This is a genomic window from Shewanella mangrovi (assembly GCF_000753795.1).
Taxonomy (GTDB): domain Bacteria; phylum Pseudomonadota; class Gammaproteobacteria; order Enterobacterales; family Shewanellaceae; genus Shewanella; species Shewanella mangrovi.
Genome location: NZ_JPEO01000007.1, coordinates 1 through 57,671, shown reverse-complemented (window position 1 = coordinate 57,671; position 57,671 = coordinate 1). Strand labels below are relative to the sequence as shown.

General features: G+C 47.9%; 54 protein-coding genes (1 of these 54 running past the window's edge). 31 read left to right on the top strand and 23 right to left on the bottom strand.

Annotation, left to right across the window (positions count from 1 at the left end; all coding sequences use genetic code 11):
* On the bottom strand, positions 1-826 hold the beginning of the coding sequence (locus HR45_RS11050) for a carboxypeptidase regulatory-like domain-containing protein (protein WP_037442934.1). The gene continues 1,871 nt to the left of window position 1, outside the view; 826 of the gene's 2,697 nt are visible here — the first part of the coding sequence; it begins with the start codon at positions 824-826; its stop codon lies off the left edge, out of view.
* A 722-nt stretch (positions 827-1,548) separates the two neighbouring features.
* Between HR45_RS11050 and HR45_RS11045 the strand changes: the two genes are divergently transcribed.
* The 5 genes from HR45_RS11045 to HR45_RS11025 all read left to right on the top strand — a co-directional run bounded on the left by HR45_RS11045 (position 1,549) and on the right by HR45_RS11025 (position 7,645).
* Positions 1,549-3,621, top strand: a complete 2,073-nt coding sequence (locus HR45_RS11045; RefSeq protein WP_052074695.1) for a sigma-54-dependent Fis family transcriptional regulator — start codon at positions 1,549-1,551, stop codon at positions 3,619-3,621.
* A gap of 241 nt (positions 3,622-3,862) precedes the next feature.
* A complete protein-coding gene (locus HR45_RS11040; RefSeq protein ID WP_037442932.1) occupies positions 3,863-4,327 on the top strand; it encodes a nuclear transport factor 2 family protein in 465 nt (154 codons plus the stop codon).
* Between the two features lie 9 nt (positions 4,328-4,336).
* Entirely contained in the window at positions 4,337-5,284 is a 948-nt protein-coding gene (locus HR45_RS11035) for a TIGR03571 family LLM class oxidoreductase (protein WP_037442929.1), read from the top strand.
* A gap of 12 nt (positions 5,285-5,296) precedes the next feature.
* Positions 5,297-6,265 carry a nuclear transport factor 2 family protein gene (locus HR45_RS11030; RefSeq protein ID WP_037442927.1) on the top strand — a complete coding sequence of 323 codons (969 nt, stop codon included), beginning with the start codon at positions 5,297-5,299 and terminating at the stop codon, positions 6,263-6,265.
* Between the two features lie 54 nt (positions 6,266-6,319).
* Positions 6,320-7,645, top strand: coding sequence for an MATE family efflux transporter (locus tag HR45_RS11025; RefSeq protein ID WP_037442925.1), 1,326 nt, complete (start codon positions 6,320-6,322; stop codon positions 7,643-7,645).
* Between the two features lie 76 nt (positions 7,646-7,721).
* On the opposite strand, the gene HR45_RS11020 is transcribed toward HR45_RS11025, so the two are convergent.
* From HR45_RS11020 to HR45_RS11000, 5 genes are all read right to left on the bottom strand, one after another.
* A complete protein-coding gene (locus tag HR45_RS11020; RefSeq protein ID WP_037442923.1) occupies positions 7,722-8,171 on the bottom strand; it encodes a DUF2059 domain-containing protein in 450 nt (149 codons plus the stop codon).
* Positions 8,172-8,404: 233 nt separating this feature from the next.
* The gene (locus HR45_RS11015) at positions 8,405-9,400 is read right to left on the bottom strand and encodes a radical SAM protein (RefSeq protein WP_081933460.1); all 996 of its coding nucleotides are present in this window, start codon (positions 9,398-9,400) and stop codon (positions 8,405-8,407) included.
* 66 nt (positions 9,401-9,466) lie between these two features.
* A complete protein-coding gene (locus HR45_RS11010) occupies positions 9,467-9,793 on the bottom strand; it encodes an EthD family reductase (protein ID WP_037442920.1) in 327 nt (108 codons plus the stop codon).
* Between the two features lie 24 nt (positions 9,794-9,817).
* Positions 9,818-10,900, bottom strand: a complete 1,083-nt coding sequence (locus tag HR45_RS11005; RefSeq protein ID WP_037442918.1) for an alkene reductase — start codon at positions 10,898-10,900, stop codon at positions 9,818-9,820.
* A gap of 8 nt (positions 10,901-10,908) precedes the next feature.
* Positions 10,909-11,904, bottom strand: coding sequence for an LLM class flavin-dependent oxidoreductase (locus HR45_RS11000; protein ID WP_037442916.1), 996 nt, complete (start codon positions 11,902-11,904; stop codon positions 10,909-10,911).
* A gap of 177 nt (positions 11,905-12,081) precedes the next feature.
* On the opposite strand from HR45_RS11000, the gene HR45_RS10995 reads away from it, so the two are divergent.
* From HR45_RS10995 to HR45_RS10985, 3 genes are all read left to right on the top strand, one after another.
* Positions 12,082-12,786 (top strand): hypothetical protein, encoded by a 705-nt coding sequence (locus HR45_RS10995; protein WP_037442914.1) that lies wholly within the window; start codon positions 12,082-12,084, stop codon positions 12,784-12,786.
* 36 nt (positions 12,787-12,822) lie between these two features.
* On the top strand, positions 12,823-13,734 hold the full coding sequence (locus tag HR45_RS10990; protein ID WP_037442912.1) for a LysR family transcriptional regulator: 912 nt from the start codon (positions 12,823-12,825) through the stop codon (positions 13,732-13,734).
* Positions 13,735-14,192: 458 nt separating this feature from the next.
* The gene (locus HR45_RS10985; RefSeq protein WP_081933459.1) at positions 14,193-16,082 is read left to right on the top strand and encodes a cation:proton antiporter; all 1,890 of its coding nucleotides are present in this window, start codon (positions 14,193-14,195) and stop codon (positions 16,080-16,082) included.
* A 68-nt stretch (positions 16,083-16,150) separates the two neighbouring features.
* Here the strand turns inward: HR45_RS10985 and fadE are convergent, their stop codons facing one another.
* Positions 16,151-18,601, bottom strand: a complete 2,451-nt coding sequence (gene fadE, locus HR45_RS10980) for an acyl-CoA dehydrogenase FadE (protein ID WP_037442908.1) — start codon at positions 18,599-18,601, stop codon at positions 16,151-16,153.
* A gap of 232 nt (positions 18,602-18,833) precedes the next feature.
* Here fadE and HR45_RS10975 point away from each other — a divergent pair, with 232 nt between their 5' ends.
* Positions 18,834-19,649 (top strand): class II glutamine amidotransferase, encoded by an 816-nt coding sequence (locus HR45_RS10975; protein WP_052074693.1) that lies wholly within the window; start codon positions 18,834-18,836, stop codon positions 19,647-19,649.
* Here HR45_RS10975 and HR45_RS10970 read toward each other — a convergent pair.
* Positions 19,578-20,315, bottom strand: a complete 738-nt coding sequence (locus HR45_RS10970; RefSeq protein WP_037442906.1) for a DUF3108 domain-containing protein — start codon at positions 20,313-20,315, stop codon at positions 19,578-19,580. The genes HR45_RS10975 and HR45_RS10970 overlap by 72 nt on opposite strands.
* Before the next feature lie 16 nt (positions 20,316-20,331).
* Positions 20,332-20,700, bottom strand: coding sequence for an MGMT family protein (locus tag HR45_RS10965; protein WP_037442904.1), 369 nt, complete (start codon positions 20,698-20,700; stop codon positions 20,332-20,334).
* Between the two features lie 135 nt (positions 20,701-20,835).
* Between HR45_RS10965 and imuA the strand changes: the two genes are divergently transcribed.
* The 3 genes from imuA to HR45_RS10950 are packed head-to-tail and all read left to right on the top strand — an operon-like array spanning position 20,836 to position 26,358.
* Positions 20,836-21,636 carry a translesion DNA synthesis-associated protein ImuA gene (gene imuA, locus HR45_RS10960; protein ID WP_052074692.1) on the top strand — a complete coding sequence of 267 codons (801 nt, stop codon included), beginning with the start codon at positions 20,836-20,838 and terminating at the stop codon, positions 21,634-21,636.
* The gene (locus HR45_RS10955; RefSeq protein WP_037442902.1) at positions 21,629-23,248 is read left to right on the top strand and encodes a Y-family DNA polymerase; all 1,620 of its coding nucleotides are present in this window, start codon (positions 21,629-21,631) and stop codon (positions 23,246-23,248) included. Before imuA ends, HR45_RS10955 begins: the two co-directional genes overlap by 8 nt.
* A complete protein-coding gene (locus tag HR45_RS10950; RefSeq protein ID WP_052074691.1) occupies positions 23,248-26,358 on the top strand; it encodes an error-prone DNA polymerase in 3,111 nt (1,036 codons plus the stop codon). Before HR45_RS10955 ends, HR45_RS10950 begins: the two co-directional genes overlap by 1 nt.
* 7 nt (positions 26,359-26,365) lie before the next feature.
* On the opposite strand, the gene trhA is transcribed toward HR45_RS10950, so the two are convergent.
* Positions 26,366-27,034, bottom strand: coding sequence for a PAQR family membrane homeostasis protein TrhA (gene trhA, locus HR45_RS10945; protein WP_037442898.1), 669 nt, complete (start codon positions 27,032-27,034; stop codon positions 26,366-26,368).
* Between the two features lie 193 nt (positions 27,035-27,227).
* Here trhA and HR45_RS19060 point away from each other — a divergent pair, with 193 nt between their 5' ends.
* The 3 genes from HR45_RS19060 (at position 27,228) to HR45_RS19055 (ending at position 29,623) form a co-directional block, all read left to right on the top strand.
* Entirely contained in the window at positions 27,228-27,989 is a 762-nt protein-coding gene (locus HR45_RS19060; RefSeq protein WP_052074690.1) for a hypothetical protein, read from the top strand.
* A 142-nt stretch (positions 27,990-28,131) separates the two neighbouring features.
* Positions 28,132-28,401: a hypothetical protein gene (locus HR45_RS10935; protein WP_037442896.1), complete on the top strand. Its 270-nt coding sequence runs from the start codon at positions 28,132-28,134 to the stop codon at positions 28,399-28,401.
* A 1-nt stretch (position 28,402) separates the two neighbouring features.
* On the top strand, positions 28,403-29,623 hold the full coding sequence (locus tag HR45_RS19055) for a putative metalloprotease CJM1_0395 family protein (RefSeq protein ID WP_162180652.1): 1,221 nt from the start codon (positions 28,403-28,405) through the stop codon (positions 29,621-29,623).
* Here HR45_RS19055 and HR45_RS10925 read toward each other — a convergent pair.
* The 4 genes from HR45_RS10925 to cmoA form a co-directional block, all read right to left on the bottom strand.
* On the bottom strand, positions 29,602-30,528 hold the full coding sequence (locus HR45_RS10925) for a LysR family transcriptional regulator (protein WP_037442894.1): 927 nt from the start codon (positions 30,526-30,528) through the stop codon (positions 29,602-29,604). The two genes, HR45_RS19055 and HR45_RS10925, sit on opposite strands and share 22 nt — an antisense overlap.
* A gap of 97 nt (positions 30,529-30,625) precedes the next feature.
* A complete protein-coding gene (locus HR45_RS10920; RefSeq protein ID WP_037442892.1) occupies positions 30,626-32,302 on the bottom strand; it encodes a hypothetical protein in 1,677 nt (558 codons plus the stop codon).
* 24 nt (positions 32,303-32,326) lie between these two features.
* Positions 32,327-33,295, bottom strand: a complete 969-nt coding sequence (gene cmoB, locus HR45_RS10915; protein ID WP_037442890.1) for a tRNA 5-methoxyuridine(34)/uridine 5-oxyacetic acid(34) synthase CmoB — start codon at positions 33,293-33,295, stop codon at positions 32,327-32,329.
* Positions 33,292-34,023, bottom strand: coding sequence for a carboxy-S-adenosyl-L-methionine synthase CmoA (cmoA, locus tag HR45_RS10910; RefSeq protein WP_037442888.1), 732 nt, complete (start codon positions 34,021-34,023; stop codon positions 33,292-33,294). The genes cmoB and cmoA overlap by 4 nt, the downstream gene beginning before the upstream one ends.
* Positions 34,024-34,312: 289 nt before the next feature.
* Between cmoA and aspS the strand changes: the two genes are divergently transcribed.
* From aspS to ruvB, 5 genes are all read left to right on the top strand, one after another.
* Positions 34,313-36,097 carry an aspartate--tRNA ligase gene (gene aspS, locus HR45_RS10905; RefSeq protein ID WP_037442886.1) on the top strand — a complete coding sequence of 595 codons (1,785 nt, stop codon included), beginning with the start codon at positions 34,313-34,315 and terminating at the stop codon, positions 36,095-36,097.
* A 91-nt stretch (positions 36,098-36,188) separates the two neighbouring features.
* Positions 36,189-36,935: a YebC/PmpR family DNA-binding transcriptional regulator gene (locus HR45_RS10900; RefSeq protein ID WP_037442884.1), complete on the top strand. Its 747-nt coding sequence runs from the start codon at positions 36,189-36,191 to the stop codon at positions 36,933-36,935.
* 5 nt (positions 36,936-36,940) lie between these two features.
* The gene (ruvC, locus tag HR45_RS10895) at positions 36,941-37,462 is read left to right on the top strand and encodes a crossover junction endodeoxyribonuclease RuvC (protein WP_037442882.1); all 522 of its coding nucleotides are present in this window, start codon (positions 36,941-36,943) and stop codon (positions 37,460-37,462) included.
* Positions 37,459-38,076 carry a Holliday junction branch migration protein RuvA gene (gene ruvA / locus HR45_RS10890; protein WP_037442881.1) on the top strand — a complete coding sequence of 206 codons (618 nt, stop codon included), beginning with the start codon at positions 37,459-37,461 and terminating at the stop codon, positions 38,074-38,076. Before ruvC ends, ruvA begins: the two co-directional genes overlap by 4 nt.
* Positions 38,077-38,089: 13 nt before the next feature.
* On the top strand, positions 38,090-39,094 hold the full coding sequence (gene ruvB, locus HR45_RS10885) for a Holliday junction branch migration DNA helicase RuvB (protein ID WP_037442880.1): 1,005 nt from the start codon (positions 38,090-38,092) through the stop codon (positions 39,092-39,094).
* Between the two features lie 78 nt (positions 39,095-39,172).
* Here the strand turns inward: ruvB and HR45_RS10880 are convergent, their stop codons facing one another.
* On the bottom strand, positions 39,173-40,399 hold the full coding sequence (locus HR45_RS10880) for a uracil-xanthine permease family protein (RefSeq protein WP_037442878.1): 1,227 nt from the start codon (positions 40,397-40,399) through the stop codon (positions 39,173-39,175).
* Positions 40,400-40,612: 213 nt separating this feature from the next.
* On the opposite strand from HR45_RS10880, the gene HR45_RS10870 reads away from it, so the two are divergent.
* The 4 genes from HR45_RS10870 (at position 40,613) to HR45_RS10855 (ending at position 44,816) form a co-directional block, all read left to right on the top strand.
* On the top strand, positions 40,613-41,710 hold the full coding sequence (locus tag HR45_RS10870) for a DUF2066 domain-containing protein (RefSeq protein ID WP_037442874.1): 1,098 nt from the start codon (positions 40,613-40,615) through the stop codon (positions 41,708-41,710).
* Between the two features lie 45 nt (positions 41,711-41,755).
* Positions 41,756-42,466, top strand: coding sequence for a DnaA inactivator Hda (gene hda, locus HR45_RS10865; protein WP_037442872.1), 711 nt, complete (start codon positions 41,756-41,758; stop codon positions 42,464-42,466).
* 177 nt (positions 42,467-42,643) lie between these two features.
* Entirely contained in the window at positions 42,644-43,837 is a 1,194-nt protein-coding gene (locus HR45_RS10860) for an amino acid aminotransferase (RefSeq protein WP_037442870.1), read from the top strand.
* A gap of 139 nt (positions 43,838-43,976) precedes the next feature.
* Positions 43,977-44,816: a glucosaminidase domain-containing protein gene (locus tag HR45_RS10855; protein ID WP_052074688.1), complete on the top strand. Its 840-nt coding sequence runs from the start codon at positions 43,977-43,979 to the stop codon at positions 44,814-44,816.
* Between the two features lie 82 nt (positions 44,817-44,898).
* Here the strand turns inward: HR45_RS10855 and trxB are convergent, their stop codons facing one another.
* Positions 44,899-45,849: a thioredoxin-disulfide reductase gene (gene trxB / locus HR45_RS10850; protein ID WP_037442868.1), complete on the bottom strand. Its 951-nt coding sequence runs from the start codon at positions 45,847-45,849 to the stop codon at positions 44,899-44,901.
* A gap of 147 nt (positions 45,850-45,996) precedes the next feature.
* Positions 45,997-47,109 (bottom strand): alanine dehydrogenase, encoded by a 1,113-nt coding sequence (gene ald / locus HR45_RS10845; protein WP_037442866.1) that lies wholly within the window; start codon positions 47,107-47,109, stop codon positions 45,997-45,999.
* A 176-nt stretch (positions 47,110-47,285) separates the two neighbouring features.
* On the opposite strand from ald, the gene lrp reads away from it, so the two are divergent.
* The 7 genes from lrp to HR45_RS19715 all read left to right on the top strand — a co-directional run bounded on the left by lrp (position 47,286) and on the right by HR45_RS19715 (position 54,245).
* The gene (gene lrp / locus HR45_RS10840; RefSeq protein ID WP_037442864.1) at positions 47,286-47,777 is read left to right on the top strand and encodes a leucine-responsive transcriptional regulator Lrp; all 492 of its coding nucleotides are present in this window, start codon (positions 47,286-47,288) and stop codon (positions 47,775-47,777) included.
* A 174-nt stretch (positions 47,778-47,951) separates the two neighbouring features.
* The gene (locus HR45_RS10835) at positions 47,952-50,483 is read left to right on the top strand and encodes a DNA translocase FtsK (RefSeq protein WP_037443078.1); all 2,532 of its coding nucleotides are present in this window, start codon (positions 47,952-47,954) and stop codon (positions 50,481-50,483) included.
* Positions 50,484-50,498: 15 nt separating this feature from the next.
* On the top strand, positions 50,499-51,110 hold the full coding sequence (lolA, locus tag HR45_RS10830) for an outer membrane lipoprotein periplasmic chaperone LolA (RefSeq protein WP_037442862.1): 612 nt from the start codon (positions 50,499-50,501) through the stop codon (positions 51,108-51,110).
* The gene (locus HR45_RS10825) at positions 51,110-52,441 is read left to right on the top strand and encodes a replication-associated recombination protein A (protein ID WP_037442860.1); all 1,332 of its coding nucleotides are present in this window, start codon (positions 51,110-51,112) and stop codon (positions 52,439-52,441) included. Before lolA ends, HR45_RS10825 begins: the two co-directional genes overlap by 1 nt.
* On the top strand, positions 52,434-52,808 hold the full coding sequence (crcB, locus tag HR45_RS10820; protein ID WP_037442859.1) for a fluoride efflux transporter CrcB: 375 nt from the start codon (positions 52,434-52,436) through the stop codon (positions 52,806-52,808). The genes HR45_RS10825 and crcB overlap by 8 nt, the downstream gene beginning before the upstream one ends.
* Before the next feature lie 17 nt (positions 52,809-52,825).
* Positions 52,826-54,112, top strand: a complete 1,287-nt coding sequence (gene serS / locus HR45_RS10815) for a serine--tRNA ligase (protein WP_037442858.1) — start codon at positions 52,826-52,828, stop codon at positions 54,110-54,112.
* Positions 54,113-54,122: 10 nt separating this feature from the next.
* Positions 54,123-54,245, top strand: a complete 123-nt coding sequence (locus HR45_RS19715; RefSeq protein WP_277619574.1) for a hypothetical protein — start codon at positions 54,123-54,125, stop codon at positions 54,243-54,245.
* 95 nt (positions 54,246-54,340) lie between these two features.
* On the opposite strand, the gene HR45_RS10810 is transcribed toward HR45_RS19715, so the two are convergent.
* The 6 genes from HR45_RS10810 to punR form a co-directional block, all read right to left on the bottom strand.
* Complete coding sequence (locus HR45_RS10810; protein WP_037442857.1) at positions 54,341-54,679, bottom strand: TusE/DsrC/DsvC family sulfur relay protein; 339 nt, start codon at positions 54,677-54,679, stop codon at positions 54,341-54,343.
* Positions 54,673-54,954: a sulfurtransferase complex subunit TusB gene (tusB, locus tag HR45_RS10805; RefSeq protein ID WP_037442856.1), complete on the bottom strand. Its 282-nt coding sequence runs from the start codon at positions 54,952-54,954 to the stop codon at positions 54,673-54,675. Before tusB ends, HR45_RS10810 begins: the two co-directional genes overlap by 7 nt.
* Entirely contained in the window at positions 54,951-55,307 is a 357-nt protein-coding gene (tusC, locus tag HR45_RS10800; protein ID WP_037442855.1) for a sulfurtransferase complex subunit TusC, read from the bottom strand. Before tusC ends, tusB begins: the two co-directional genes overlap by 4 nt.
* On the bottom strand, positions 55,307-55,693 hold the full coding sequence (tusD, locus tag HR45_RS10795) for a sulfurtransferase complex subunit TusD (protein ID WP_037442854.1): 387 nt from the start codon (positions 55,691-55,693) through the stop codon (positions 55,307-55,309). Before tusD ends, tusC begins: the two co-directional genes overlap by 1 nt.
* Positions 55,694-55,764: 71 nt before the next feature.
* Positions 55,765-56,424, bottom strand: a complete 660-nt coding sequence (locus HR45_RS10790) for a Bax inhibitor-1/YccA family protein (protein ID WP_037442853.1) — start codon at positions 56,422-56,424, stop codon at positions 55,765-55,767.
* 117 nt (positions 56,425-56,541) lie between these two features.
* Positions 56,542-57,447, bottom strand: coding sequence for a DNA-binding transcriptional activator PunR (gene punR / locus HR45_RS10785; RefSeq protein ID WP_037442852.1), 906 nt, complete (start codon positions 57,445-57,447; stop codon positions 56,542-56,544).
* Positions 57,448-57,671 lie beyond the last annotated feature (224 nt).

Sequence of the window (57,671 nt, the reverse complement as noted above, 5' to 3'; positions counted from 1 at the left end):
GCAAACGGTTAGTCGCGTGAATTTCACCGTGAATAGATGCTTGCTGGCCATGGGCATCGTTTGCTTGTACGCGCACGGCGATTAAGCCGCGACGGTCTTGAGAAATGGTTAATGGTCCTAGACGATCAGGAATTTTGTACTCTGCCATCTCGGTGCCACGGATAGGGTCAACACGAGACTCAAAATTCTTCATCATCTCAGAGAAAGTAACGAGTGCCGTATCGTCATCACCTTCAACCGTTCCTGCCTTTTCGGTATGCCATGAGTCCCAAAGATTCAACCGGTTTTCCCATGTGTATTCGATAGGCATATCGTCGATTTTGCCAGTAACCAAAGCGCCAACGGTCGCTGATGTACCGTAGCCTTGGTTGTCATAAACCGCCCAGCCTGGGCTGGTCCAACTATCGTTAACTGGCTGGATCGGATCAACTTGCTCAGTAAACTGTACTAAAAATTGCGATGCCGCATCCATGGTGAAATTAGCACTAACTGTGTGATCAGAGAGTACGCCGACATTTTGTGCATCAGGGCTGGAATAGGATGCGTTGCTGACCTTAAGGACTACTTGGCCTACGGGTAAGGTTAGCGAATAGGCGCCGTTAGCATCTGTGGTCGCCGTTTGGAGTAATGCACCACCTGTGTCTTCTGCAGATACAACCGCAGCTGGCACCGGCAGTCCTTTCGCATCCTGCACTACGCCAGATACAGTACCCTCTGCCGCTTGTACGTATGTGATGTTATCGCCATCATCACCGCCACAACCGCTGAGCTGAGTCATCGTAGCGCCGATGGCCAGCACGATAGCTGCTTTGTTAAATCGCCTCATCAAGGTTCTCCCATTGATCTGTTTATGAGTTATTGGGGATAAGCTGCATCGTCTCGAAAGCGCATTGTCTATTGTCAGCAAAGTAATAAAGGCACTACTTGCTTAGAACAGTGGAACAGCTTTACCCCTTAGTGTTATGCCAATACGCTTTAAATAACGAACAACCCTAAAAGGCAAATAGCAGGCCAGGAAAAATGGCACTAAATAACGGTATTTGGTTATTTAGTTGAAGGTGAAATAATGGGTTTTTATTGCTGGTTGAGTATTAGTTTGAATGAAATCACAATATCGGAATCTGCAACTCATAATTGCACGTCGAATATCACATATTTAACAAGTTGATTGACGCAAATATTGATATAAATCTTGCTTGATATCGACGTGAATTTTTTATTTTAAAACGAGTGAACTCTATCCATTCGAAGAGTGATTTTGGTCACATGGAATATATCGTTAAAGTTAATTAGTGTGATCTATGATGGGTTTTTATTGTGGAGTTAAATGCATTTAACGCGTAAAAAATTTGGTTTTTTGAGGGATTTTAGCTTTATTGTAGATTTTATGTCTACATAGAGCGGAATTTAATGAAACTCGGATTGCACTACACTGTCAAGGTCGTGAACAGATTATGGACATATTGTTTGAACATGTGCTGCGACATGTCCAAATAGTGCACATGGATGGTTTATTTTTTGAAGATAACATGAGTTTATTAAATCCAAATGAACAGTTTAGAAAGTCGACAAAATAAACCGTTAACTCAGATAGATCACCGTTGGCATCAGGCAATAGTTTCTGTCGAAAATAATGGCAAGAAAAATAACCCACTATTTCAATTAACTGAGAGCATTAATTTAATTGCCAAAGATATTGAAACCCAGTGGAATAACTTTATTAATGATGACAAGGTTGCTGGTGATTCTGTCAGAGCCATGATTTTACGTTCGTGGCAGCGCTGTAAAAATGCTCTGGTCTCGACTGAACTGGCACAATATTATTGTATTGATAAAGAGCGCCTAACGACCGTATTAGCACAAAATCGATTATTGATTGAAGCTGCAACAACAATCATTAATAACCTTCTGATTTACACTCAGCATGCCAATAGCCATATTATTCTGGCGGATAAGCACGGCGTGGTGTTATATGCCGCAGGTCGAAATCTGACGCCGCTTGGCAGTGTACTCACTGAGGAGATGCTTGGCACCAACGGCGTGGGGACCTGCTTAGTAGAACAAAAGCCGATTTATGTGATGGGGCCAGAACATTACTTGCGGCAACTGCATCATAGCCATTGCTCGGCCGTGCCCATTTTTAATGCGCGCAAAGAATTGATGGGGGTGATGAGTTTAGCGGTCCCACGGGCAAGTGCACATTCGCATTCATTGGGAATGTTAGAGGCCGCCGCCGCGACCATTTCAAAGCAGCTTACATTGTCGGAGTTACTCGAAGAACAGCAAACTTTAATGGAAGTGCTGAACGAAGGGGTAATCATCCTTGATAGCCACGACTGCATCTATTCAATCAATCGTTACGCCCGCAATATATTTAACGTCGTGAGTGATGTAGTGGGGCAACCGCTGGGCATGGTCGTTGCACCGGATGAAGCCTTGAGTAGCATTTTGGCCAGCAATAAGTGTTGCCAAGATCTTGAGGTGCGTGGTCAGCGGCGAGACAGTCGTTGGGTAACGCTCACCTGTTCAGTCATCATGACTGCAGAAGGCCATAAAATCATTTCGGTGCGGGATAATTGCCGTACTCGCGCTATTACCCGTCGCGCCATCGGTGCCAAGGCTACCTACACTTTTGACAATATCCTCGGTCAGTCAACCGCAATCAATAGAGCGATTTTCCAAGCCAAACAGGCCAGCCAAAGTGATTCCACCACATTAATATTGGGTGAAAGTGGCACGGGCAAAGAGCTGATCGCGCATGCAATTCATAATGCGAGTAAGCGACGAGCCGGGCCCTTTATCGTCGTCAATTGCGGGGCAATTCCACGCGATCTGATCCAAAGTGAACTGTTTGGTTACGAGGCCGGTGCCTATACGGGCGCGCAAAGAGGTGGCGCAGCCGGCAAGTTCGAGTTAGCTGACGGCGGTACCATTTTCCTCGATGAAATTGGTGAAATGCCACTGGCCGCGCAGGTTAATCTACTGCGTTTTTTGCAGGAGAAAGAGGTGACTCGGGTCGGGGGACAGAACCGACAGATGGTCGATGTGCGGGTGATCACCGCAACCAATAAGCAGCTGCCGCAGGCCGTGAGTCAAGGGCAATTTCGCGCTGATCTGTTTTATCGCATCAACGTGTTGGCAATTCAGGTGCCACCGTTGAGAGAGCGCCATGGCGATATTGCAATGCTCGCTAATGCATTTATCGAGCACAGCGCCACTATGCTCAAAAAACCGAAAAAGGTGCTATCTGCGCAAGTACAAAGTTTGTTGGAAGCGTATTCGTGGCCGGGCAATATTCGTGAACTGGAAAACGTCATCGAACGCGCGATGAATCTTTCACAATCACCAGTGTTATATCCGGAAGACATCTGTTTGAACAGCCAGTACGACCCTAAGCATGGTGTTGCTGTAACAGCAACACCATCAGTGCTAACAACTGGTGCGGGTGAACTACGCGCTAGCGAAATGGAGACAATTATCGCCATGCTACGCCAAACTCAAGGTAACTTGCGGGTAGCGGCACAACGCCTGGGGATCTCTCGTAGCGGTTTGTATAACAAGATTAAACGTTACGGCATAACGCAAGATGATTTTCGTCATACGGCCGTCTGTGAAGAGTAACGTCAGTTAATGTAGTGGCCAATTTGGGCTTTGGTGGTGGGTGCTAGCAAAGGCTTTTTATTTCAGAATGAATAAAAAACGCAACTGCACCACCAATTGTAGACTTTATTGCGTAAATGAAACGAAATTCAAGGTGATTATCTCTCTTAAATAAAACAATAAACTAGCTCCCATCAGTTCAGTCTTCTGTTTGTGAATGGCATTAACGCTACATAAACAGGCACACTAATGGGAATATTTCATGTCTAATCAAATCGAACATCAACGCATTAGTGCGTTATTGGATCGCGAAGAGATCCGGATTCTGCGTCAACACTATAGTGAGCTGCTCGATGGCAATAATGCCGAACGCATGGACGAAGTCTTTACCGAAGACGCGGAAGTGGTGGTCACCGTTGGCTCAATGAAAGGTATAGCCGCCATTAAGCAGAGTCTTGCTGACGCGTATCAGCAGTTTGATACGCAACAGCGCGCTCACTTTCCGTTTGTGCACGCCATTACCAACCACAATATCATCATTACCGGTGAAAACAGCGCCACAGGTAGCTGCTATCTGTTGGATTTAGTGACTGACCGCCCAAGCGCACAACACCCGTTCTTGCTGGTGGGGCGTTACCAAGATGAATATGCGCGGGTAAATGGTGAGTGGCGCATCGCTAAAACCGCGTTAGATGTGGTCTGGCCGCACGCTGAATCAGATAAATAAGGCGGCTGTATGTACGACAATTTAAGCGACGCACCGCTAAGTTTTAGCCGCGTTTTTTCGCCAGAGCGCCTCAGCATCGGTTTACTGACACCGCTTGAGGCTTATCCGAATTCGCCATTTCCAACATTGGCAGAACATGTGCGCATGGCCAAGCTGGCGGAAGAGGCGGGTATCGCCAGTATTTGGCTGAGAGACGTCCCGTTTTATGATCCTAACTTTGGTGATGCCGCACAAATGCTTGATCCCTTGGTGTATGCCGGCTTTCTAGCTGCAGCCACCACTGAAATAGCACTCGGCACAGCGGGTATCGTCTTGCCACTGCGCGAACCCATTTCTGTTGCTAAACAAGCGGCGTCACTGGATCTGCTGTCCAACCAGCGCTTTGTGCTGGGGCTATCGACTGGCGACCGCCCAGTAGAATATCCCGCCTTCGGAGTTGATTTTGAAGCACGCGGTGAGTTGTATCGCGAAGCCGTTGAATATATTCGCTATCTGCAGCAGGAATCGTTCCCGCGGGTGCAAACTACCCATTACGGCAAGCTCAACGGCAATTTAGATCTGTATCCAAAAATGCCGCAGCGCTTGCCGCTTATGGCTGTGGGGCGGTCACGACAGCCGATTGAATGGCTCGCGCAACATGTGGATGCGTGGATTTGGTCGGTCGATGATGATAAAGCCATCGCTGAGATTATCGCCTCATTGGCTCAAGCCGCCGATGGCCATCCCGCACCAGCATATGGTTATTCAACCTTTTTTGATTTAGATGAGAACCCGAATGCGCCGTACCAGCGTTTTTATAACGTAGTACGTATTGGCCGTAATGCGCTAATCGAACGCCTGCAACGTCATCAAGCGTTGGGTGTGCAACACGTAGCATTAAATTTAAAACCGGCTTCGCGCCCCGCCGAGGCGGTGATTGAAGAGCTGGGTAGCTATGTTATTCCCGCTTTGGGTTAGGGGGGAGATGAAATGGATGTAACAGAGAGCAACAAAGACAAGCTCGCACTCGCGAGCATCATGACCCAGTTTACTGATGCTTGGTTTGCGGGCAACTCCCAAGCGATGGCGCAGCTCTTAGCGGACGATAGCCAACTGTTCAGCAGTCAGCATGGTTGTGCAAGCGGGGCTAGGGCTATGACAGATCTGCTGATGCAAGATGCGAATAATAAACCGTTTTATGGTCAGATGACGAATCGTTATATTGGCGTTGAGGGCGATAATGCGGCGGCAAGTTGTTATGTGTATGGTATTTTTCAGGCGGATAACCGCACATTCTTTATCTTTGGCGCAGCATTAGTCTTTCGCTTTAGCCGCCAACAACAATGGCAACTTGATGAACTTCGCTTACAAGTGAATTGGACCCACGGTAATAATTCGCTCGTACCGCATTGGCGTAAACCGCCCGGTCAAAATGGCTGGCAAATGGGTGATGACGCACCCGTGATTGTCAGTGAGTTGCATTCACCTTGGGCCTTGTTGCCCAACGCAGCAGCTGCAGATAGCTTATCTGAAGCGCTGGCCGAGCTATATTATCGTTATTCATTTGCGGTAGACCAAAACGATATGGGATTACTGGTAAGTGCCTACAGTGAAGACATTGCGGGTGGTTTTGCGCCGGTAGGCAATCTCAATGGGCGAGAGCAGGTAATAGGTATCCTTAAGAGTTTTCGTCATTTGGCTACGCTGTGGCAGCATTTCGCTGAGGTCGTAAAAGTCGAAGATGAAGGTGATGGTTTACATGCCAAATTTATTGTGGCGCGTATTATTCCTGAACGCGCAGTGGATGAACTCGGCCGAAAGCTGTATGGTGCACACTATCAATTGCGGGCGCGGCGTCAGCACAATGGCCAGTGGCAGATATGCTGGACAGATTATCGTCCCGGCTGGTTCAGTGAGCATCAACTACCTGAGTTTGATGTAGGTAACGCTACCGCATAATTTCATTCACCTTGTTGTCGGCCTGTTGTGTTTATTCAGCAGGTCTTATTTTTGATGGATATGAACCTACATTTATCGCAACAAAATCTTGCCGCTACACTCTTTAAAGCTACATGGCCAATGGTCTTTGGCGTCTTGTCTATCATGAGTTTTCAGTTGGTCGATAGTGCGTTTATCGGTCAGCTTGGTGTTATTCCGCTCGCGCTGCAAGGGTTTACCATGCCTTTGCAGATGGTAATTATCGGCGTGCAAGTTGGTTTTGGTATCGCCGCTACAGTATTGATCGCTAAATTGCTCGGCGCTCAGCAACCACTGGTGGCGAAGCAGATGGCGGGGCTCGTGGTCAGTTTGGGCTGCGCGGTCATTGGCATCGTGTGTTTGCTGCTATATCTGTGTCGTTTTCCCTTGCTGTCAGCTTTAGGCGCTACCGACGCTGTGCATCCATTGGTGAGCAGTTATTGGGCTTGGTGGGGCCTTAGCGCATGGCTGGGCGCACTACAATATTTTCTCTACAGTGTTTGTCGAGCTAACGGGAATACCATGTTACCGGGCATCATGATGGTGGTGACAAGTGTGCTGAATATTGCACTTGATCCGCTGTTTATCTTCGTCTTGGATTGGGGCATTAATGGTGCGGCGATTGCTACCTGCGTGTCGTTCCTTTGCGGCATATTGATCGTGGCGTATCGGTTACAACACTCGCATTGGCTCAGCTTACGCCGGAGTGAATTACAGATCGGACGGGCGCTGAAACAGGTTGGTCATATCTTCTTTCCTGCCGTGATGAGCCAATTGATGCCGTCGCTTTCCGCCATTCTTGCCACTAAATTGCTTGCTAGTTTTGGTGCGGCCGCGGTAGCCGCCTGGGGACTGGGTTCTCGCGTTGAGTTTTTCGCCATTGTGGTGGTGTTGGCATTGACTATGTCACTGCCGCCGATGATCAGCCACGCGTTGGGTGCTGGCAAGTTAGAGCGGATTGCACAATTAGTGCGGGTTGCGCTCTTGTTCGTACTGGGCTGGCAACTGTTTATCGGTATCTTGTCATGGTTAGCAGCCGACGGTTTAGCCCATCTGATGAGCGCAGAAGAGCAGGTGAGTCATATCTTGCGCCAGCATCTGCTGTTGGTGCCGTTTAGTTTAGGTGCGCTAGGTTGTTGCATGATTTTGGTATCAGTATCAAATGCGCTTGGGAAGTCATATGTGGCGTTGTTAATTTCGCTCGTACGCTTGTTTGTGCTGTTTTTGCCATGTATCTGGCTCGGGGCGCAATTGGGCGGTATTCAAGGGATTTTCGTCGGCGCATTTGCGGGTAATCTGCTGGCAGGTACCTTTGCTTACCTTACCTACCGCAAAACCATGGCGTCATTGGCAACCGCTTGAAATGAGATGTCGCGGCGCTAATCTCACGGCCGCAGCATCACTGTTCAATGTAAGTGTTTTCCAGCTTAACCAAGGCTTATGACGACTTATGCTGTTTAATCATGTCGTTCAGATAGGGGGCGACTTTTTGCATGTATTCATAGCCAAATTTGGTGAAGTCAGCATTTATCTCAGGCTTAAGCTGTTGATATTTTTTACCTGTGGGGGTGTTAAAAAACGCCTCGTCTTGTCCAGACTTAAAGAACTTGGTTAGTTCGGCAATTTCTTGCGGACTAAAGCGAGAGGAATAAATGGGGGCTAAGGCTTCGCTGACTTTACTCCATGCGTAGTATTGCTGTTCCCATGCCTCAACAACCGACTTTTGTGCCGCTAATTCTGGGCGGCTTGCCAGCACAATTTCAGCGATACGCCCTTCATTTTTAGCAAAATAGGCCTTAGCGCCGTTGGCTTCTAACAGTTTATCTGTTGCTGGTGTCGCGTATGTGCCAAATGAACACAATGCGAGTAGAAAATAGAATAGTTTCATATACCCTCAGAATGATGGTTGGAAGCGTTGTTCGAGGGACGAAACTTAATCCTCGCCACGATTGAACAGCTTAACTTCCTATGTTGTTTGCCAACCTAATTTATTGGGGCATTAAGTAAAACTTCAAGCGTCACTGGGTTAATGTTGGGGGAAGGCAATTAAGGTGAGTAGAACTGCTGGCCTAGCACAGCAGCTCCATCGTTTTGCTCATGTCACGATATCAACAATAAACATCAGATATTGCGCAGTTGCTCCCGCTGCCGTCTTAAATGAGCCTCATCTTGCCCGGAAAACTGCTGTAACACGTTTTGCAGTTCGCTTATCAGTTGGGTTTTCTGCTCTGGCAAAATGGCAATAAAATTCACTGGATTCGCCACACTCTGGCCGAGTAAGGTGATGGGTTGTTCCAGTTGCTCCACTAATGCCAAGGTTTCTTCGATACGTTCTTGTTCGCTGGCTTCAACAAAGCTGCCGTCGAGCACCTCTTGATACATGCTAGAGTCAGGCTGAATTGCCACCGAGGTCATATACATGTGGGTCGGATGCAGTTGATTTAATACGTTCGCCATATTATCGGCATTGCGCTGGCCGTTGCCCTTACCAGCCAAACCGCCCAAGAAAATAACCCGATAGCTAATATCAGCCGCTTCAAGCTTTTGGCATTCACGAATAATGTCCGCGCGGTTATAGCCTTTGTTGACCCTTGCTAGCACTTCATCGTCGCCACTTTCTACACCGATCACTAAGTCGTTAATGCCTAGCGCGCGTAGTTGCTTCAGTTCGTCGAGGCTTTTGTTAAACATGCTGCTAATGCGGGCATACATGGCAATGTTAATATCGGGGAAATACTGATGAATTTGCTCAGCCAGCGCGACCAGCTTAGCGGTGCGTAAACTAAAAGGATCGCCGCCAAGTGCGTACAAGCGTTTAGCATCGGGGCGGAATCGCTTAGCTTCTTGTAGATCAGCTTCTATCTGGCTTTTTGGTGCTAAACGGTACGGTGTATCGTGATAGAAAGTACAAAAGGTGCAGTGATTATGGGTACAACCTACGGTCACTTCGAGCAGGATGCTATTAGCTTCATGCGGTGGACGAACAACAGGACCGGTGTAATGCATGGTCATTTCCTCTATGAATTGCTGCGCATAGTTTGCGACGACGGCAACAGTCAATGGTATAATTAAGTAATAACTGAAGTTGTAAGTCCCTAAACGAAATTGACCAGTCATGCCGAAACATCACTGGTCAATCACGGGACATATTTTTACGCTAACGAGGTGCTTGCAATGATTGCGCTACACCTTTTGGATCTCGGTGATATAAGTTACCGCGACGTTGGCGGCAAAATTAGGCACGTCAGCAAAGGTCTTTTTCGCGGCGTCAGATTCAAATGCCGCTTGTGCTGCCTCAAGTGAGTCAAACCACAGTTCCGAAAAACCATCAATAGGGGAATCTGGATACAGGCGTCGATCAATCGGATTCACCGTGTATTTGCGTAAACCGGGTACATGGACCGCCAGTTCTGAATGCACTTTCAGCCAGTAATCAACAAATTCTTCAAAGCTTTGGCCAGCGTGTTTGGTGATCAAACCAACGTGCTTAAAGCCGTTTGCAGTTGTCATGAAAATTCCTACTCAATAGATAAATTACAGCGTGTCTTGATAACGGGGATAGTCGGTGTAACCTGCAGCACCGCCACCATAAAATGAGCTGCGTTGCACTTCCGCCAATGGCCAATGATGTGCAATGCGTTCAACTAAATCAGGATTCGCGATAAAGGCGCTGCCAAAGGCAATAACATCGGCGCGCTTGTCGGCAATAAATTGCTCCGCCTGTGCGGCATTGATGCCCCCCGCAATCATTAAGGTGCCGTGCCACTGCTGACGAATATGCGCAAGCAAGCCGCTGTCGATCGTTTCTGGTGTTAACGCTATGTGCAGGTACGCCAGTGAATAGTGATCAAGCTCTTCGACAATATGCAGATAAGTCTCTGCAATATCGTGGTAAAGCGGCATATCGCCAATGCGATTGAACGGTGACAGGCGCACGCCCACTTTTTCAGCGCCAATCTCTAGCACGACGGCATCAACCACTTCCAATAACAAGCGACTGCGGTTTTCCAATGTGTTGCCACCATATAGGTCATCGCGCTCATTAAGTATTGGGTTGATAAATTGCTCAATGAGATAACCATTAGCAGCGTGCAACTCAACACCGTCAAAACCTGCCGCAATCGCATTGGCGGCTGCTTGCCGAAAATCATTAATCACTTGGGCAATACCCTCCAGCGTTAATGCTTCGGGTTGACTCGCGGGCACATTGGCGGGATTGCCTTGCTCGTCATAAGCAAATGCTTGGCCACCTGCGGTGCCAGACGAACTCACAGGCGCACCGTTATCAGGCTGAATGCTGTGATGCGATACGCGCCCCACATGCCACAGTTGCGCGAATATTTTGCCGCCATTTTGATGCACCGCTGCAGTGACGGGCTGCCATGCCGCTAGTTGCTCAGCGGTATAAATGCCGGGTGTATATAAATAACCCGTGCCTTGCGCAGAAATCGGTAAGCCTTCGGTTATCAGCAAGCCTGCGCTCGCACGTTGGGCATAATATTCAGCCGTTAGTGCATCTGGTTTACCCTCAGTGGCACGAGCGCGGGTCATCGGTGCCATGGCTATTCGGTTCGCCAACTGCTGCCCCGCGAAGTCATAAGGTTGTAATAGCTGCATGCGGCCTCCTAGAACCAAGCTTTAGCAATCAGCTCATGGGATTTAATGCGCGCTGCTGGATCGTGAATCCACGAGTTGAGCATGATTTCATTGGCGCCCGTACGTTCCGCCAGCTCGGCAATACCTTGACGTACCATGCCAGGCGATCCCCACAGAGATTCACGCAGCTGAGTTAAAATGCGCTGCTTTTCATACGGATTCCAAATAGCATCCATATCTTTTACCGGTTTTGGCAGCAAGGTTTCTATGCCTCGGCCAAGGTTGCGAAATTTCTGCAGTTCGGTGGTCGCCAAGAATTCAGCTTCGGCTTGCGATTCAGCCGCTACCGCGTTGACGCAGATAATCACATAAGGCTTATCCAACTGGGCAGACGGCTTAAAGTTGTGTCGATAGAGCTCGAGGGCTGAGAGCATGGCATCTGGCGCGAAGTGCGATGCAAAGGCAAATGGTAAACCACGTGCGGCAGCCAATTGCGCACTGAAGGTGCTTGAGCCCAGCAACCACAGCGGCACTTTCATTCCTGCTCCGGGAATGGCTTTGATGCGCTGGCCTGGTTTTACGTCTGCGAAGTAAGTTTGCAACTCAGAAAGCATGTCAGGAAAATCCATGCCTTTACTGCGGGTGTCGCGACGCAGGGCGTGCATGGTCTCAGCATCAGTACCCGGTGCACGGCCAAGGCCCAAATCGATACGGTTTGGATACAGCGCTTCCAACGTACCAAACTGCTCTGCCACCATCAGCGGTGCATGGTTAGGCAGCATAATACCGCCGGAGCCTAAGCGAATTCGTTCGGTTTTAGCGCCGATATGACTCAAAATTACGGAGGTGGCGGCACTGCCAATATCTTTTAAGTTGTGATGTTCTGCCACCCAAAAGCGGTGAAAACCGGAACGCTCTGCGGCGATGGCTAACGCAGTGCTGCTTTTAATTGCATCGCTGACTGTAGCACCTTCGCCAATGGTGACCAGATCAAGCAATGATAGTTTGACGTCACTTCTGTTCATTCCATACCTCTTATTTGTTGAACCCTGTGCACTAAAATGCGTGGGTTGTATTATCAAAGGAATAAATAAGTGAATAAACAGGCTTGATTTCGCCTCAATTGAGAATTAATTTCTACAATTATTGATGATAAGCCGAGATACACTGGCGCCAGTTTCAACAACTTGAGGTAATCGTTGATGATAAACAGCGCCAGACGTTTCGCCGCGCAGGAGATTGCGCATCGTTGGTTTGCATATTTTGAAGGCGTGACTGAACCGTTAACTGATCACTTAGACTTATTCACTGAAGATGTGCGACTGATCCATGCCAGACGCACCTTATTGGCCGATGGCAAAGCGCAACTCGCGGCATGGTTAAAACAAGTGCCTGCAGAAACGAGCTCACACCTTATCCATGAGTTTGCACTGCAGTCATTGGATAATAGTAGCGCGTTGTTAACTATGCAGGTGGCTTATCAAGCCTTGGCACACGATCAATTGATTGGCGCGATCATCGATTATCAAGCAAAAGTCGTGTTTGCCAGTGATGATTCAGCGCAATTTGCGCTGATCCAAAAATCACCAATTGCTGCCAATCCGGCACTTTGCTTTAAGCTGTCATTTGCTGAACATCGTCAACTCGCTTTGCTATCTCAGTTAGGTTATCAAGGGCAGCGCGGTGGTATTGAGTGGACGCAATTTTGTCAAGAGGATGCAATAGTTGAGCAGTTAAAAAGGCGCTTTAATCCGTTGGCTGCGCAGGATGCTGCTGAGCTTACAGCACAGATGCTCGCGGACCATAAAATGCGCATTCAGCTGGGTGACAGCAGTCAAACTAAGTGTGATTTACAATTGAAAGACGCTGGTGGCCGTTATCTGAGCATCGTCGCTATTCTAGATTAGATGCCGGGTTAAACAGGAAAACTAAGAGACAAGGTTATGCGAAAAAATGATCATATGGGTGGTATCAATGCGTTTGTCATGACCGCGCAACAAGGCAGTTTTACCGCTGCTGCAGATCGTCTAGGGCTGACGAAATCCGCCGTAGGAAAGAGTGTTGCTCGGCTTGAAGAACGACTGGGGCTGACACTTTTTCAGCGGTCAACCAGAAGTTTGAGTTTAACGCCTGATGGCGAACGCTATCTGGAAAGTTGCCTGAGTGCACTTGAGATTCTGGAGCAAGCAGAAGCTGAATTGACCTCCCATATTACAACGCCTTCAGGTCGGCTACGTATCGATCTGCCGGCTGCGTATGGTCGCAAGCGGATTTTACCATTGCTGCTGGACATGGCGCAGCAGTATCCCGATTTGAGCTTAACGGTGACCTTTAGCGAACGTTTTGTCGATTTAATCGAAGAGGGCATAGATCTTGTGGTGCGTATCGGCGAGCTGGCAGACAGTAGCGGTTTAGTTGCCCGTAAACTTACTGCGCAAAAGCTGGTGATTTGTGCTTCACCTGAATACTTACAACGGTTTGGTACACCAGAAACGCCAGAACAATTGCAGAAGCATCAATGCATTGTCGGTTTTCGTCGAGGCCAACCAATTTCTTGGTTACTGAAACAGCCGAGTGGGGAGATTACGCGGTACACGCCACCACCAACACATGAATTGTCTGACGGTGATGCAATGTTATCCGCGGTGTTGGCAGGATGTGGGCTATCACAGTTGCCGCTGTGGCTGGTGGGCGAAGATCTACGCCAAGGTAAAATTTGTGAAGTGTTACATGGACACTCTGGCGGTGAGATGCCCATTCATGCCTTGTGGCCGAAGAATCGTCAAATGTTGCCTAAAATCCGCCATGTGGTCGATATGTTGGTGGACGCTCGGCAGCGCGGTTGTTTAGATTAGCGCTTATGGCAATGGGCCTTCGCAGGAAACAGTCTTCTTTGCTGGGTAGCATCACGTTTCTGCTTCGTGTTACTATCGCCGGCCGTTTATCTCAGGAACTGCTGATACGTGTGATCGTGACCGAGTAAAAATTGCGTAAGTTGGTAGCTGTTGTTTGGGTGTTCTTGTGTGCACACCGAGATTAGTCAAACCATTACCATCAGGATAGATTGCAATGATTAATTGGGATCTCGAGAGCACGGCCTGTTGAATGCACTGTGGTAATGTACTCTGCCACACCAAGTCAGCGCTCATATTAAGCTGTTTTCTACGCTTATATCCTGAGATTGCGGTTGAATATTGCGCCTAGGGATTGATCCTAAAGCGTGATCCAGTCGATACTCTTTCAAGTCCACCTTTTCAGTCAGAAATAAAAATGTGTTGTCTGTCACCGTTGTTAATGTGAGCAAGGGACTGTAATGATTGAACAAATTACTGCTATGTTGGCGCTTATTGGCGTCTTATCACTGCTGTGCCAGTGGTTAGGGTGGCAATTACGATTGCCTGCGATTTTGCCATTACTCTGTTGTGGTCTGCTTGTTGGGCCGGGACTGGGGTGGTTAGATCCCGACGAAATTTTTGGCAATCTGCTATTTCCGTTAATCTCATTAGGGGTTGCGGTCATTCTGTTTGAAGGCGCGTTGACGCTCAACTTTAAAGAGATCCGTGACCATGGCCGGATGGTGACTCACTTAGTCACCATAGGCGCTGCCGTGACCTGGCTATGCATTAGCTTGGCATCATGGTGCTTATTTGATTTTTCGCCGTCGTTGGCGCTGTTATTTGGTGCTTTAGTCGTGGTGACAGGCCCCACTGTAATCGTGCCGATGCTACGCACTGTGCGTCCTAAATCTGAACTTTCCAGTATTTTGCGTTGGGAAGGCATCATTATCGATCCTATCGGCGCCTTGATTGCGGTCTTGGTGTATGAATACATCACTGTTAGTTCAGACCAGACCTCGCATGTATTGACTGCATTAGGTTCAATGTTAGGCATAGGCTTAGGTGCGGGCGCAGTTGCTGGTTACATGCTGGGCTGGGTGTTACGCCGCAACTTATTACCACACTATCTAACCAATACCGCAGTATTAACGGTCACCTTGGGGGTGTTTGTCGGTTCCAATTTATTGCAGGAAGAATCGGGGCTGTTGACCGTGACTGTCATGGGGATCTGGCTGGCAAATATGCGTGGTGTGGCAACGCAATCAATTATTGAATTTAAAGAGACGCTGACGGTGTTGCTGATTTCAGCATTATTCATTTTGCTGGCTGCGCGCTTGAATTCTGATGCCATGTTAAGCCTCGGCTGGCAGGGACTGGTGTTGCTTCTGATTGTATTGTTTGTGGCGCGCCCGTTGAGTATCTGGATATCAGGAATTGGTACGTCACTCAATTCGCGTGACAAGTGGTTTCTCAGTTGGATTGCGCCGCGAGGGATTGTTGCCGCAGCTGTGAGTTCGTTGTTCGCGATTAAGCTGGAGCAGCGAGGTACTGAAGGTGCAGATATTTTGGTGCCATTAGCCTTTCTGATCATCATCGGTACCGTGGTAATCCAGTCGCTGACAGCTCGACGCTGGGCGCAGCATCTGGGGGTGACTGCAAGATCTGCTCAGGGTATTTTGATTTTTGGCGGTTCCAAATTTGCCCGTGAGTTGGCGAAGATTTTGGTGTCGAAAGGCATTAAAGTGATTATTGCCGATTCCAACTGGGATAACGTGCGTTTAGCGCGTATGGATAATATCCAAGTGTATTTTGGTAACCCAGTGTCGGAGCACGCCAATAATTTCCTGGATCTTGGTGGTATAGGTAAGGTATTGATTCTGAGCCCATATCAACAACTTAATCCCGTTGTGTTCTTCCACTTCCAAGATATTTTTGGGCCAGAGCGGGTATTTGGCGTGAATACCACTGACGCATCAGGCAGTGCGCGTCACCAGCTTTCAGAGTCCTATCTGAGCCGCATGTGTTTGTTTAGCCAATCGGTGTCTTACTCTAAACTCGCGAGCTTAATGTCGCGCGATGCGGTGTTGAAGAGTACCAACTTAACGGATAACTTTAGCTACCAGATGTTCTTGGAACGTTATGGTGAAACGGTGATCCCGCTGATTTATATGAGAGCGGGTAAGGTGCATATGATCACCACAGATACCTCATCTGTGCCAAATGGTGTTGAGCTTATTAGCTTGATTCCTAAAGAAGCGATGGAACACCAGCAGAAAAAGGCGACCGAAGAGAAGGAGCTGAAGGAACTGCAGGATAAAGAGAAAGCAGCGCAACAATCCTCGACTGAGATTGAAGCTCAGGCCTAGTGGCATGATGGCTCAACATAAAAAAGGAGACGTCAAACGTCTCCTTTTTTGATCGCCAAACAAGGCGGTTAAGCAGCTTTGTGCTTAGAGGTGAGGGGTTTGATGCAGTTGGCTCTGAGCTCTTCCGCATCAAAGTCATCTACGTTGATCGATAGCAGGCGGCCACGCTCTGCCTGTTCTAGCAGTTTAACCTCATCATCTGAAAGCACACCAAGCGCTTTACCTTCAGCGGCTGTCTTATCCAGTTGCATAAAGGGATAACGTTTGCCGGCAGCTTTGCACACTTTGTCATACAGAGGTTCAGCCAGCAGAATGTCTTTTAACGTCAATTCTTGCACGCCAACTGGGTTATTCGCCGTTGCCTTAAGGTATTGACCATTGCCCAAACGACTGCGGCTATCGCAAGGTGTTTGCATGATGCGCGCAACTTTATGATCTAACTGATCAGATGGGCGTTTAATTGGTCGTCCGAAAGGGAAGATAATTGCGCGTAAAACCGGGCCCAGTTTACTTGGGAAGTTGTCCAGCAACTCATCTAATGAGGTTTGCAAACGGTATAAGCAATCCTCTACCGCCCATTGCAGTAACGGTAAATCTTCATGCAAACGACCATCATCCTGATAACGTTTCAGCGTTGCTGATGCCAGATATAGCTGACTCAACATATCGCCAAGGCGCGCAGATACCCGCTCTTTACGTTTCAAGCTGCCACCTAAGGTTGCCATGGCAACATCTGACAGTAATGCTAAGTTAGCGCTGAAGCGGTTGAGCTGTTGATAGTAACGACGGGTTTTATCCTGTACTGGAGCGTTGGAAAAACGGCTTCCCGTGACGCCCATCCACAAACTTCTGACAAAGTTAGAGAGGCTAAAGCCGATATGGCCAAACAGCGCTCGGTCAAACATACGTAGTCCGCGTAATTCATCAGGTTCAAATGCCGCTTCCATCTCCGACAGAATATAAGGATGGCAACGGATAGCACCTTGTCCATAAATGATCATGGAGCGGGTGAGAATATTGGCGCCTTCTACCGTAATGGCAATCGGCGCGGCCTGATAACCACGCCCCAGATAGTTATTGGGGCCTAAGCAAATTCCCTTACCACCATGAATATCCATCGCGTCGATCATGCAGCGCTGCATACGTTCAGTAAGATGGCATTTGACGATAGCGGAAATCACCGAAGGCTTTTCACCACTATCAATACCGGTAGTGGTCAATGCGGCAACGGCATCCATCAGATAAGCGTTACCCCCAATGCGCGCCATCGGTTCTTCGATCCCTTCCAGCTTGCCAATAGGTAGCTTGAATTGGCGACGAATGCGAGCATAGGCCCCCGTAGCCATGGCCATGGTTTTTACGCCGCCAGCGGAGTTTGAAGGCAGTGTAATCCCGCGACCAACCGACAGACATTCCACCAGCATACGCCAGCCTTGACCTGCCATTTTTTCACCACCGATGATAAAGCTTAATGGCACAAATACATCTTTACCGCGAGTTGGACCATTTTGGAACATACAGTTAAGCGGGAAGTGACGACGACCGATTTCAACCCCTTCAATATCCGTTGGGATCAGCGCACAAGTAATGCCGAGTTCTTCTTCATCGCCCAGTAGGTGCTCGGGATCGCGCAGTTTAAATGCTAATCCAAGTACGGTGGCGATTGGCGCCAACGTAATATAGCGTTTGTTCCATGTGAGTTTCATGCCAAGCACTTGCTCGCCTTGCCATTGCCCGTGACAGATCACACCAAAGTCAGGAATTGAGCCAGCATCTGAACCAGCCTCTGGGCTGGTCAAAGCAAAGCAGGGGATTTCTTCCCCGCGAGCTAAGCGCGGCAAATAGTGTTGTTGCTGAGCTTCTGTGCCGTAGTGCTGCAGCAACTCGCCAGGGCCGAGTGAATTAGGAACACCCACGGTTGAAGCTAATTCACTGCTAACGCCCGCCAGCTTTTGTAATACTCGCGATTGGGCATAAGCCGAAAACTCTAAACCACCATATTGTCTTTTGATGATCATGGCGAAGAAACCATGAGATTTGAGAAACTCCCATACTTCATCAGGAAGATCCGCTAATTCATGGGATACTTGATGCTGATTCACCATTGCGCAGACTTCTTCGACCGGGCCATCTAAAAAAGCCTGTTCTTCAGCACTTAGCCGTGCTTTAGGGTAGTTGTGCAGTTTGCGCCAATTCGGATTACCGGCAAACAGATCGGCTTCCCACCACGTCGTACCCGCATCGATAGCCTCTTTTTCGGTCGATGACATCTCGGGCATGATATTGCGATACAGACGCATTGCGGGGCGAGAAATAAAGTTTTGTCTGAAAGAGGCCACATTGAGCGGCACAGCCAGCAGTAGGTATGGTAGCCACATCCACAGACTGACGGCACCGAAGAGGTTGCCAAGTAGAATCACTGCTGCCGCGGCCAGACTCGCAGATATGAGCGAAACCCTGAGGTAAGCTGCAGCCCCCAACATAGAAATTAATGCGATGAGCCAAATTAGGGTAGTCACGTTAGGTCTCCTCGATAAATCGGGTTATCTATAGTTATTACGTAAATAAAGTGCTTTTGTGGCCTGATTTATCTGGTCAGACCTCTCTTTAGATAAAGTTAATAGACAAATTCTGTGAACTCAAGCGTTTTTCAAACAATTGTTTGAATCTTTAGTCGCATCTCGCTTTCCCATTGGTGGACTAACTGGCTACAATGGGCAGCAGCATTGGATTTTGGGGAATGTAGTTACCATGTGTGAGTTGTTGGCGATGAGCGCAAATGTGCCGACGGATATTGTTTTTAGCTTTACCGGATTGGTTGAGCGTGGTGGTGTTACCGGACCTCACGTGGATGGTTGGGGGATCACCTTTTATGAGGGAAAGGGCAGCCGTACTTTTAAGGATGCCGCGCCTAGCAGTCAATCTCATATTGCCAAATTAATTAAGTCTTATCCCATCAAAAGCGAAGTGGTGATCAGTCATATTCGGCAGGCTAATCGTGGCTGTGTCGCATTGGAAAATACGCATCCGTTTACCCGCGAGTTATGGGGCCGCTATTGGACATATGCCCATAATGGCCAGCTCAGTGACTACATCGATAAGTTTGCGACCAAACGTTTTCAGCCTGTGGGTAGCACTGACAGTGAGATGGCGTTTTGTTGGATTCTTGAGCAAGTTACGTCTCGGTTTGGCGATATTCCGCCAGTCGAGATGCAGCCAGTATTTGAGTTTATTGCCAGTTTAGCAGAGCAGATCCGTCAGCTCGGTGTATTTAATCTGATCATTTCTGACGGTGACTTTTTGATGTGTTTTTGTAGCAATAATCTTAGCTATATCACACGACGTGCACCGTTTGGTAAAGCTAAGTTGATTGATACCGATGTGGTGATCGATTTTGATACTGAAACCACACCCAACGATGTGGTGTCTATCATTGCAACTCGGCCGCTTACCAATAACGAAAATTGGTACATCATGCAGCCGAGTGAGTGGAAATTATTCCGTCTTGGCGAGATCGTCACTGAAGGTTGTGCTGCCGAATTGGGCGCGCGTGAGTGTCAGCTGTAGCGCGCTATCGCCTTTTTTCTGATGAATAAATTTCACTGGAAGGTAGCCTAAATCTGGCGCCATCCACACGACAGTGCGACGCTTATCGGTGTCGCGCTGAACCTCCAGCTTAACTGCTTGATACTTATGACCTTCGACGATAACACTTTCTTCACCAAGATTGCGGAAAGTGTAATCGTTAAACTTATTGTCTTTGACCATGTCGTAAGACAAGTCTTGTTTACCTCGGCTTAAATCCAGTCGAAACTGAAGCTGCACCATCATAGAGTCATATAATGCGCCCTCGTAATCCAGGGTTTTGTTCTTGGCTTTGTAGATGGTAAATACCTTGCCTAAATCTTTGGCAAATCGGATCTGCTCGGAAAAATCAGACCCCGTGCCTGTGCGCTTATGTTCAAAGGTTTTAGGTAATAACTGATCGCCTTCGCGGGTAAACTCACTGGTGATATCACGTTCATCAGAAACAATCAGCAAACTAAGCTTACTGGTCATTTCATAGAAATAGGTGTTGTCTTTAGGCGCATTAAGCACAAAGCGTGCATCACCTAATCCAATACTACCGTATTGCACATGGTATTCGGCCACCTGCGGCTCTAATGGATCATGCGTGGCAAAAACGCTTAGCGGCCATAATGCGATACAAGCAAATACGTGCTGCAGCTTCAATACTTGACTCCTTCAGTCAGAACGGAACAGACATCACTAAGGTGGCAATATCGGGCTGCCACCCATAGTCTGACCAGCGAATTTTCCCTTGGTTCACCAAAACTCCTTCGCTCAATAGCCGTTGGCTCTGCTCACGAAAGGGCGCTGAATCTGCTGCAAAGGAGATTTTCCCCTGAGCATTAATCACGCGATGCCATGGTAAGTCTAATGTATCAGGTGCTTGTTTTAGTGCGCGCGAAACATAACGAGCGCGCTTTGGTAAGCCTGCGAGATCAGCCACCATGCCATAACTGGCCACCTTGCCAGCGGGGATCATCCCGACAATCCACCAAATACGTTGCATAGGTGAGAGATTAGCAGAACCATTTTCAAATGCTGATGACATAACTCAGTTGCTATTACTGCGAATACATTGATTGTAAAAAATTCGCTTTGCTCAGGTAAAGCAGGTTATCACGACAGGCTTGCGTTGAGTACGGTGAATACTATACTGTATAAAAACACAGTATTATGGTGTCGTATGAATTCACTCAATGCAAATCACGCGATTTCTTCGCTACTGACACGGCAGGATCTCTGGCTTGGACATCCCGGCAATCGGTTGCTGACGGGCCATAGCTCGGGGTTTGATGAATTGCGCGCACATTTACCGCATTGGCCTGCGCATGGGGTATGTGAGTTACTCTGTGATGGTCCAGGTTCTGGGGTCTTAGGCTTATTACTGCCGCTACTTGAGTCAGTGTGCGCCAACACTGAAGCCCCCATCATGTTGATTGTACCACCGCTACCGCCAAATGCTCACGCATTCGCCTTATGGCGCTTACCACCGGAGCGTTTTGTATGGCTTGATATTAGCGCGGCTAAAGAAGCGCTATGGGCGATGGAGCAAGCATTACGTAGTGGTAGCTGCGGTTTAGTTATCGGCTGGTTTACAGAGCTCTCGCTGAAAGCAGCACGGCGTTTACAGCTAGCCGCTGAGGAGGGCGATACCTTAAGCTTTTGCGTGCTGCCTCTGTCTGCCGTTGGTAATGACCATCCTTTGCCACTAAAACTCGCTATTGAAAGTACCGCTAGTGGCCAGCAGTTACAGATCCTTAAACGTCGTGGCGCCAGTCCTGTGCGTGATATTGCTCTAGCCGATTTGGCAGTACCATTGCTGCGGCGTATGCAGCTTGCTCGCCGTCATATGGCAACTCCTATCGCTAAAACAGGCATGCGTGTCTGTAATACGGCCGAGGCCGAGCCTTTACCTTCGTTGTTTGAACTCTCGCAACTTAGCGCGGCCAATGATCGACATCAGCATGGAGCGCAGCATGGCTGAATGCTGGCTTGCGATCCATTTTCCCCAGCTTTTGCTGCAGTTCCACGCGTGGAGCCTAGGTTGTGGTCATTATGCATCAGGAGACGTATTTAGTGCGTTAGCTCCGCAAGCGTTGTTTGATATGAAAACTCAGCAAATCCTTGCATCATGCCCTGATGCGCAGGCCGCTGGGGTAAACTCGGGCCTGAGTGTGGCTACGGCACAGGCGTTGTTACCTGAGCTACAACTGACAGAACAGCAGCAGGTCGATCGCCAGCGATTACAGCAATGGTTGTGTCAGTGGCACTATGATTTTAGTGCCCGCATCTGGCCAGCAATTGTGGATGATGTCCGTGATGAAGCACAGCGCAGCTTGGCACAGCAGAGTGTACAGCTCGCTATCTGGCCACAAGAAACGTTAGTCCTCGAAATTGGCTCAATGCTAAAGTTGTTTGGCGGACAAGCTGCATTTATAGCAGCGTATCAGCAACGTTTAACCAGCTATGGGTTACGTGGTCATTGGGCATTAGCGCATCATCCGCTGCAAGCCGCTGTACTCGCGTGCAAACCTCTACCTGTCACTAAGCCTTATCGTGCTCCTCATGTTTCTACGCCCCGGCAAACCCGTTATCAAATGGCAACACCAGATCTGTCGAACACGGTTGCAGAGACGGGGGAATCTTATGCTGCGATTGCTACCTGTTTACCCGATCAACTGCCATTGCAGCAGCTGCCTCTGCCAGAAAAAACACGACAGCGACTCATCAGTATGGGCATTAACTGTTGGCAGCAGTTGCGACAGTTACCCCGCGCCGAGCTCGGAAAACGTTTTGGACAGACGTTATTAACCTTACTCATGCAACTGGAAGGCAGGATTGGTTGCCAGCGCCAAGCTTACGAACTACCGCTTAATTTTCGGCTGTCTGTGTTGCTATCTCACGATGTGGAATTTATTCAAGGTTTGATCTTCCCGCTCGCGCCGATGTTGACGCAATTGGCGGACTATTTGCGCGGACGCCAGTTGGCGGTGCGCCAAATCACTCTAACGCTGCAATTTCGTGAGCGTGAGTTGCCAGCACTGACGCTGCAGATTGACTATCCATTGGGGGAATATCGTGCCGACGGTCTATTACAGCTATGTCGGTTGCAGTTAGAACGCATACAGTTGCCTGCGCCGGTCACCGATATCACCTTGTTAGCGGAGCATTTTGTCACGCCTGAAATTCCGGTCGCGTCGCTCACCGATGCGCACACTACAACTCAGCCCTTTACACAGTTGTTAGCCAAATTACAGGCACGCTTAGGACAGGAGCGAATCCGCTATTTGAACTACATGCCGCATCCTTTACCTGAGTTGGCAACTCATAGCCAGCCTATATCTCAGTGGCCCCCGCATAAAAATGGGCAAGTAAATGTGCCGCAGGAGTTGGCACTGCGGCCGTTGTGGTTAGTCAATGAACCTGAGCCCATACGTGAATCTGAGCTCACGTTACTGCGGGGACCTGAGCGCGTTGACAGTGGCTGGGACAGTGAATTGCCCCGAGATTATTATCTGGCGCGCCATCAGTCTGGCCGTTATTGCTGGGTGTTCCGCCAACAACAGCAGTTGTGGTTACATGGTTGGATGTCCTGATGTACGCCGAATTACATGCTATCTCAAACTACAGTTTTTTACGTGGGGCTTCACATCCGGAAGAGTTGGTCGCACAGGCGGCAGAGCTGGGTTACCAGGCATTGGCCTTGACCGATGAGTGTTCGTTGGCGGGATGTGTTAAGGCTCATGAAGCCGCCAAGCAACATCAGATTAAATTAATTATTGGTGCCGAATTTCATCTTGCGGAAGGCTTGTTGGTGATTTTGGCGGAAAACCGTCAAGGCTATGCCTGTTTGAGTCAGTTGATCACGCAAGGGCGTCGGCGGGCTGCCAAAGGTCACTATCAGTTGTCACTAGCGGATTTTGCTGTGTTGCGGCATTGTATTTGTCTCTGGCGTCCACCGCTATTTTCAGATTGTGCCACCACAGCTCAACTTACGGCGCAGACCATTGCTGCTGCAGGTACACAGCTACACTCATTGGCACAGCAAGTGCGCTCAAGTGTGAAGATTGATTGCTACCTGCTGGCAGAACGCCAACTGGTTGCGGGTGAGGCGTGGGGTATAGAAGAGCTAATGCAACTTTCACAGCAGTTATCTATGCCTTGTGTGGCTGCTGGCAATGTGCAAATGCACCACCATAGCGAGCAGCGTACTCTCGATCTATTGAACTGTATTCGCCATGGATGTGATATCCATTCGGCAGGGCATCTTCTCAGCCAGAATGCCGAGACAGCGATGAAAAGTATTGCTGCAATACAGAAACGTTTTCCTGAGCATTGGCTAAGTAACACGGTTGAGATTGCCGCAAGATGTCATTTTTCACTCAACGAATTACGCTATGAATATCCAGCTGAACTGGTCCCACAAGGCTTAACTGCAGCACAATATTTGATCCAAGAGGTACATAAAGGAGCCTTCAAAAGATTTGATGGAAATGTGCCTATTAATGTAAGGGAACAGTATCAGCGTGAACTTGAAATAATCACTGAGCTGCAATATGAGTACTTCTTTCTCACCATTTATGATCTCGTCAGCTTTGCTAAGAAACAGCATATTCTGCATCAGGGGCGCGGTTCTGCGGCTAACTCGGTCGTTTGTTACTGCTTAGGTATTACCGAAGTCGACCCCACTAAAGTAAACATGCTGTTTGAACGATTTATTTCAAAGGAACGACATGAGCCACCTGATATTGACGTGGACTTTGAGCATGAACGTCGCGAAGAGGTAATCCAGTATATTTACCAGAAATATGGGCGTGAACGTGCTGCTTTAGCTGCCAGTGTGATCACTTATCGGTTTCGCAGTGCCATGCGCGATGTGGGCAAAGTGCTGGGATTGGATGAACAACGTATTGAGCAACTACTGACGAGTGTCGACCGACGAGATAACGAGCAGACTTGGCAGCAGCAGTTGCAGCAGCAACAGTTGGTTGCTGTACAAGGAAGTGCCATTTGGTTGGTGCCACTGGTACAAAGATTGATGGGTTTTCCACGTCATCTGTCGCAGCATGTCGGCGGCTTTATTATTTCAGCGGGACCATTAGCGGAATTAGTGCCAATCGAAAATGCGGCGATGCCGGAACGTACCGTGATTCAGTGGGACAAGGATGATCTGGAAAGTCTGGGACTATTGAAAGTTGATGTGTTGGCTTTAGGCATGTTAACCGCCATTCGGAAATGTTTTGCTCTTGTCTGCCAACACTATCGACCGCTATCAATGTCGCAAATTGTTTGGGAAGACCCGGCGGTGTATCGCATGCTACAACAGGGTGACAGTATGGGCGTCTTTCAGGTGGAGTCACGCGCTCAGACCTCAATGCTGCCAAGGTTAAAGCCAGCCAAATATTACGACTTAGTGGTGCAGATCGCTATTGTGCGTCCAGGCCCGATACAAGGCGATATGGTGCATCCTTATCTGCGTCGACGTGATGGATTAGAGCAGGTTGAATTCCCTTCAGATGAAGTAAGAGGCGTTTTAGAACGCACGATGGGCGTACCAATCTTTCAAGAACAAGTGATTCAGTTAGCGATGGTAGCTGCTGGATTTTCCGGTGGGGAAGCAGATCAACTACGACGAGCGATGGCCAGTTGGAAGCGTTCAGGTGAACTGGAACAATTTGAAGAGAAATTAAAGCATGGCATGGCGGCGCGAGGTTATAGCTTGCAATTTGCGCAGCAGATATTTAACCAGATCCGCGGCTTTGGCGAGTATGGTTTCCCTGAATCTCATTCCGCGAGTTTTGCCTTATTAGCTTACGTTTCAGCGTATTTAAAATGTTATTTTGCCGAAGCATTTTGCTGCGCGTTACTTAACAGTCAACCTATGGGGTTTTATAGTCCATCGCAACTGATCCAAGATTTACGCCGCCACAAGGGCATCGTACTGCCTATTTGTGTTAATCACAGCGACTGGGATTGTACTCTAGAAGCCGATGAACAAGGTCGTATAGCACTGCGACTGGGATTACGTCTCGTTAAAGGCTTTAGTCATCAGAGCGCCAAGCTGCTATTAGGCGCGCGGCAAGCGTCTTTTAAAAGCTTAACGCAGATAAGTGCGCTTGGGATTGCGCGTGACGAACTGGAAGCATTAGCCAGTGCCAATGCCTTTAGCAGTTTAAGCGGTGATAGACATCAAGCGCGCTGGCAACTCGCCGCATGCCAACAACTCACGTTACCGTTGCTAGTGGAGGCTGAAACTCAAGAAGTCCCAGTTGAATTGCCAACAGTGACGACTCTAGATGCCATGCTGGCCGACTATCGGCAAACAGGGTTGACGTTAGGGCAACATCCACTCGCATTATTAAGAGCTGCCGGGGAGTTGTCTCGTTGTCAAACCGCTGAGCAGCTATGGTGTTGTCGTCATGGACAGGTGGTCAGAGTCGCAGGACTGGTGGTTGGCCGCCAGCGTCCCGGCACCGCAAGTGGTGTAACGTTTGTTACTCTTGAAGATGAAACGGGCCATATCAATGTTGTCGTCTGGAGTGCGACGGCTAAAGCGCAGCGACGGCCATTTTTAGCCGCCACAATTTTGCAGGTTAGTGGTGTTGTCGAATTTTCAGCGGGTGTTTTACACGTGATTGCCGGGCAACTCACTGACATTTCAGATGCAATTGCCAGCTTAGCCATTCACTCTCGCGATTTTCACTGAGATTAGCTTACGCGCTGGGGATGACGGTCAGATAGATACAAAGGAAATGACATACTGCCCCCGCCAATACAAACAGATGCCAAATTGCATGGTTAAACGGAATACGTTTTATGGCATAGAAGGGAACGCCAAGGCTATAACATAAGCCACCAGCGACCAATAGCCAAAATCCGTTACTGGAAAGGTTCGCGATTAATTGTGGTAAGATTGCGACGCACAACCAGCCCATAAGTAGGTACAGAGATAAACTGAACATCTTAAAACGATGGACAAAAAAACTCTTAAAAATCACACCACTCGCCGCTAACCCCCATATCGCAATCAGTACCCATTCTGTTTGGGCGTCACCAAGCGAAATTAGCATCAGCGGCGTATAAGTGCCGGCAATCAGCAAGTAAATAGCGCAGTGATCGAGAATTTTGAGAGCACGTTTCCACTGTGGCACGGAGATGCCGTGATATAGCGTGGAACAGAGGAATAGCAGAATAAAACTACTGCCATAAAGTGTAACACCTGTAAGTTGAATAGCGCTTAATTGTGAATAACCTTTGAGCAGCATTAGCACCAGTGCAACGATACCCAAGATGACACCTATGCCGTGAGATATGCTGTTAAGCAGCTCTTCCGAGGTTGAATAAGGTGCTGAATATTCTGCAGACGCAATAGAGTTAGACATAGGAACGCTTATTAACCAAGGTTGCTTTGAGTCTATCAACTTGCTGGGGTAAACACTACTAAATTTAGAATACACTTGTAAGCTGAAAATTCAGATTTGCATTTGCGATGCTGTGTATGCTTGCAACTAATTGAACTATCTGCTTAATTTCCGTTCAAACAAACGCGGATTGACCACAAAATGCAAGGATGGCATGACGACGCTAGTGATAAACGCCACTGATAATGTTGACGTTAAACAATTGCATATTGGCGCTCTGTGGCGTTTTTTGCTGCCAGTTGCCGTTGTGCATCTAGTATTAATCGTCTTTTTATCATTTCAGACGGCGCTGACGGTTACACCGAGTTTCGTCAGGCCGCAGGCTATCCGCTCTTTTCTGTATCAAGCGCCCAAACACACTGTAAGCAAACAGGTAGTACGTCCAAATCAAATGCCAGCTACACCGCAAGTGCCGAACTCTGCTGCGAAAAAAAGCAAACCTAATCCAGCCCTCGTTGGTCAAGCTAACGTCGCCCCTTCGAACAATAGCAAAGTTAATTCAACACCTCTCCAACCAAAAGACGCAAATGTGGTTCACAATGAGCCACAAAGTATCAGTGTTAGCGATGCGACTGCCCACTATTTACGGCAACAGCAGCAGGCGGCGGTGCAATCGAGCGTCAACTATGCGCAGCACCAGAAGGCGCATAAAAGTGAAAGTGATATGACGCCAAATTTAGATGCCTTAGTGCTGCCGACCGTGCCAGTAGCGGAACGAAACGGTTCTCTCGATTCGCCGTTAGATCCCAATCGTATCGTAAAAAACGGTGATACCTGCTACCGCGTGGTAAAAACGCCGACTCAGCTTAATCCTTATGCAGAAAATTTGGGGTTTGCATTCAAATGTGGCAAGACTGACGATGAGAGGTTACTCGAGTCATCCCTAAAAAACCGTATCAATCAACACCGTAACTAAATTTACCCAGCAACCGCCCGCAACGTCTGTACTTTCGAGTTCTTTTGCACAATAATTAGGCGACTTAATGATGCTGAATTTTGATGCTCATTTTTGATGTTACCCGCAAGCAAGTAATGCTTAATTCAGCGAGGAGTTTGTTATGCAAGTTCAATCTGCGTTTTATGCTGGCGTGCAAGGACTGCAAAGTGCGCAAAATGGTTTAACCCAAGCGACTGTTGATGTTGCTCGTCCGACCGAAAACGAACAGTCCGAGAGTGCATCAGTGCAGGCCAATGAGGCTGTACAATCAAGTGATAAAACAGGTGCGCTGGTCTCCGCGCTCGAATCACAACGCCAAGGTGAAGCATCAGTTAATGTGATTGATCGCGCCAACGAAACGCTTGGCAGTATTATCGACATCGAGGTGTGAGGTGTTATCGGCGCTTTCTAGTGGAAATGCGCCAACACTGCCCGAACTTAGTCTCAGGCGGGCAGCGAGTGGGCCTGCTACGTCTAGCCCATCAGTTTCGCCTATTACGGCAAACCACAATTCTCCAAGTGTTCATTCACATAGCCAAGCCATTACTTCTCCCACTCAATTCGGGAATACTGTTGAACTCTCAGCGACGACGGCTAATTCAAACGCGTCTGTAACAACACAGACATTGCACGCCGATGCTCGCTTGGTGGTAAATCCAAGTGGCGATGCGTCAAACACAAAAGACCATTCCCCAGCCCGAGATGGTTTGGTCAGTATGAATAAGGGATTTCTTGGTGCAGCGAGTTTGCAAGCTGCAGCTACATCCAGTACATCAAGTACATCAAGTACATCAAGTACATCAAGTAGTGGCAATGTAGACAGTACCCATGGGCAAACTTTTGCGAATAGCGGTAGTAGTGAGGATTCAGTTAGCACCAATAACGCATCAACCAATGATTCGGCTTCAAGTGCGACTGACAATAGTTTAGCCCCACAAACAGATGATGAAGATGCGAATAACGCTGCTAACGATCCCATAAGTGGAGCAGCGGAAGATCCGCAGGTACAGCAAGAAATTAGTGAATTGAAAAGTCGTGATGTTGAGGTGAGGGCGCATGAACAAGCGCATGCAGCTACAGGCGGCACGTATGCTGGTCAACCCAATTTTGAATATCAACGCGGTCCGGATGGTAAGCGATATGCGGTTGACGGCGAAGTTCAAATTGACGTGTCGGTGGTCAATGGCAATCCTGAGGCCACGATGAGGAAAATGCAGCAAGTATATGCCGCCGCAATGGCGCCCGTTGAACCCTCTAGTGCAGATTTACGCGTTGCGGCAGAAGCCATGCGTAAATATAACGATGCCAGAGAACAAGCGGCAGAGCAGCGTGTAGAGCGAGCCAGTGAACCTATGCAGGCTGGGCAGCAGATCACTAGTACGCTTGCCGATAATGCGGAGCGACAAGCTGACAACATAAACAACCAAAGTAAAGGTTCAAGTTATCCGATGGGGCAGGCGCTTATTATGGCCAAGCTTAATCCCTATGGCTTAAGTCACAACGCAAACGCCGAAAATCAGTCCGACCTTTCGCTGGATAATATCGCGATTCCTACCGTGGACTTGGAAGGACGCAAACAGCCAACGAGCGACTATAGTTCTACGAGCATGTAGGGCATTAAATCGCCACTGGTATCAGCATGCTTGGCTAGAATCAAAGATTCCAACAACTTGCTCGCAGGTCCTTGATTATCACGCTGAGGTACAACTAACGTCAGCACAATGCGGCGAGTACTGGCACCTTTCATTTTCAAACGCACTAATTCACCTGCCGCGACTTCCTTCTGGATCAAGTGCTGCGGCACCCAGCAAAAACCTATGCCTTTTGCCAGAATCACCTTAGCTTCGTGAAAATTACTCACAGTCCAGCGCTGTTCAGCCTTTAACCAGCCGATTTCTTGTGAAGGGTTCAACCCGGTGTCTTTAATTACAATTTGTAGGTGCTGCGCTAATTCGCGATCATCTTCAAGTTCGCCTAGTGAGGCCAGTGGATGGTCTGGATGACAAACCAGATGAAACTCTAAGTCACACAGAGGTTCAGCAATATAGCCTTTTGGTGGAACACCACAGATCGCCAGATCAACTTGGTTATTAACGATCAACTCATTGGTACCGTTGATAACGGTGTCGACCACTGTAATGCGCGTCCCACGACTTTCTGGCAGAAATGCGGCTAAGGCATCGGTTAATAGTTCCATTGGGTACACTAACTCACGTGCAATAACCAACGATGGCTCCCAGCCTTGTTCTAGGTTGCTGGCGAGTTGTTCGAGCTCAGTGACGGTTTGGGTCAAGTGACGAGAGCGGCGCAGTAATACCTCGCCTTGCTCGGTGAGATAAGCTTTACGACCACGAACTTCCAATAACTGAATACCAAGCTGATACTGCAGTTTAGCAACTGCATGATTCAATGAAGACTGACTCTTATTGAGTTGCTCTGCGGCTTGCGCGTATCCGCCGTAATCAACTACGGCCTGCAAAATACGCCATTGTTCAAGTGTGGATTTAGGTCTATGCATTATCTACAATTTTATCGAACTCTTTTGGCCGATAATGCGCTATAAAATCGAATAATTCAACGCTTTGTTATCCCAGCGCGGATGAAAAACGCTCAATTCAAAAATTGCATTGTGTTGATAATGAAGGGGAATATTGGCCTGCGTGAAATTGGGCGATAAATTGCCTGATCCCACCATTAGGCCAAACACGGTGAATAAGATAGTCAGCGTTGTGCTGCTCTTCGTTGACGACGATAACATTAAACAAGTCGGCTGGATTGCAGTTCATCGTTTCTCGTTGCAGGGCGTACGCCAACTGCTGCTGAAACAGATGAACCAAGTATAAAGGTCCTAAATCACTTATCCCGTAAAACGTAAATGGCATGACGGCAGCATCTTGCCAAGACTCCGCAAAGACCTGCCGAAATTCTGTAGTCAGACTGATGCTATCGTCGGCGGTATAGAAGGTAAGGGCTGAAACCGCTTTAATACGTTCCATTTGTGTTTGATAGCTGTCAAAAAGCGCTTCACGACTGTTGGCATCAAATGCTGCATGTAGCTGCTGATCGAGGTAAGCGCTAAGCCATAACGCGGCTAATTCATTGGTATCTTGGTATTCGTGGACATTGTTCAGTAGATAATACTTGCCACCAGCCGCCATCATGGCGAGGACCTCGGCAACCGCATTGTTTGCCTGTTGGAGATCAGTAATACGGGTGAACTCGTCTTTTAGGGTTAGACGGGCCAAGCCCGTCTGACGTCCAACGACTGAATAACGCAGCAGCATGGCATGATTTGAACCTTGCGCCAGCATGATATCGCCTAATAAACGCTGTTCATGCCATAGTCTCAGCCAGTTATCCGTGACGGTTTCGAGCTCAATTCCCAACGGTCGAAGAGTGGTTGTTAGGTTAGACAAGTATTGCGCACGAGTCATGCGGGTGAAATTCGTTTTAGCGGTGGCTTTTAGGCTTTGGCCGATATTCCATGGCGCGACGTTAATGGGGCGCTTTAAGGCTGCTAAAAAGTCGTGCGCATTGATGGCGGATGCTAGCAAAGTATGGCTGAACGCTGCATCGGTGTAATGCTCAAAGCCTTGGCGATTGGCCAGTTGCTCTTGGATCTGCAGCAGCATACCGAGATCAGATGCTACATATTCAACTGCGCGTTGCTGATAGGTTTGCCATACCGTTTTACGGCAAGCCTCGTTTGGCTGTTGCAGCAGGTATTTAACAATGGTGCTTGAGAGTCGATTGTGAGTTTCATTTTCGCTGGGCGCTAATGCACATTCGCCCAATTCGAGTTGGAAACTGCTGCTTTTCAAACGCTGCTTAATTGCGGTTTTCGCCGTGGTCAGTTTTAACTTATCGGCTTCGCTCAGCTGCTGCGCTTGAAAATTGCGATAACGTTTAGCAAGTGCTTGTCGTTGTGGATCACCACTGGTCAGTTCTCGCGCAATAAACGCTGTCATTTGGCTGTTACTTAACAGCTTATTCATCGTGTCGGCGACTGATAACTGGCACTGCAGTAACCACTCTTTATCGTCATCTGACAACCGAAATTGCCGATAATATTGCAAACGGTCGACAAGGTTTTGCAGCCCTATCGTTTGTCTTTCCAGCGCAGTTGCACTGGAAAAATCAGCATGAAACTCACTACTGTAATCCAGACATTGATTGACAAATAGCGACACGGCATCCATCGGTTCAGCGAGTGCGCAGCGACTCATGCTGAAGAGACTGCAAATGCTCAGCAATATCACGGTGAGTTTGCTGACGTGTCCGCTATTATGCATTCGGCTTCCTTGTCTGAATAACGGCTATTTGACCGCAATAAACGTAGCTCGGCGTGGTGCGGGATGGCCTTCTACGGTCAACTGAGGATTATCCGTATCTAAAAAATCCACCAAAGATTCATTACGCATCCAGTTGGTCGCACGTTGTTCATCGAGCGAGGTGACGTCGAGGTTTACGCAGCGAACATCTTTGAACTCGCATTTTTTCAACCAGAGTTCCAACGCTGCCACAGATGGAATAAACCATACATTATTCATCTTGCCATAGCGATCATTTGGTACTAGCACGGTATTTTCGTCACCTTCTACTACTAAGGTTTCCAGCACCAGCTCGCCGCCGTCGCGCAGTTGATCGTGCAGTTGTAGTAAATGATCTATCGGAGATTTGCGATGATAGAGTACGCCCATAGAGAATACGGTATCAAACGCATCATATGGGGGCAGTTCCTCTATGCCCAGTGGCAATAGATGAACTGGCAAATCTTCACCTGCCAAACGTTTGATGGCTTCAAATTGACATAAAAACAGTGATGATGGATCAACGCCTACGACAAACTTAGCGCCTTCACCATACATGCGCCACATGTGATAACCACTGCCGCAGCCGACATCGAGGACAGTACGGTTTTCCAGCGAGGAGATGTGGGGCAGAACGCGATCCCATTTCCAATCTGAGCGCCATTCCGTATCAATATGAATACCATGAACGTAAAAAGGGCCTTTACGCCACGGATGGAGCAACTGCAATAGATTCTCAAGCTTCTCTTTGGGACCGTCTGCCAACTGTTCGCCACTGCCCACCGTGACAGAACTTTTAAAGTCCAATTTATCAGGTGTCGGGTAATTCAGTTTGGCCAGCACTTTTTCCCATTTGGGCAGAGCACCATGTTTGTGTTCTCGTTGCCAAGCTGCAAGCTTGCTCGGAAGATGTTCTAACCAGCCTTGCAGTTGATTTTCAGCAATATCTTTATAAAAACGGGTAAAACTAATCACTTGACCGCCACCATTGAGGCAAAGTTAAAACACTGGAACCAGACATTGTGATGCTGGAATCCGGCTTGAGCAAAACGCTGTTGATGAATTTCCAATGTATCGGTTTTCATCACATTTTCGATGGCACTGCGTTTTTGACTGATTTCCAGCTCGCTATAGCCATTGGCGCGTTTGAAATCGAGATGTTGTGCATCGATGACTTGTTGAATGACGGCATCAGCAAAACGTAATTTCTCTGACAGAATTAGCGCACCACCGGGCAATAGTCCCTGATAGATTTTTTTCAGCAAGGTATCGCGATCTTCTGGGGGTAAAAATTGTAGCGTGAAATTAAGCACCACCAGCGAGGCATTGTTAATCTCAATATCGCGAATATCGGCACAGACCAATTCGACAGGCGTATCACTCACATAAGCACTTAAGTGCTCGCTACAGCGTTCGATCATTGCTTGTGAGTTATCAACCGCCACAATATTACAGCTTCGCTCCGCAATATGGCGGCGCATACTCAAGGTTGAAGCACCAAGCGAACAGCCTAAGTCATATAAAGTTGAATTGGGCGTGGCAAACTGGGCGGCGAAGTCACCAATGCCGGCGACAATCTGCGCATAACCGGGCACCGAGCGCTTGATCATATCGCTAAATACACCGGCAACGCGGTCATCAAACACAAAGTCGGCGACCTTATCTAACGCGGTGGCATAAATATTATCTTGAGAAGATTGCATGGGTAGGTACTTAAATTCAAAAATCGGCGTATTTTACAAATTTCTGCGGTGTGGCAGCAAGGAATTCACAGAATCAGCTACAGAACCTCGGTATTCGGGGATTAAGTTGTCGGTATTTTGAACGCTTACCGCATCTAGGCCTAGTGGGCTATGGTCAAAAACCTGAAAGTGTTTGATACTTCACCGTCTGGAATAGAGGGGCTTTGGTAAATGGCATTAATTCAATATAATGCTGCCCCAAATTATATTTTCATACCGGCGCCATCCGGCAGCAACAAAGGAAAATACGATGCGCAGCCATTATTGTGGGGACGTTAATCAGTCTCACGTTGGACAAGAAGTAACTTTAGTAGGTTGGGTTAACCGCAGTCGCGATTTAGGTGGTGTGGTATTTTTGGACTTGCGTGACCGCGAGGGTCTGGTCCAAGTGGTTTATGATCCTGACTTACCAGAAGTATTCGACGTTGCCAGCTCGCTGCGTAGCGAATTCTGTGTGCAGGTTAAGGGCGTGGTACGTGCTCGTCCAGACAGCCAAGTAAATGCGCATATGCGTACCGGTGAAATTGAAGTGCTGGGTAAAGCACTGACAATTATCAACGCTTCTGAACCGCTGCCGCTGAGCATGGATAATTTCCAAAACAACAGCGAAGAGCAACGCCTGAAGTATCGTTATCTTGACCTACGTCGCCCAGAGATGACACAGCGTTTGATTTTCCGCTCTAAAGTGACCAGTGCAGTGCGTCGTTATCTCGACAGCAATGGCTTTTTGGATATCGAAACCCCAATTTTGACCAAAGCGACTCCTGAAGGTGCGCGTGACTACTTAGTCCCAAGCCGTACTTATAAAGGTCACTTCTTTGCCTTGCCACAGTCGCCACAGCTGTTCAAACAGTTGCTGATGATGTCGGGTTTTGACCGTTACTATCAGATCGTAAAATGTTTCCGTGATGAAGACTTGCGTGCTGATCGTCAACCTGAATTTACTCAGATCGATATCGAAACCTCGTTCATGACCTCAGAGCAGGTGATGGCGAAAACCGAAGAGATGGTGCGTGGTTTGTTCCAAGAGCTGCTAGATGTCGACCTTGGTGAATTCCCGAAAATGACCTGGGATGAAGCGATGCGTCGTTTCGGCTCAGACAAACCAGATCTGCGTAACCCGCTGGAACTGGTTGACGTCGCTGACCTAGTGAAAGACGTTGAGTTTGCGGTATTTAAAGGCCCTGCTAATGATGCAGAAGGTCGCGTAGCGGCGATCAAAGTGCCAAACGGTGCCACTTTATCTCGTAAGCAAATCGACGAATACACCAAGTACGTTGGCATTTACGGTGCGAAAGGCTTGGCATGGATGAAAGTCAACGACATCGATGCCGGTTTGGACGGCATTCAATCGCCAGTACTTAAATTCCTAAACGAAGAGATTGTGAGCAGCATTTTGGCGCGCGTTGAAGCCAAAACTGGCGAGATCATTCTGTTCGGTGCTGACAAAGCCAATGTGGTTGCCGAAGCCATGGGCGCATTGCGCTTGAAGCTGGGCCAAGATTTCGAGTTGCTGCAAGGCGAATGGAAACCACTGTGGGTGGTTGACTTCCCAATGTTTGAAAAAGCCGATGGCCGTTGGTACGCAGTGCATCACCCATTCACGGCACCAAGCACGGTAACTGCAGAAGAATTGGCAGCAAACCCTGGTACAGCAGTATCTGATGCGTACGACATGGTATTGAACGGCGTTGAGCTAGGCGGCGGTTCGGTACGTATCCACAAGCAAGATATGCAAGCAACGGTATTTAAGATTTTGGGTATCTCTGATGAAGAAGCCCAAGAGAAATTTGGCTTCTTGCTGGAAGCGCTGCGCTACGGTACGCCACCACACGCAGGTTTGGCCTTTGGTCTGGACCGCATGGTGATGTTGATGACGGGGGCAACGTCAATCCGTGACGTGATGGCGTTCCCTAAAACGACAACAGCAGCATGTCCATTGACGGATGCGCCAAGCTTGGCTAATCCGCAGCAGTTAGTTGAACTCGGTATTGACGTCACTAAAGCAGAAAAAGCTGCTGAAAAATCAGAATAATTTTTGTTTAATTTGAATCAAACCGAGGCATGTACCTCGGTCTGTTTATCTATCGGGCGACCATTATCCCGATAATAAAGAGGAGTAAGTTATGGCAGGTCATAGTAAGTGGGCCAACATCAAACACCGTAAAGCAGCGCAAGACGCTAAGCGCGGTAAACTGTTCACCAAATTTATCCGCGAACTGACAGTATCAGCTCGCGAAGGTGGTTCAGATCCAGATTCAAACCCACGTCTGCGTGCTGCCATAGATAAAGCGCTGTCTAATAACATGACTCGCGATACTGTTGATCGTGCGATTAAGCGTGGTGCTGGTGAGTTAGATGGTCAAAACTTGGAAACCATCACTTACGAAGGTTATGGCCCAGGTGGCACAGCAGTGCTGGTTGAATGTATGACAGATAACCGTAACCGCACCGTGACTGGCGTACGTAACGCCTTCAACAAATCTGGCGGTAACTTAGGTACTGACGGTTCTGTTGCTTACTTGTTTACCAAGCAAGGTATCATCAGCTACGACACTGGCATTGATGAAGATGCGATTATGGAAGCCGCATTGGAAGGTGGTGCTGACGACGTACAAGTGAACGATGACGGTTCAATCGACGTTTACACTGAACCAGCAGCATTCGGTACCGTGAAAGATGCGTTGGACGCCGCAGGTTTTGAATCAGTAAACGCTGAAGTGACGATGGTGCCTTCAACCAAATCTGATTTAGATGAAGAAACTGCCGCGAAATTCCTGCGTCTGATTGACACCTTAGAAGATCACGATGATGTGCAGGAAGTGTATCACAACGCAGAAATCTCTGACGAAGTGATGGAAAAACTCGAATAATCCCTATGCCCATCATTCTAGGGATTGACCCCGGCTCGCGGATCACCGGTTACGGCGTGATCCAGTGCCAGGGGCGACACCAAATATATCTCGGCAGCGGTTGCATCCGCACCGCTTCCGACGACTTACCGCAACGTTTGCAGCAAATCTTTACCGGCATTAGCGAAATTATTCGTCAGTACCATCCAGATCAGATGGCGATTGAAAGAGTTTTTTTAGCCAAGAATGCTGACTCAGCGCTTAAACTCGGCCAAGCCCGTGGTGCAGCAATTGTCGCCGCCACTAATGCTGGGTTGCCGGTTTCTGAATACTCAGCCACACAAATTAAAAGTGCTGTGGTGGGCACAGGACGAGCGCAAAAGACACAGGTGCAGCATATGATTACCCAAATCCTAAAGTTGCCCGGTAAACCACAAGCAGACGCCGCAGATGCACTGAGTGTTGCGGTATGTCATTATCATACCTGTCAAAGCTTGGTGGCATTAGGCGGTCAAGCCAGTAGTAGAACTTACGGAAGATATCGATGATTGGTCGTTTACAGGGCACTATCGTAGAGAAGCAAGCACCGGACGTACTTATTGACGTGCACGGAGTAGGGTACGAGTTGCAAATGCCGCTCACCAGCTTTTATGAATTACCAGAGCTGAATCAGACCACCACCATTTATACCCATTTTGTGGTGCGGGAAGACGCACAATTACTATATGGTTTTATCACGAAGCAAGAACGTTCCTTGTTTCGCTTACTGATCAAAGCCAATGGTGTGGGGCCCAAACTGGCATTGACGATATTGTCAGGCATGACAGCAGCTGAGTTTGTTGGCTGTGTTGAGCGCGATGATATTGCCACACTGGTAAAACTGCCTGGCGTCGGTAAGAAAACTGCCGAACGTTTGCTGGTTGAAATGCGCGATAAGCTGAAGAGCTTAATGGAAGCTTCAAGCGGCAATGAGCGCGAATTTGTGCTCAAATCTAACTTTACACCAGCACCGACGGAAAGCACCGCTGAAGAAGATGCCATTGCGGCACTGTTATCACTGGGATATAAGCCAGCCCAAGCCAGTAAAGCGGTATCGAGCGCCTTTGTTGAAGGTATGGATTCAGAAACATTGATCAAAGCTGCGCTTAAATCGATGTTATAGGGAATAGCCATTCATGATAGAAGCAGATCGTCTCATTCAACCCCACAGTAATCCTCAGGATGAACTGATTGACCGTGCCATGCGGCCTAAGCTGCTAGATGAGTACACAGGTCAAAATGAGGCGCGCGAGCAATTAAAAGTCTTTATTCAAGCGGCAAAAAACCGTAATGAAGCACTGGATCATATGCTGATCTACGGCCCGCCCGGACTGGGTAAGACTACCTTGGCGATGATTGTTGCGAACGAGATGGGCGTAAACATTAAATCGACCTCAGGCCCTGTGCTGGAAAAAGCAGGTGATTTAGCGGCGCTGCTTACCAATCTTGAAGCAGGCGATGTGTTGTTTATCGATGAAATTCATCGCTTGAGTCCTGTGGTGGAAGAGATCCTTTATCCTGCAATGGAAGACTATCAGCTGGATATTATGATCGGTGAAGGTCCGGCAGCTCGGTCGATTAAACTGGATATTCCACCGTTTACACTTGTAGGTGCAACGACCCGTGCTGGCGCATTAACCTCGCCATTACGCGCACGTTTTGGCATTCCGCTGCGGCTAGAGTTTTATAATGTTGACGATCTCAGCACCATTGTGGCCCGTTCAGCATCAATGCTGGAATTACCGTTAGATGATTTGGGTGCCCGCGAGATTGCCATGCGTTCACGCGGCACTCCACGTATTGCCAATCGTTTACTGCGCCGTGTACGTGATTACGCTGAAGTGAAACACGATGGTCGCATCAACCAACATGTGGCGCAGCAAGCACTCGATATGCTGGATGTCGACGGTGAAGGGTTTGACTATATGGACCGCAAGCTATTGTTGGCGATTATCGATAAGTTTATGGGTGGTCCTGTAGGTTTAGACAACTTAGCGGCCGCCATTGGCGAAGAGCGTGAAACTATCGAGGATGTGTTGGAACCGTTCTTAATTCAGCAAGGCTTTGTGCAACGTACACCTCGTGGTCGTATTGCCACTGATAGAGCGTATCGTCATTTCGATATGATGAAGCCAGAATAACCATATAGCGTTTTCTCGGTTCAATAAAAAAGCCACTCAATAGCGAGTGGCTTTTTTGTGACCGGGCATCGCATGTGGTTAATGCGAAGCTTTATGATGGCCATGTGGCAGGATCAGGTTCATCAGAATCGCCACAATACCACACAGGCTAATACCTGAAAGGCTGAAATCGCCAATGCCAAATGCCATACCGCCAATACCAAATACCAAGGTCACACCCACAATGGCAAGGTTACGCGGTTCATTCAAATCCACTTGCGCTTTGATCATAGAGTTAAGACCAACGGCCGCAATTGAGCCAAACAGCAAACACATAATACCGCCCATTACAGGAACTGGAATCGTTTGCAGTGCCGCACCTAACTTTCCAACAAAGGCTAGGATAATGGCGCAAATAGCCGCCCAAGTCATCGTCACGGGGTTAAAATTCTTGGTCAGGGTTACGGCGCCAGTCACTTCAGAATAGGTAGTGTTTGGTGGGCCGCCGAGTGCCGTCGCAGCAATAGTGGCTAAACCATCACCTGCAAGTGTGCGGTGCAAACCTGGCTTCTTGAAGAAGTCTTTACCGGTAACATTTGAGATCGCCACGATATCACCGATGTGCTCTACTGCTGGCGCAATTGCCGCAGGGATCATAAAGGCGATGGCATACCAGTTGAATTCCGGTGCAACGAAATCTGGCATCGCAAACCAAGCTGCTTCAGTGATTTTGTCAAAGTTCACTACGCCTAAATATAGACTGGCCAGATAACCGACAATAATGCCGGAAAGGATAGGCATCAGTTTCAGCAGACCTTTGGCGAAAATGGCCACAGCAATGGTAGTAACCAATGATAGAATCGAAATGATCAACGCTGGTTGTGCAGCAACCAATTCGAACTTACCGTCGCCACTTTTACCGAGCGCCATATTCACCGCGGTAGGCGCTAAGCCCAGACCTATGATCATAATCACTGGCCCCACGACTACAGGTGGCAGTAGCTTTTTGACGAATTCGGAACCACGAATTTTGATGATAGTCGCTAGCACCAAATAGACGCAGCCTGCGGCAATCAAACCGCCCATGGTAGCGCCGATGCCAAATTTGTTTACACCGTAAGTAATCGGTGCGATAAACGCAAACGAAGATGCCAGAAAAACAGGTACTTCACGCTTCGTACAAAACTGAAAAATCAGTGTACCAATACCCGCGGTAAACAGCGCCACGCTGGCGTTGAGTCCGGTTAGTAGGGGTACCAGCACCAGTGCGCCGAAGGCGACGAACAACATCTGTGCGCCTTGTAGTGGCAGGGTGAGGTTTTTCATTATTATTGCCCTTGGTTGTTAAAATCGGCATATGCTACCAGCAAGCACTGTTTCGATCAGAAAATTTTTGACGATTTAGCTCAAATTTCTGCCAATCCGTTAGCTTTTATAACAGTTCCTGAGCAAGCAGCCGCAAAGGCAGCGCAGATGGATTTGCTGACGCAATATCTGTGGTACACTTGCGCCATTGCAATCGTAGGCAGCTAAGCAAGTATGCTCAAACAGATATCAGGGATTCTCGCCGTACTTTTATTGTCACTCGCGACCAATTTCGCCCAGGCCGTGGAGATCGCGAAGCTCGATCAATCTACCGTTGTTGTCGATTCTCGCTCGCATGCAGATCGAGGTCAGGCGCTACAGCAGGCCTTATATAATGTGCTGCTGTTGAATTCCGGGGCGAAAGAGTTAAAAGACAATCCACAAATACAGGCAGCGTTGCCAGACGCTGCATCATTAGTAGTGCAGTATTCCTACGATAAAACTGAAGAAGGTCTGCAGCTCAAAGCTACCTTCGAACATGACAAAGTTATTCGTTTACTACGTCAGGCTGGGTTACCGGTGTGGGGCAAACAGCGACCATTGACCTTAGTGTGGCTGGCAACTGATGGGACTGGTGAACGCGCATTGTTAGCCGATGGTGCAAGTTCCGATGAGCGTAGCCAATTTGCGCTTGCCTCAAATGCCCGTGGCATTCCGTTAATGTTTCCGGTGATGGATTTAGATGATCTGATGGCCGTCGGCGTCAATGATGTGAGGGGGATGTTTGCCGATACCGTTGCTAAAGCATCTGTACGTTATCAGGCAGACTATTTTGCGATGGCTGATATGGAAAACGCGCCAGATCAATCGATTCAGTTTCAAATAGCGCTTTATTCTAAATCGGCAGCAGTTAACCCATATGCTCCAGCGTTGGTGAGTCGCAGTGGTAATGCAGAGACTCGCCAAGAGGCGATTGCAGAAATGATGTTATCGCTTTCTGACTACTTTGTATCGCAATACGCCGTGACTGATTCTGGCACTCTCGACATGGCCGAGATTGAGTTTAGCGATATTCAGCATATGAGCCAGTTGGTCGGTATCGAATCATTTTTCAGTCAGCTGACCGTGGTGAAACAGTTCCACGTTGAGTCCATTAAGGGCAACACTGTGCGCTATCAATTACAGTTGATTGGAAGCCGTGACGATCTCGCCAACGTTTTGCGTCTGGAACAACGTATGAGCCCAGTAAGCAGTACCTCTGCGCCAAGCGGTTACGCGACACCAATAAGCGATAGCCAATTGATAGGTGTATATCGCTGGCTTGGGCAGTAACAAGCATAAAGGTTAAGTTAAATTAGCAAGTGTGAGAATCATCGATTGAGTCAGAGCAATCCAGTACAGCTATCGCTGCCTGTTTATCTTCCTGATGACGAAACGTTTGAAAGTTATTATCCCGCAGCGGGTAACGATGAACTGATTAAGGCGTTAGGTGCTGCTGCAGAAGGGCAAAAGCGTCAATCATTGTATATCTGGGGACCGGAAAAATCCGGTCGTACCCATTTAATGCATGCTGCCTGCGCTCATGCTAACGAATTATCTCGTAGTAATTTCTACGTACCGCTCAGCATTCACGCCAGTATTTCTCCCGCGCTACTCGAACGATTAGAACAGCTCGATTTGGTCTGCATTGATGATGTCGACGCGATCGCCGGTCATCCGTTATGGGAAGAGGCGCTTTTTGATCTCTATAATCGCGTAGCTGAACAAGGAAGCTGTTCGCTGATTGTTGCGGGACGCAATGCGCCAGCAGATGCCGGTTTTAGTTTGCCCGATCTGGTCTCGCGCATGCAGTGGGGAATTAGCTATCAGTTGAACCCGATGGCGGATGAAGAAAAGCTTGCAGCCTTGCAACGTCGAGCCGCGATGCGCGGGTTACAACTGCCGGAAGATAGCGGTAAGTTTTTGTTGAGTCGTCTGGCGCGGGATCTGCGCACACTTTTTGATGTACTCGATAAGTTGGATAAAGCCTCGATGGTGCATCAGCGCAAACTCACGATTCCTTTCATTAAAGAGATTTTGCGACTTTAGTCGTTAGCCTTCGGCCCAGCAAATTTACTCTTCGTGAATCGCAGCCATTTTTTATTAATGGATCGCTAATTTTTTCAGTTGTTGGTAGCGTTTTTTGAGCTTGATCTATGTCGCCAATCACAGGAATGATATAACTGTCGCAAACTAGCCCTACCTTGTATTACACAGGATACCGAGATGATATTTACCAATGTAGCTGCCGCACCCGCAGATCCCATTTTAGGTTTGACTGAAGCGTTTAAAAAAGACCCTCGTGAAGACAAAGTGAACCTCGGTGTCGGTGTCTATAAAACCGATGCAGGTCTGACGCCAGTCCTAAAGTCAGTCAAACTTGCTGAAGAGAAGTTACTGCAGGAAGAAACCAGTAAAAACTATCTGGGCATCGAAGGTGTGCAACTTTATAACAAGGTTGTACAAGAATTGTTGTTCGGTGCCAATAGTAGCATTATCAGTGAAGGACGCGCCTTTACTGCACAAGCTCCAGGCGGTACCGGCTCGCTACGTGTCGCTGCCGAATTCCTGGTAAATAACACCGAATCCAAAGTGATTTGGGTAAGTAATCCTACCTGGGCAAACCACAAAAATATCTTTGAAGCGGCTGGTCTGACAATCAAAGAATACCGTTATTATGACGCTGCGACTCAAGGATTAGATTTTGAAGCCATGCTTGGTGATTTGGCGCAAGCTGAGCAGGGCGATCTTGTACTATTGCACGGTTGTTGCCACAACCCATCAGGCATAGATCCTGTAACAGAGCAGTGGCAAGCGATTGCCGAGTTAGTTGCGGCGAAACAATTAGTGCCGTTGTTTGACTTCGCTTATCAAGGCTTTGGTGATGGTGTTGAAGAAGACGCTGCGGGTTTGCGCACGGTTGCGGCAGCCGTACCGGAATTTTTGGTGGCTAATTCGTTCTCGAAAAACTTCGGCTTATACAATGAACGTATTGGTGCCGTGACCTTAGTTGCGAAGGACCAAGCGGAAGGCGAGAAAGCCTTTAGCCAAGTTAAACGTACCATTCGTGCTAACTATTCAAACCCACCTGCCCACGGTGCGTTGATTGTGAGTACCATTTTGAGCACGCCTGAATTGAAAGCCATTTGGGAAAATGAAGTGAAAGAGATGCGTGAGCGTATCGCGAAAATGCGCCTGTTGTTTGTGAAAACCTTGGCAGCAGAAGGCGTTGAGCAAGATTTTTCCTTTATTTCTGGCCAAAAAGGGATGTTCAGTTTCTCTGGTTTGAATAAGCAGCAAGTTGAACAATTGAAGACTGAGTTTGGTATCTACATCGTCGGCTCAGGCCGCATCAGCGTTGCCGGCATGACCACAAGCAACGTGCCAGTTATCTGTCAAGCCATTGCAAAAGTACTTTGATTTATAAAGTAAATGATGAAAAAAGGCCGCTTTTTGCGGCCTTTTTAGTTGCCAAAGCGAGTGCAAATTTTGTGATTTTGATTGGCTCGCTTATAATTTGCCGTTACCGGAATCAACCACTCAACGTTAAGGGGGCTGTTTGAGAACAGGAAGAGTCGGTTCATCTGTATTAGCGGTCACCGTCGTAATCCTCGCCGTTATCGCGTTACGCGTGATATTTATTCCACTGAATGAGTCACCTTCGCAAGGTTCGCCATTGGTTAAGCAAAACCGTGTTGGCGTAAATCTCATTCCTGATTTTTCCGCTATGGACGATGTAAGTGCGAAGAAAAAGGCGTTTTTCGACTTTTTACGTCCAGCGGTGCGTAAACAAAACCGTATTATTTTAGGTGAACGCAAGTTTCTCAAGTCAGTTAAATCGCATCTTGAAAATGGTTTGGCGTTAGATAATGCCGAAGTGTATCGTGTGCAAAATCTGGCAGAGAAATACGAGTACGGCATTCGTAACATCGATTTGGCGGCAATAAAAAGTCTGTTGCGCCGAGTGGATGTGATCCCAGAACCTATGGTGCTTATTCAGGCGGCCAATGAGTCAGGCTGGGGTAGTTCGCGTTTTGCCCGCGAAGGATTTAACTTTTTCGGTCAATGGTGTTTTAAAGAGGGCTGTGGGCTGGTACCTCAGTCGCGTGGTGATGGGCAGATACACGAAGTGAAAGTGTTTTCCAGCGTTGATGAGTCTATTGCATCTTATATGCGTAACCTGAACTCCAACGCCGCTTATCGACTGTTTCGTTCAATAAGAGCCGATATGCGCGCGCAAGCTGAGCCGTTGACTGCGGAAAAGTTGATATATGGCTTAGTGAATTATTCTGAGCGACAGGATGCTTACATCGACGAGCTGCTCGACATGCTGCGCCATAACGAAGAGTATTTTGACTTACCGACACCGACGATGACCACTGCGGCACTCAACGGTTGAGTTAATCAAGCGAACCTACCTCACGCATGAAAAAGCCCGACCTCCGGTCGGGCTTATTTTTCCATTGACGTTTAGCTTATGGTTAAGCTTTGTCGAGGAAACGTTCCGCGTCCAACGCAGCCATACAACCTGTACCGGCTGAGGTAATCGCTTGGCGATAATGCTGATCCATTACGTCACCGGCGGCAAATACGCCTTCGATGCTGGTTTGGGTCGCGTTACCGTTAAGGCCACTGTTTACTTTCAGGTAGCCGTTGTTCATTTCTAACTGACCAGCGAAGATATCAGTGTTAGGACTATGACCAATCGCCACAAACACACCCGCTACAGCCAAATCGGTGACGCTACCATCTTTAGTGCTCTTAATTTTTGCACCAGTCACGCCCATTTCATCGCCAACAACCTCGTCTAACGTGCTATCAAGATGCAGTACGATGTTACCGTTTTCGACTTTATCCATCAGGCGGTCGATCAGAATTTTTTCTGAGCGGAAGGTATCACGACGGTGGATCACGTGAACTTCAGCGGCAATATTCGACAAATAAAGCGCTTCTTCAACTGCGGTATTACCACCACCGATGACGGCAACCTTTTGGTTACGGTAGAAGAAACCATCACAAGTCGCACAAGCTGAAACGCCGCGACCTTTAAATGCGTCTTCTGAAGGCAGACCAAGATATTTGGCAGATGCGCCGGTACAAATGATCAGTGCATCACAGGTATAGCTGCCGCTGTCGCCTTTAAGTTTGAATGGACGCTCTGACAACTCAACTTCATTGATATGGTCGAAAATAATCTCAGTATTGAATTTCTCAGCATGTTTCTGCATGCGTTCCATTAGCAACGGACCGGTTAGGTCGTCAGCGTCACCTGGCCAGTTTTCAACTTCAGTGGTGGTGGTCAGCTGTCCGCCTTGTTGCATACCAGTGATCATCACCGGATTCAGGTTGGCCCGCGCAGCATAAACAGCTGCAGTATATCCGGCAGGTCCAGAACCTAGAATCAGTAACTGACAATGTTTGGATTCGCTCATTTGAATCTCCGTCCTTTCATTAAGTGGCAAGGATTTTAGGTAATTTACCGCGCGGGGTAAAGCAACTGGCACGGAATAATCAAGATTGTGCTAATCGAAAAAAGGAGCCTATGGCTCCTTTTTTAATCAGTCATTACTGGCTGTAAATTACAGTGCTGCAGCCACTGGGGTATATTCCATACCGTGTGCTTCGGCAACTTCTTTACAGGTCAGCTTGCCATGGATAACGTTCAGGCCATTTAGCAGATGTTTATCTTGAGCAAGCGCGGCTTTATAACCAAGATTCGCTAGCTTAAGAATGTAAGGCAAGGTGGCGTTATTCAGCGCAAAGGTTGAAGTGCGCGCTACTGCACCTGGCATGTTCGCTACACAGTAATGCACTACATCGTCAACAATGTAGGTTGGATCTTGGTGAGTTGTTGCTTTTGACGTTGCCACACAACCGCCTTGGTCGATAGCGACGTCAACAATAGCGCTGCCCGGCTTCATTGCAGCAATCATTTCACGTGTCACCAATTTTGGTGCTGCAGCGCCGGGGATCAACACACCGCCAATGACCAGATCTGCCGCCAGCACCTGTTTTTCAATTGCATCAGCGGTGGAGTAAATAGCTTTAACGCTAGAACCAAACTGCACATTCAAACGACGCAGAGCATCGATTGACCGATCTAATACTGTTACGTCTGCGCCCATACCAACCGCGATTTGTGCCGCGTTAGTCCCCACCATACCACCACCGATGATAACAACTTTGGCAGGTTCAGTCCCCGGGACGCCACCAAGCAACATGCCGCTGCCACCGTGAGATTTTTCGAGTGCCATTGCACCCGCTTGAATTGACATACGACCAGCCACTTCAGACATAGGCGCTAGCAGGGGGAGGCCGCCTTTGTCATCAGTTACGGTTTCATATGCAATACAGACTGCACCACTGCTGATCAGCTCTTCAGTTTGTGGCAAGTCCGGCGCAAGGTGCAGGTAGGTAAACAGAATTTGGTCATGCTTCAGCATGGCACGTTCGACTGCTTGAGGCTCTTTTACCTTCACAATCATTTCGGCAACGTCGAATACTTCCGCCGCAGTTGCGAGAATTTGCGCACCAGCATCAATGTAGTCTTGGTCCGCAAAACCGATACCGCTACCGGCATTCTGTTCGACAAAAACCGCGTGACCTTGCAGAGTCAGTTCTTTCACTGCAGAAGGCACCATGCCAACACGATATTCGTGGTTTTTAATCTCTTTTGGAACACCAATCTTCATAATAGAGCCTCAAATGTAAAACCCGTCTGTCGGGAGTAGGATATTTGTTATAATTAACTGCTGATGTGAAAGTGTCAGCGGTTTTTAGTATATTATTGTCTCAGCAGTTTATCTTGCTGTAGTTAACACATACGCAACATTAAATATTGTTTTAGTGATAAAACAAGGTTAAAAAAATGGCCGAAATAAAAAAGAGCACTATTAAAGACTTAGACAGAATCGACCGCAATATTCTTAACGAACTGCAAAACGATGGTCGTATGTCAAACGTCGAATTATCAAAAAGGGTGGGACTCAGCCCAACCCCTTGTCTGGAACGCGTTAAACGTTTGGAAAAGCAGGGATACATCAAAGGTTACAATGCCCAAGTGAACCCACAGTTGCTTGGCGCTTCATTGCTGATTTTTGTTGAGATTACGTTAAGTCGTGATACACCTGACGTTTTTGACAAGTTCAACCGCGCAGTACAACTGTTAGATACCATTCAGGAATGTCACTTGGTGTCTGGCGATTTCGACTACCTGCTTAAAACGCGTGTAGAAGATATGTCAGCCTATCGTAAGTTACTAGGTGAAACCTTGTTGAAGCTGCCTGCAGTATCTGACACGCGCACCTATGTCGTCATGGAAGAAGTCAAACAAAGCAGTCGCATTGCGATAGACGGTTAATTTTTACCTCAAGTTGTCTTCAGTAATCGTTGCTGAAGACAACTTTATTTCTGTTCAATTTCCCTTCAACTTCAAAAAGCTATGCTATTTGCTCCAATTGGCTGAGTACCACTGCACTTTAAGCAAGTTTCTGGTATCTTAGCTGCATTTCACTACGCATCGATGGATACCGGTTTGTCTCAGGGAAATAGCATCAAAACATTGTCCGGATTACAGCGACTACAGGAGATCGGCTTGATCGTCTGTGGGGTAGCTGCTGTGTATATTTTACTGTCACTTGGCAGCTTTAATCCTTCCGATCCCGGTTGGAGTCAGTCTCAATTTTCTGGCGATATCAAAAACCTCACTGGCGCAGTCGGTGCATGGACCGCTGATGTATTGTTTTATTTTCTGGGTTATACCGCGTATTGCATTCCATTAGTGGTGGTTGCCGCAGGTTGGTTACTCTTTCGCAGAAGTTACCAGCTCGATAAGGTCGACTATTTCTCGGTTGGTCTGCGTATTGTTGGCTTTTTGCTGCTAATGACCAGTCTTGCTGCATTAGCTTCGATGAACGCTGATGACATCTATGAATTTTCCGCAGGCGGTGTAACCGGCGACGTTATTTGGCAGGCGATGCTGCCGTATTTCAACCAACTCGGTACCACCTTATTACTGCTATGTTTTGTCTGTGCGGGCTTTACCTTGATGACAGGTATCAGCATGATTGCGCTGGTTGAATCGGTCGGTTTTGGTACCATGTGGTTAATGAAAAAAATAGCGGCATTACCGAAATCGTTCGGCACAGCCCAAGAATCATCTGATACCCAAGGCTTTATGTCGGTTGTTGAAAAGTTTAAGCAACGACGTGACAGCGAAACACAAAACGAACCAGCGGTTATCGATGAGCCTGACGCTGAAGTAGATGGCGATACGGATGAAGAAAAAACCGGATTGCTGTCTCGTTTTGTCCGCAAGAATAAAGCTAAGGATGTCGAAGAAGCTAATGCGGTTGCGATCAGCGAACGCGTAGAGCCGATCATCCATATGCGCGATGAAGAGGAAGCGCCAGTCACAGTCGATGTACTTGATGACGCTTTTGAGCAACCACGTTCTACTGGCGTAGCGCCGACACCGAAGCAGCGCCAACTCAATGCGCAAAAGGCGAGGGTAGAAAACGGTATTATTGTGATCCCCGGCGAAGAGCCAATTGTCAAACCTAAGCCTGAAAATCCGCTGCCAAGCATCGATCTGCTCAATGTGCCTAATCGTAAAGAAAATCCCATTAGCCAAGATGAATTGCAGCAGATTGCACGTTTGGTTGAAGTTAAACTGGCGGACTTCGGCATCACTGCTAATGTGGTTGGGGTGTATCCAGGTCCGGTAATCACGCGTTTTGAGCTAGAACTAGCGCCGGGCGTGAAAGCATCCAAAATTTCGAATCTATCTAAAGACTTGGCGCGTTCGCTGCTGGCCGAAAGCGTGCGCGTTGTTGAGGTGATTCCTGGTAAAGCCTATGTTGGCCTCGAACTGCCTAATAAGTTTCGCGAAACAGTGTTCTTACGTGACGTACTGGACTGCCAAGCGTTTACTGACAATAAATCCAACCTCACCATGGTACTGGGTCAGGATATTGCCGGTGAGCCAGTAGTTGTCGATCTGGGCAAAATGCCACACTTGCTGGTTGCGGGTACCACAGGTTCAGGTAAGTCCGTTGGTGTTAACGTGATGATTACCAGTCTGCTGTATAAGTCGTCACCAGATGATGTCCGCTTTATTATGATTGACCCCAAAATGTTGGAATTGTCTGTCTATGAAGGCATTCCACATCTGTTGTGCGAAGTGGTTACCGATATGAAGGAAGCCTCTAATGCACTGCGTTGGTGTGTGGGGGAAATGGAACGTCGTTACAAGCTGATGTCTGCACTCGGCGTGCGTAACTTAAAAGGCTTTAATGCAAAAATTGAAAAGGCGCGCGAGGCGGGAGAAGAGATTTACGATCCGCTGTGGCGTGCTGAAACCAGCATGGAAGATGAAGCTCCAGCATTGGAAAAACTGCCTTCCATCGTTGTAGTGGTAGACGAATTCGCCGATATGATGATGATTGTCGGTAAAAAAGTGGAAGAACTGATTGCCCGTATCGCCCAAAAAGCCCGTGCCGCAGGGATCCATTTGATTCTGGCAACACAGCGCCCATCTGTTGATGTTATCACTGGTTTGATTAAAGCGAACATTCCGACACGTATTGCTTTCCAAGTGTCGTCACGTATCGACTCGCGCACCATTCTTGACCAACAGGGTGCAGAAACGCTGCTCGGCATGGGCGATATGTTGTATTTGCCACCGGGCACTAGCGTGCCAATTCGTGTACACGGCGCCTTTATTGATGACGATGAAGTGCACGCTGTGGTTAACGACTGGCATGCGCGTGGTCAACCGCAATATATTGATGAAATTCTTAATGGTTCATCTGACGGTGAACAAGTACTGTTGCCGGGCGAGGCTGCAGAAAACGGCGATGAAGAGTACGATGAACTGTACGATGAAGCCGTCGCATTTGTGACGGAGACCCGTCGAGGCTCCATTTCCAGTGTGCAACGTAAGTTTAAGATTGGCTACAACCGCGCTGCACGCATCATTGAGACCATGGAGATGCAAGGTATCGTCAGCGCCCAAGGCCATAACGGTAATCGCGAGGTGTTAGCGCCACCTCCGCCTAAGTCATAAAGTAAAGAGGTATTCATGACGCGTTTTTCTCTGCTGGCGTTAGTCTGGGTCGCAGGTTCAGCCTGTGCATCCCCTGCTAGCGAGTTACAGGCGAAGCTAGATGCCAACCCGGCATTTCAGGCTAAATTTCAACAAACCGTCACCGACGCAAATCACAAAGTGATTCAATCTGGCAGTGGCGTATTGGCACTGGCGCAGCCGAATCATTTCTACTGGCACTTAACCCAACCGGATGAGTCATTGATTGTCGCTGATGGTAAGGATGTATGGATTTATAATCCGTTTGCAGAAGAAGCCAGTGTATTAACGCTGGATCAAGCAATAGCAACGTCGCCCATGACCCTATTGGTACATCGTGATGCAGCATCTTGGCAGCAGTTTGATATCAGTGAACAGGATAGCTGCTTTACCATCGCACCAAAAACGGCAGATTCTGGCGTGCAACAGGTTTCAGTGTGTTTTAACGGTAACCAACTGAGCGAGATTTCACTCAATGATAACCAGAGCAATATCAGTCGCTTTAGCTTGAGTGAGCAAAAGCCCATCTCGGCAGATGATGTCATATTTCAATTTACCGCACCTGATGGTGTATCCATCGACGACCAACGCAATGGTGCGCATGAATAATGGATAGCTTGGGATTTGATTTTTCGCCGGACTTCAGACCGCTTGCCGCCAAAATGCGGCCGCGGGATTTAAGCGAATATGTTGGCCAACCACATCTTCTTGGCGATGGTCAGCCGTTGCGAAAAGCGCTAGAAGCAGGCAAACCACACTCGATGATGTTTTGGGGGCCGCCGGGCACAGGCAAAACGACATTGGCCGAATTGATCGCTCATTATGCCAACGCGCATGTGGAACGAATTTCAGCGGTGACATCAGGTGTTAAAGAGATACGTTCGGCGATTGAACATGCAAAAAATATCGCGCAATCCCGCGGCCAACGTACACTGCTGTTTGTCGACGAAGTACACAGGTTTAATAAAAGTCAGCAAGATGCATTTTTGCCGTTTATTGAAGATGGTACGGTAATTTTTGTCGGCGCTACTACCGAAAATCCGTCGTTTGAAATTAACAATGCTCTGCTAAGCCGAGTGCGCGTTTATTTAATTAAGCGCTTGTCTGATGACGACATTAGCCAGATTGTTAAGCAGGCGTTGACTGATGCAGAACGCGGGCTAGGCGAACAGCAACTGCAAATGCCAGCCGATGTTCTTAAACAATTAGCGGATACTGTGGAAGGCGATGCGCGCCGAGCGCTCAATCTCCTGGAGTTGATGGCAGACATGCTGCCGCCGCAAGGTGTGTTCACCAAAGAGATGTTAACCCAAGTATCGGGAGAGCAACTCGCTGGGTTTGATAAAAATGGCGATCAGTATTACGACCTAATATCCGCTGTGCACAAATCTATTCGTGGGTCGGCACCCGATGCCGCGCTGTATTGGTATGCGCGTATGTTAGAAGGCGGCTGTGATCCACTGTATGTCGCGCGTCGGCTATTGGCCATTGCCTCTGAAGATGTTGGTAATGCCGACCCGACGGCAATGACTGTCGCCCTTAATGCGTGGGATTGCTTCCATCGCGTTGGCCCGGCAGAAGGGGAGCGCGCCATTGCGCAAGCGGTGGTTTATCTTGCGGTTGCGCCCAAAAGCAATGCGGTCTACGAAGCCTATGCTGCGGCGCGCAAGTTAGCGCGACAAACCGGTAACGAACCTGTGCCGATGCATCTGCGCAATGCACCGACGAAATTGTTGGAGTCTATTGGTGCTGGTGAAGATTACCGTTACGCCCACAATGAAGAACAGGCGTATGCTGCTGGCGAGAATTATTTCCCCGAAAGTTTAAAAGACAGCCGTTTTTATCATCCGACTAATCGTGGATTTGAGAAACGGATGCAGGAAAAGTTGCAGCTGCTGCGACAGATGGATGAGGTAAGCGTAAGGAAAAGGTATGAATAATCTGGCATTAATCGCGCTTGGTGGTGCAGGCGGTGCAGTTTTGCGCTATTCGATCTCGATATTTATGATCCAGCTATTTGGTACAAGTTTTCCTTTTGGTACACTGGCTGTTAATGTACTTGGCTCATTTTTGATGGGAGTAGTTTCTGCGTTGGCACAGGCAAGCCATATTAGTCCAGAGTTTAAAGCCTTACTGGGCGTTGGATTTATGGGCGCGCTGACCACTTTCTCAACTTTTTCGAATGAGACCTTAATGCTCATCCAGGCTGGTGAGTTGCTCAAGGCATTTTTGAATGTGGCGTTGAATCTGGGGATCTGTCTTTTGATGGTATACCTAGGGCAACAATTGATTCTTTCACGCGTATAACGAATAAAGATTAAAAAATGTTAGATCCTAAATATCTGCGTAATGAACTGGCAACAACGGCGGAACTTTTAGCGAACCGCGGTTATATTCTCGATGTTTCTAAGCTGACTAAGTTAGAAGAACAACGTAAAGCATTGCAGGTGGAAACCGAAGAACTGCAAGCGTCGCGCAATGCAATCTCCAAATCGATCGGTCAGGCTAAATCCCGTGGCGAAGATGTTGCACCGATCATGGCGCAAGTAGGTGATTTGGGCGAGAAGTTAGAAGCGAAGAAAGTTGAATTAGCGCAACTGTTGAGCGAAATCCAAGCCGTGGCGTTAAGCACGCCTAACTTGCCGGATGAATCCGTGCCAGTTGGTCGTGACGAAAGTGAAAACGTTGAAGTGCGTCGCTGGGGCACGCCACGTGAGTTTGATTTCGACGTGAAAGATCACGTTGACTTAGGCGAAGGCGTCAAAGGTTTAGATTTCAAAAGTGCGGTTAAGCTGACGGGCTCTCGCTTTATTGTGATGCAAGGCCAAATTGCCAGATTGCACCGTGCTTTGGCGCAATTTATGTTGGATCTGCACACGACCGAACATGGCTACACCGAAGCGTATGTTCCGTTATTGGTGAATGACGATAGTTTGTATGGGACTGGCCAACTGCCAAAGTTCTCTGAAGATCTTTTCCATACCAAACCGGCAACCGAAGAAGGACAAGGGTTACACCTGATCCCAACCGCAGAAGTGCCGTTGACCAACTTAGCGCGTGACATGATTTTTGATGAAGCTGAATTGCCAATCAAATTGACTGCACATACACCTTGCTTCCGTAGTGAAGCGGGTTCTTATGGTAAAGACACTCGCGGTCTTATTCGCCAGCACCAATTCGATAAAGTGGAGTTGGTCCAATTGGTGAAGCCAGAAGATTCAATGCAAGCGTTAGAGCAACTAACCAACAACGCTGAAACTGTATTGCAAAAGCTTGGCTTGCCTTATCGTGTTGTGACGCTGTGTACCGGTGATATGGGCTTTAGTGCTGCGAAAACTTACGATATTGAAGTATGGCTGCCGGCGCAAAACACCTATCGCGAAATTTCTTCTTGTTCAAACATGAAAGATTTCCAAGCGCGTCGTATGCAAGCACGTTACCGCGGTGTATCAGATAAAAAACCAAGCTTGATCCATACACTGAATGGTTCTGGTTTGGCGGTTGGCCGCACCTTAGTCGCGGTCATCGAAAACTATCAAAACGCTGATGGCAGCATCACAGTGCCAGACGTATTGAAGCCCTACATGGGAGGAGTTGAAAAGATCGGTTAAGGATGTCTAAATGGACAATGACAGTAGTCGATATTTGAGAAGGTTATCCTACGCCGTAGTTGTTGTACTGTTTTTATTATTGATCTTTGCAACGCTCGGTAAAGCTGCAGTGTTAGTGTTGGAAAATATTTGATTGCAGCCGTTGTGGCGAAACCGGAATAGTTGAGATTAAAAAGCCCCGTTAACGAATACGCTAACGGGGCTTTTGTTTGTCTACCCAAGAGTAAACTAAATACATTTTGCCGGCTTAGGTAAACCGGCGATCTTAGTCGCTTGTTTCGCCGGTCCTACAGGAAACAGCTTATAGAGATATTTGGAGTTGCCCTTATCGGCACCCAATTTCTGTCCCATCGCTTTTACTAAGGCGCGGATAGCTGGACTGGTTTTATATTCCAGATAGAAGTCACGAACAAAGTGAATGACTTCCCAATGCGCGTCGGTCAGTTCAATCTCTTCTTTCGCCGCGATGACAGGCGCCAGCTCAGGTTGCCAATCGTTCACATCGAGCAGATATCCTTGTGCGTCGGTTTCGATTTGACGCCCATTGAAGTCGATACTATTTACCACGTAATTACCTTGTCACTTTTTAACGTCAATTGTACAAATCCAGCGTAATCCAACGCTGTGTAGTCAGAGAGTTTTTCTGTTAAGCCTAACGCTTCACAATCTTGAGCTAACACATACACAGCATAACCCACCAGTTTTGATTGAACTGTTGGATTGAGCAAACCATAAAGTGCGTCACTGCTCAGCAGTAAGTAGTCTTCATTAGCAATGAGCGGCAGTGCTGCTGTGAAAGCATTATCGCTGCAAAGCGATGTTTGAAAATGATGCAGAATCAAAACACTAATACCTCATCAACGGATTGCAGATGTTGCTGAATGCTCGCAGCATTGCTGACACTGGCTGGGTAGAGCAGATCCGCTTGGGTTAACGAGAACTTGGCTAATGCTTCCTCGGCAACCAATACAGGTTCGATATCGTAAAAGTCTACCGCTTTGAAACTGGCAATATAATCTTTGTTACCAATAAGTTCAGGTTGCTGTGCAGCTAACAGATTAAAAATGCCTTCATCTAAAAAGATGAGGCTGACCTGCTGATCTAAATTTGCTGCCAACAGGGCAAACTCAAGCCCTTCGCGAGCTTTACCGTTTCGATGCGGCGCGGTGCGAAATATGACGGCGATTTGCTTCATTAAAACCTCACCAATCGATGTGATTTAGTAATACCCGCAACCAGTTCAACCAGTCCACCAGAGTGAAATAAGTCACTTTGATTCGCGTTTAGGCCAAGTTCTTCTGCTTCCAACTCACTCAGCACACCACGACGACTGGCTGCTGTCGTACAGTTAATCAAGGGGATTTCATGCTCTGCGGCAAACTGCTGCCAACGTAGCTTGATATCGGTTTCGTCACTGGAAACTTGCTGCAACTTGTTAGCATGACTGATGCCATCGCCTGAAAAAAAGATGCTGTGAATTGTGTGGCCCAGCGCTAACGCAGATTCAGCAAACTGAATCGCTTTTAAGCCGTTTGCAGGCGTTATCGCTGATGATGAAAGCAGAATAATAAAACTAGGCATAAACAATAGGCATAAAAAAATGGCCCTCAATAGTGAGCGCCATTTTAACTCAGAATACGCTAAAACGCAGATTAATCGTCGTTGCTGACACCCAACAGGTTCAAAATCGCGATAAACAGGTTCAAAAAGTCGAGATACAGCGAGATAGTGGCGCGGATATAGTTGGTTTCACCGCCGTTTACGATACGGCTGGTATCAAACAAAATAAACCCGGTCATCAAAAGTGCTACACCGGCATTCAACGCCATAAATACCACTGGACTCCCTAAGAAGATATTGATCAATGCCGCCACAATTACCACGACCAGACCTGCGATCAAGAAGCCCCGCATAAAGGAGAAATCTTTCTTCGTGGTGACTGCATAAGCAGAAAGCGCCACGAACACGGCAGCAGTTAAGCCCAGTGCCTGCATAATCAGCGAAGGGCCATTAGCCAAGCCAGCGTAGACATTCAACAGATGCCCCAACGATGCGCCTTCTAAGCCGGTAAAGGCAAAAATCCAAGCAAGACCTGCTGCTGTATCGGCTTTACGTAATGTCACAAACAGCAGCACTAAACCACCGATGGAAAACATTAACGACATTAATGGTGAAATACCGATAGCGGTTGCTATCGCGGCACACGCTGCAGAAAACGCCAGCGTCATGGCAAGCAACATATAGGTGTTTCGAAGCATCTTGTTGACGACTTCGGTTGAAGCACTAATAGAGTAGGTTGCATGCTGATTCATCGTGATCTCCTATGCTACCAATGTAATTAAAATTGTTACTATTTCAGACCGATAAGTCTAACTTAGGTTCCATGAACAAAGCTTTAATCAGTCTGCAATGGTAGTCTGAATATAAGGTTAATTTGGCAAAAGCCAACTGTTGACCAAGCGCTGATCGTTGTTTAAATAGTCGATCAGCCAACGCATGGCCTCATTTTGTACATTGCGATTCCACACTAACAATGCACGTGTGTCGGCAATATTAAGATCGCAGGGTTTGTTTACCAAGCTGCCATTCTGCAAAAAAGGGGTGATCAAATGGCGAGGTAAACAACCGACAGCCAATCCGTCTTTGACGCAGTTAATGGCGCGAATCCAATCTGGCACCGACAACGCACGTTGCCCCTGTGCAAGGCCCAATCGCGTCTCAGGATAATCCGCTGCAGTATCGCTAACACACACTCCGGCATATTCTTGCAGCATTTCAGCTGTAATATGCGTTTCAACGGTGAGGGGATGTTGTGCACTTACCACAAACTGCCAACGTAATTCGCCTAAGTCCTTGTGTTCAAAAGGCCCGCCGACAGGAATATTGGAGGCTGCACCAATCGCAATATCACACCGTTGTTCATTGAGTGCTTGCCAACAACCGTTAACCTGTTCGCGGTGAATGTGCAGCTCTACGTCGGAAAACGTTTTGTAGAATTCGCGGACTAGGAAGCTGATACCATCTTCACGCACGATGCCATCCAGCGCGATGGCAATTTTCGGTCGCCAGCCCTTATTCACCGCTTGCGTCGATTGCTTTAGCCCGATAATCGATTGCATCACTGACTTAGCTTGATGCACAAAGTGTTCACCTGCGGGCGTCAAACTAACACTGCGGTGATGGCGCTCAAACAACTCAACGCCGAGTTCATCTTCAATCTGTTTCACAGCATAACTGATGGCTGAAGGGACTTTGTTTAAATGATTGGCCGCAGAAGTAAAGCTTCCTAGCTTAGCAACCAGCTCAATTAGCTCAAATGATTGCTCAGACAGCATATGCATTCCTTTTGGTGTGAACAGATTTCAACTGTGCAAGTTACGCAGTTCTTACGCCTAACTCAAGCGAACTATGCGCAAAACGATAGAATTTAGATCAATATTTCACCTTGATGTATATCGCTTAACCAATTGATTCAAGGCACTAAAAAATAGGTTTACAAGCAACGGCCCAAAGCGATATTATTTTTCCCGTTCGGAGGGGTGGCAGAGTGGTTGAATGC

Bases quoted from the DNA above. Each gene is read 5' to 3' on its own strand.
- HR45_RS11045 (WP_052074695.1), top strand. From the start codon at position 1,549: ATGAACAGTTTAGAAAGTCGACAAAATAAACCGTTAACTCAGATAGAT.
- HR45_RS11040 (WP_037442932.1), top strand. From the start codon at position 3,863: ATGTCTAATCAAATCGAACATCAACGCATTAGTGCGTTATTGGATCGC.
- HR45_RS11035 (WP_037442929.1), top strand. From the start codon at position 4,337: ATGTACGACAATTTAAGCGACGCACCGCTAAGTTTTAGCCGCGTTTTT.
- HR45_RS11030 (WP_037442927.1), top strand. From the start codon at position 5,297: ATGGATGTAACAGAGAGCAACAAAGACAAGCTCGCACTCGCGAGCATC.
- HR45_RS11025 (WP_037442925.1), top strand. From the start codon at position 6,320: ATGGATATGAACCTACATTTATCGCAACAAAATCTTGCCGCTACACTC.
- HR45_RS11020 (WP_037442923.1), bottom strand. From the start codon at position 8,171: ATGAAACTATTCTATTTTCTACTCGCATTGTGTTCATTTGGCACATAC.
- HR45_RS11015 (WP_081933460.1), bottom strand. From the start codon at position 9,400: ATGACTGGTCAATTTCGTTTAGGGACTTACAACTTCAGTTATTACTTA.
- HR45_RS11010 (WP_037442920.1), bottom strand. From the start codon at position 9,793: ATGACAACTGCAAACGGCTTTAAGCACGTTGGTTTGATCACCAAACAC.
- HR45_RS11005 (WP_037442918.1), bottom strand. From the start codon at position 10,900: ATGCAGCTATTACAACCTTATGACTTCGCGGGGCAGCAGTTGGCGAAC.
- HR45_RS11000 (WP_037442916.1), bottom strand. From the start codon at position 11,904: ATGAACAGAAGTGACGTCAAACTATCATTGCTTGATCTGGTCACCATT.
- HR45_RS10995 (WP_037442914.1), top strand. From the start codon at position 12,082: ATGATAAACAGCGCCAGACGTTTCGCCGCGCAGGAGATTGCGCATCGT.
- HR45_RS10990 (WP_037442912.1), top strand. From the start codon at position 12,823: ATGCGAAAAAATGATCATATGGGTGGTATCAATGCGTTTGTCATGACC.
- HR45_RS10985 (WP_081933459.1), top strand. From the start codon at position 14,193: ATGATTGAACAAATTACTGCTATGTTGGCGCTTATTGGCGTCTTATCA.
- HR45_RS10975 (WP_052074693.1), top strand. From the start codon at position 18,834: ATGTGTGAGTTGTTGGCGATGAGCGCAAATGTGCCGACGGATATTGTT.
- HR45_RS10965 (WP_037442904.1), bottom strand. From the start codon at position 20,700: ATGTCATCAGCATTTGAAAATGGTTCTGCTAATCTCTCACCTATGCAA.
- imuA (WP_052074692.1), top strand. From the start codon at position 20,836: ATGAATTCACTCAATGCAAATCACGCGATTTCTTCGCTACTGACACGG.
- HR45_RS10955 (WP_037442902.1), top strand. From the start codon at position 21,629: ATGGCTGAATGCTGGCTTGCGATCCATTTTCCCCAGCTTTTGCTGCAG.
- HR45_RS10950 (WP_052074691.1), top strand. From the start codon at position 23,248: ATGTACGCCGAATTACATGCTATCTCAAACTACAGTTTTTTACGTGGG.
- trhA (WP_037442898.1), bottom strand. From the start codon at position 27,034: ATGTCTAACTCTATTGCGTCTGCAGAATATTCAGCACCTTATTCAACC.
- HR45_RS19060 (WP_052074690.1), top strand. From the start codon at position 27,228: ATGACGACGCTAGTGATAAACGCCACTGATAATGTTGACGTTAAACAA.
- HR45_RS10935 (WP_037442896.1), top strand. From the start codon at position 28,132: ATGCAAGTTCAATCTGCGTTTTATGCTGGCGTGCAAGGACTGCAAAGT.
- HR45_RS10925 (WP_037442894.1), bottom strand. From the start codon at position 30,528: ATGCATAGACCTAAATCCACACTTGAACAATGGCGTATTTTGCAGGCC.
- HR45_RS10920 (WP_037442892.1), bottom strand. From the start codon at position 32,302: ATGCATAATAGCGGACACGTCAGCAAACTCACCGTGATATTGCTGAGC.
- cmoA (WP_037442888.1), bottom strand. From the start codon at position 34,023: ATGCAATCTTCTCAAGATAATATTTATGCCACCGCGTTAGATAAGGTC.
- aspS (WP_037442886.1), top strand. From the start codon at position 34,313: ATGCGCAGCCATTATTGTGGGGACGTTAATCAGTCTCACGTTGGACAA.
- HR45_RS10900 (WP_037442884.1), top strand. From the start codon at position 36,189: ATGGCAGGTCATAGTAAGTGGGCCAACATCAAACACCGTAAAGCAGCG.
- ruvC (WP_037442882.1), top strand. From the start codon at position 36,941: ATGCCCATCATTCTAGGGATTGACCCCGGCTCGCGGATCACCGGTTAC.
- ruvA (WP_037442881.1), top strand. From the start codon at position 37,459: ATGATTGGTCGTTTACAGGGCACTATCGTAGAGAAGCAAGCACCGGAC.
- ruvB (WP_037442880.1), top strand. From the start codon at position 38,090: ATGATAGAAGCAGATCGTCTCATTCAACCCCACAGTAATCCTCAGGAT.
- HR45_RS10880 (WP_037442878.1), bottom strand. From the start codon at position 40,399: ATGAAAAACCTCACCCTGCCACTACAAGGCGCACAGATGTTGTTCGTC.
- HR45_RS10870 (WP_037442874.1), top strand. From the start codon at position 40,613: ATGCTCAAACAGATATCAGGGATTCTCGCCGTACTTTTATTGTCACTC.
- HR45_RS10860 (WP_037442870.1), top strand. From the start codon at position 42,644: ATGATATTTACCAATGTAGCTGCCGCACCCGCAGATCCCATTTTAGGT.
- trxB (WP_037442868.1), bottom strand. From the start codon at position 45,849: ATGAGCGAATCCAAACATTGTCAGTTACTGATTCTAGGTTCTGGACCT.
- ald (WP_037442866.1), bottom strand. From the start codon at position 47,109: ATGAAGATTGGTGTTCCAAAAGAGATTAAAAACCACGAATATCGTGTT.
- lrp (WP_037442864.1), top strand. From the start codon at position 47,286: ATGGCCGAAATAAAAAAGAGCACTATTAAAGACTTAGACAGAATCGAC.
- lolA (WP_037442862.1), top strand. From the start codon at position 50,499: ATGACGCGTTTTTCTCTGCTGGCGTTAGTCTGGGTCGCAGGTTCAGCC.
- HR45_RS10825 (WP_037442860.1), top strand. From the start codon at position 51,110: ATGGATAGCTTGGGATTTGATTTTTCGCCGGACTTCAGACCGCTTGCC.
- crcB (WP_037442859.1), top strand. From the start codon at position 52,434: ATGAATAATCTGGCATTAATCGCGCTTGGTGGTGCAGGCGGTGCAGTT.
- serS (WP_037442858.1), top strand. From the start codon at position 52,826: ATGTTAGATCCTAAATATCTGCGTAATGAACTGGCAACAACGGCGGAA.
- HR45_RS19715 (WP_277619574.1), top strand. From the start codon at position 54,123: ATGGACAATGACAGTAGTCGATATTTGAGAAGGTTATCCTACGCCGTA.
- tusC (WP_037442855.1), bottom strand. From the start codon at position 55,307: ATGAAGCAAATCGCCGTCATATTTCGCACCGCGCCGCATCGAAACGGT.
- tusD (WP_037442854.1), bottom strand. From the start codon at position 55,693: ATGCCTAGTTTTATTATTCTGCTTTCATCATCAGCGATAACGCCTGCA.
- HR45_RS10790 (WP_037442853.1), bottom strand. From the start codon at position 56,424: ATGAATCAGCATGCAACCTACTCTATTAGTGCTTCAACCGAAGTCGTC.
- punR (WP_037442852.1), bottom strand. From the start codon at position 57,447: ATGCTGTCTGAGCAATCATTTGAGCTAATTGAGCTGGTTGCTAAGCTA.